The organism is Microbacterium sp. Cr-K32 (genome assembly GCF_000708345.1).
GTDB lineage: Bacteria > Actinomycetota > Actinomycetes > Actinomycetales > Microbacteriaceae > Microbacterium > Microbacterium maritypicum_A.
In genome coordinates this window covers 167,828-222,965 of sequence record NZ_JARD01000018.1, presented here as the reverse complement: position 1 = coordinate 222,965, position 55,138 = coordinate 167,828, and the positions used below count along the sequence as shown (strand labels likewise).

Genomic DNA, 55,138 nt, shown 5'->3' with positions numbered 1-55,138 from the left:
CCGAGGCCGACTCCATGCAGGCGAAGGCCGACGAACAGGCGGGGGTCGCCGACATCTCGGCGCGCAAGGCGGGCCAGGTGGCCGCCCAGCTCTACCGCAACGGCGGCGACGACACGTCGATGGAGCTGTTCTTCGCCGGGTCGGCGAGCAACGCCGATGAGCTGCTCGCGCGCCTGGGCACGATGGACAAGCTCCTCGAGTACAACCAGTCGGTCTACGACAAGGCTGTCGCGGCGCGCAACTCCGCGCAGTCCCTCAGCGATCAGGCCGTCGTCGCGCGGAACGAGCGCGACCGGTTGCAGAAGGTCGCCGAAGAGAAGATGGTCGCGGCTCAGCAGGCGGCGGATGCGGCTCAGGCCGCTCTGGACGAGCAGTCGGCCAATCTCGCCACGATGCAGGCGCAGCTCGCCGCTCTCAAGGACGCGACCACCCAGACGGTCGCCGGCTACCAGGCCGGTGTCGAAGCCGAGGCGAAGGCCCGTCGCGAACGCGAAGCCGCCGAGCGCGCAGCGGCTGCGGCCGCAGCCGCTGCGGGCGGTGGCGGTGGCGGTGGCGGTGGCGGAAGCCAGGGCAGCGGTGGCTGGTGCCGCCCGCACGGCGGAGGAAAGAGTTCGGGATACGGACCCCGTTCCGTGCAGTGCGGCTCTCAGGGCTGCTCCTCGTCGTTCCACTACGGCACCGACTTCGCCAACGGCTGCGGCTCGCCCATCTACGCTGCGAATTCGGGCACGGTCGACTACGCGGGCCCCAACGACGGCTATGGCAACTACATCCGCATCCAGCACGGCGGCGGTGTCGGAACCGGTTATGCCCACATCCGTGACGGCGGCATCCTCGTCCGCAGGGGGCAGAGCGTCAGTTCCGGTCAGGTCATCGCCTACGCGGGGAACACGGGCCGCTCGTTCGGTTGCCACCTGCACTTCGAGGTCTACGTCAACGGTGGTCCCGTGAACCCCGTGGCCTTCCTCGGGGCACGCGGAGTCTCCGCCTGACCAGCTCTCACCTCTGCACGAAGAAGACCCCCGGCCGCTGAGCGGAACCGGGGGTCTTCTTCGTGCAGGCGGAGGGTCAGTGACCCTGCTCGCCGAAGCGGACGATGGCCTCGTCGAGGATGCGCTGCGCCTCGGCGGCGTTGCCCCACTCGTCGACCTTGACCCACTTGTTGGGCTCGAGGTCCTTATAGTGCTCGAAGAAGTGCGAGATCTCCTTCTTCGTGTACTCGGCGATGTCGTCGATGTCCTGGATGTGCGCCCAGCGCGGGTCCTTCGAGAGCACGGCGACGAGCTTGTCGTCTCCGCCGGCCTCATCGCTCATCTTCAGCACGGCCACGGGACGGACCTCGACGACGACACCGGGGTAGATGGCGTGGTCGAGCAGCACGAGCACGTCGAGCGGGTCGCCGTCCTCGCCGAGGGTGTTGTCGAAGTAGCCGTAGTCGGCCGGGTAGCCGAAGGTCGTATAGAGCACGCGGTCGAGGTGCACTCGTCCGGTCTCGTGGTCGACCTCGTACTTCACGCGGCTGCCGCGCGGAATCTCGATGACGGCGTCGTGTGCGCCCATGCGTGTGCTCCTCAGGAAAAGTTCGGTTGGATACCGCGGACTAGCCTACCCGCGGCGCTCGCACGCCCGGGGGCCGGCGTGCTCAGGACCCTGCGTCGACGGTCGGCGCGTCGTCGTCATTCGATCGTCTGCGGAACAGACGATTCAGCAGTCGGCTCATCGGGTCGCTCAGGAGCAGCAGGAAGAGACCGGCGTATCCGTTCGGCGAGGCGGCGACCGCGATGACGAGTGCGGCGGCGAACAGGATGATCGCCGCGAGGTCGCCGATCGCTCCCAACCGGATGGTCTCGGTCGACACCTCGCCGAGTTCGGGATGACGCGCCAGGTAGAGCCAGCCGGCGAGGGTGGTGACCTGGGTCATGATCAGCGTGCCGATGTACACCACGGCCTGCAGCGCGTCGGTGTCCATCTGGCCGATCATCGCGGTGGGGACCGGCAACCAGACGATCGTGGCCATCCACGCCACGTTGATCCACAGCAGTGGTCCGGTGATCCGCTCCACGTCCCGGTACTGGCGGTGGTGCCCCATCCAGAACGTGGCGATGAGGAGGAAGCTCAGCCCGAAGCTCAGCAGCTGCCCCGAATGCTCGTCCAGGAACTCGGCCGTGCTCGTGTGGCCGGATGCGGCCTCGGAGACCGACTCCATGAGGGGCAGGATGAGCAGTGTCATGGCGATCGCCACGACGGCGTCGACGAATGCCTTGAACCTCTCGGTCCGGAACGGACGTGTACGCGTGTTGTCGGTCACGGCGTCAGGATAGCCCCGCCACAGCGCCGCACCGTCGTGCGCGCGCGGATCGGAAGAGCGCCGAGCAGGGGAGTGCCCTAGCGTGGACGGGTGCCGTCACTTCCTCCCGCCATCGCCGAGATCCGCCTCGCCGTGCGCACCGCGCTCGCCGAACTCCCCGAAGGATCGACGGTCATCGTCGCCCTCTCCGGAGGCGCGGACTCGCTCGCGCTCGCCGCGGCCACCGCCTTCGAAGCACCCAAGCTCGGTGTCCGTGCGGCGTCGTTGACGGTCGATCACGGCCTGCAGGACGACTCCGCGGAGGTCGCCTCCGGCGCGGCGCGCACGGCCGCCGAGCTGGGTCTCGACCCCCTGCTCGTGCGCGTCGACGTCGCGGGCGAGGGAGGGCCCGAAGCCGCTGCTCGTGATGCCCGCTACGGCGTTCTTCGCGATGCGGCCATCGATGTCGGTGCCGCCGCGGTGCTGCTCGGGCACACCCTCGACGACCAGGCGGAGACAGTGCTCCTCGGACTCGCCCGCGGCTCCGGCGCCGCGAGCCTGCAGGGGATGGCGCCGGTGCGGGAGGACGACGACGGCGTGCGGTGGGTACGCCCCTTGCTCGGGGTGCGCCGGGAGACGACGCGGGCATTCTGCGCGGCATCGGCCCTCGAACCCTGGGATGACCCGCACAACATCGATGGCCGCTACGCGAGGGTCCGGGTGCGCGAGCGCGTGCTCCCCGTGATCGAGGCCGAGCTCGGTCCCGGCATCGCCGAGGCCCTCGCCCGCACGGCAGAGCAGCTGCGGGAGGACGCGGAGGCGTTCGACGAGATGATCCACGAGACCATCGAGGACATCGTCGAGCACGCGGAGGCGGGGATCTCGGTCAGCGTGGCGGCGCTCGCCGCGAACCCGGCGGCGCTGCGCAACAGGATCATCCGCCTCGTCGTCGACAGCGAGTTCGGGGTGAGCTTGACGCGGGTGCAGACCATCGAGGTCGCGCGACTGGTGACCGACTGGAGCGGCCAGGGACCGATCGACCTCCCCGAGTGCTCGGTCGTGCGACAGGGCGGCCGCATCGTCTTCACGGCATCCGGTCGCTGAGCGCGTTTCGTCTCGGGCGCCTGTGGCGTCTTCGCGAGACGGAACGCGCTCAGCGCGGAAGCTCTACTTCTTGCCGCCGAAGAGGCCGCCGAGGATCCCTCCGAGGTCGATGCCACCGCCGGATGCGCCGTTGTTGCCACCGCCCAGCAGCCCGCCGATCACGTCACCGATGCCGCCGCCGGCGGAGCCGCCCTTGTCGCCGCCACCGAGGATGCCTCCGATGAGGTCACCGATGCCTCCAGAGCTCTCCGCGCCGGCATCCGCCTTCGCGGCCTTGTCCTTGCTCGCGTTCGCGATGAGGCCCATCACGATGGGAGCGAGGATCGGCAGCAGCTTGCCGAAGTCGATGCCGGGGGTCGCCTTCGACTCGGTGAGCTCCTTCGTGACCTCCTTCTCCTTCGAACCGAGGATGTGCGCGACGATCTTGCCGCCGTCGGCCTGATCGATGTCGTCGACCTTCGCGGCGCCGGCGCTGCCCTCGTGCTTCTTCAGTGCGTTCTGGATCGCGGCGGAGCCCTCGTCAGTCTTGGCGTTCTGCGCGAGCCCGCCGAGCAGCACCGCACCGCCCTGCTCGACAGCGACCTTGGCCTCGTCCCGCGAGACGCCCAGCTTCTCGGCGATGTCGTCGATCGGCACCTGCCTGAGGATGTCGTCAAGAGCCATGATGAATCCTTCCGTCGGGGCGTCCGCCCACATCACCGCTCACAGTAGTGCGGATGGCGCGGGAGGGGGAGATGCCTTCCCGGCCGACCCACCGGGACCGAGCATCCGATCGCGTCGCCTAAAATCGATCCATGCGCGCCGCGGAAATCCAGGACGACCTCACCAGCATTCTCGTCACAGAGGAGCAGATCCTCGCCAAGCTCGATGAACTCGCGGCACAGGTCGCAGAGGATTATGCGGGCAAGGACCTCGTCCTCGTCGGCGTCCTCAAGGGCGCGGTGATGGTGATGGCCGACTTCGCCAGGGCATTGCCCTTCCACGCACCGATGGACTGGATGGCGGTCTCGAGCTACGGTGCGAGCACCAAGTCCAGCGGTGTCGTGCAGATCCGCAAGGACCTCGACACCGACCTGAACGGCAAGCACGTGCTGATCGTCGAGGACGTCATCGATTCGGGCCTGACCCTCAGCTGGCTGCTGGAGAACTTCGGATCCCGCGGAGCCGAGTCGATCGAGGTGCTCGCCCTCCTGCGCAAGCCCGAGGCCGCGAAGGTCGTCATCGACTGCAAGTACGTCGGGTTCGACATCCCGACCGATTTCGTCGTCGGATACGGCCTCGACTACGACGAGCGCTACCGCAACCTGCGCGACGTCGCGGTGCTCGCTCCGCACGTCTACAGCTGACGACCGCGACGCGCTACGCCGTGGGTGAACGCACAGCGACCCCCTAGGGCGCGCGCGATACGCTGATCCGATCATGGATGTGAAGAAGCTCACCCGGAATCCGCTGATCTACGTCGCGCTGATCGGCGTGCTCCTGTTCGGCGGTTTCCTGCTGATCTCGAATCTGGGCGCGCCCAAGCAGATCACGACGCAGGAGGGGCTCAAGCTGCTCTCCGGCACGACGGTCACCGAGGTCGTGAACACCGACGGCGACCAGCGCGTGGACATGACGCTCTCGAAGCCCTTCAAGGGCTCGGAGGACGTGCAGTTCTACTACGTCGACGCCCGCGCCGACGAGGTGGTCAGCGCGATCAACGAGGCGGCTCCGAAGGACGGCTTCAACGACGCCGTTCCCCGCGCGACCTGGTTCGACGGCTTCCTCTCGCTCCTTCTTCCGCTGGTGCTGCTCGGCCTGCTGTTCTGGTGGCTCCTGTCGTCCATGCAGGGTGGCGGCGGCAAGGTCATGCAGTTCGGCAAGTCCAAGGCCAAGCTCGTCAACAAGGAGACCCCCACGGTCACCTTCGCCGATGTCGCCGGTGCCGACGAGGCCATCGAAGAACTCCATGAGATCAAGGAGTTCCTCCAGGACCCCGCGAAGTTCCAGGCCATCGGCGCCCGCATCCCGAAGGGCGTGCTGCTGTACGGCCCTCCCGGAACCGGCAAGACGCTCCTCGCCCGCGCCGTCGCCGGCGAGGCAGGCGCCCCGTTCTACTCCATCTCCGGTTCCGACTTCGTCGAGATGTTCGTCGGCGTCGGCGCCTCTCGCGTGCGCGACCTCTTCGGCCAGGCCAAGGAGAATGCGCCCGCCATCATCTTCATCGACGAGATCGACGCCGTCGGCCGTCACCGCGGCGCCGGTATGGGCGGCGGCAACGATGAGCGCGAGCAGACCCTCAACCAGATGCTGGTCGAGATGGACGGCTTCGACCCGAACGCGAACGTCATCGTGATCGCGGCGACCAACCGTCCCGACATCCTCGACCCCGCGCTGCTGCGCCCCGGTCGCTTCGACCGTCAGATCGGCGTGGACGCGCCCGACCTCAAGGGCCGACAGAAGATCCTCGAGGTGCACAGCAAGGGCAAGCCCCTCGCGAAGAGCGTCGACCTCGAAGTCGTCGCCCGCAAGACCCCCGGATTCACCGGCGCAGATCTCGCCAACGTGCTCAACGAGGCCGCGCTGCTCACCGCGCGCTCGAACGCGCAGCTGGTCGACAACCGTGCTCTCGACGAGGCCATCGACCGCGTGATCGCCGGTCCGCAGCGACGCACCCGTGTGATGCGCGACAAGGAGAAGCTGATCACGGCTTACCACGAGGGCGGCCACGCGCTCGCGGCGGCGGCGATGAACTACACCGACCCCGTGACCAAGATCACGATCCTGCCCCGTGGCAAGGCTCTCGGCTACACGATGGTGCTGCCGCTGGACGACAAGTACTCGGTCACCCGAAACGAGCTCCAGGACCAGCTGACCTACGCCATGGGTGGCCGCGTCGCGGAGGAGATCGTGTTCCACGACCCCACCACAGGTGCCTCGAACGACATCGAGAAGGCGACCTCGATCGCGCGCAAGATGGTCATCGAGTACGGCATGACCACGCAGGTCGGACCGGTCAAGCTGGGCACCGAGGGCGGCGACATGTTCGTCGCACGCGACATGGGACGCGGTCGCGAGTACTCGGAGAAGGTCGCGGAGCGGGTCGACGCCGAGGTGCGTGCCCTCATCGAACAGGCGCACAACGAGGCGTACGAGGTCATCAGCGAGAACCGCGACATCCTCGACAAGCTCGCTTTGGCGCTGCTCGAGGAGGAGACCCTCGACCACAACCAGATCGCGGAGATCTTCACCGAGATCAAGAAGCTTCCCGAGCGCCCGCTGTGGCTGTCGAGCGAAGGGCGCCCGGTGTCCGAGCGTCCTCCGATCGAGGTGCCGAAGAAGGACGTCTCGCTTGCGGCATCCGTGGAGGCTCCGGCCGGAACGCCGCGCACGCAGCAGGGTTCGGCGGGAGCCGGGCACCCGCGGCCCGCGACGGCGTGACGTGACCGTCGACAGGCAGCGCGTCGAGCGGCTCACGAAGGAGCTGCTCGAAGCGATCGGCGAGGACCCGGACCGGCCAGGGCTGAAACAGACCCCGATGCGGATGGGCGAGCTGTACTCCGAGTTCTTCTCGGGCGTCGGCGAAGACCCGGCCGAGCCGCTCGCGCGCACCATCAGCGTCTCCCGCGGCCCCGCACCGGATACCCTGCCCTCCGGCGCCGTGCTGCTGCGCGACATCCGCTTCCGCTCCGTCTGCGAGCACCATCTGCTGCCCTTCGCCGGTCATGCGCATATCGCCTACCTCCCCGGGGAGCAGGTCGTGGGGCTCGGAGCGCTGGTGCGCGTCGTCGAGATCCTCGCGGCGCGTCCTCAAGTGCAGGAGCGCCTCGGGGAGCAGATCGCCGACACGATCGCAGAGCACCTCGACACCCGCGGGGTGCTGGTCGTGCTCGATGCGGCACACGGGTGCGTCACGATGCGCGGCGGACGGCAGACTGAGGCATCGACGCTCACCATCGCGGCGCGCGGAGAGTACACGGACGCCCCCGCCCGAGCGGAGCTCATCACCCTGATCGGCGCGTCGGTGCCTCTCGGGGGTGCGGCGCGCTGATGACCGGGATCTGGGGCATCGTCAACGTGACACCCGATTCGTTCAGCGACGGCGGACGCTATCTCGACGTCGATCGCGCGGTCGCCCACGGGCTGCGACTGCGAGCCGAGGGTGCGGCTGTGCTCGATGTGGGCGGAGAATCGACCAGGCCGGGCGCCGACCGCGTCGGCGACGAGGTCGAACAGCGGCGCGTCATCCCCGTGATCGAACAGCTCGCTGCCGCGGGTGTTCCCGTGAGTATCGACACGCTCAGCGCATCGACGGCGGCTGCGGCCGTGCGGGCGGGCGCCAGGATCGTGAACGACGTCTCCGGAGGGCTCGCCGATCCCGAGATGCGCGCGGCTGTCGCGGAGTCCGGGGCCGATTTCGCGATCGGTCATTGGCGTGGCTTCTCCGCCGACATGTACGCGAACGCCGAGTACCGTCGCGTCGCCCGCGAGGTCGCGGGGGAGCTGCAGGAGCGCATCGGCGAGGCGGCGGCCTCCGGAATCGCCCCATCGCGCCTGATCGTCGACCCGGGTATCGGGTTCGCCAAGGCGGGCGCGCAGAACTGGGAGGTGCTGCGGGGGCTGGACGAGATCGTCGCCCTCGGGCCGCGCGTGCTCATCGGCACATCGCGCAAGCGGTTCCTCGCCGAAGCACTGCGCCAGGAAGCCGAGAGCGACGGTGACGTGTCGGAGTCTCGACGCGACCTCGCTACCGCTGTGACCAGTGCTCTCGCGGTCAGGGCCGGAGCCTGGGCCGTGCGTGTGCATGATGTGGCGAGCACGCGCGACGCCCTCGCGATCGCGCACGCCTGGGAAGGCTGAGGGCGCATCGGGGTGGCCCCGTACGCTAGAAGCATGGAGTCCCTCGACGAGATCGTCCTCACCGGTCTGACCGTCTTCGGCCGTCATGGTGTCTTCGAGCACGAACGCCGCGACGGGCAGGAGTTCACGATCGATCTTCGTCTGCGGTTGTCGCTCGCGCAGGCTGCCGTCTCCGACGACGTGAGGGACACCGTGCACTACGGAGAGCTCGCCGAGAAGGTGGCTGCGGTCGTGGCCGGGGAACCGGTGAACCTGATCGAGACGCTCGCCGAGAGGATCGCCGCCGTCGGTCTCGAAGACCGTCGGGTGCAGGACGTCGCCGTGACCGTGCACAAGCCGCACGCGCCGATCGCTCTGGACTTCACCGATGTGGCGGTCACCGTGCATCGCCGCCGAACGCCTGACGCGCTGGAGGACACGACCGTATGAGCCGCAACCTCGCGAACCCGCCCGACATGCCCGCGCCTCGTCCCGGACGTCCGGAGACCACCGCGGTCGTCGCCCTCGGCGCGAACCTCGGTGACCGCCACGACACGATCAGGGCGGCCGCCGAGAGGATCGCGCGGCTCCCGCTGGTCAGCGAGGTGCGCCTCTCCCGGTTGTTCGAGACCGTCGCCCTTCGGCTCCACGGGCCCGATCCCGAGGCGCCCGGATACGTCAACGCCGTGGCTCTGGTGACCACGCGCCTCGCCCCCGAGATCCTTCTCGGGATGCTGCACGCCATCGAGGACGAGAACGGCCGAGAGCGACGGGAGCGCTGGGGCGACCGCACGCTCGACCTCGACCTGATCGCGTACGGCGACGTCATCTCCGACGAACCGCGTCTGCAGCTGCCGCATCCGCGCGCTGCCGAACGCCTCTTCGTGCTCGAACCGTGGCTGGATGTCGACCAGGACGCGGTGCTGCTCGGCCGGGGCAGAGTCGCCGACCTCGTGGCGGAACTGCGGGCCCGGAGCGAGGGATGAGACGCACCTCTGCGGGCGTGCTCGTCGTCCTCGCACTGCTCGCCGGCGGAGGCGGGTTCCTGCTCGATCACCTGTTGACGGCATCGGGACGTGTCACGTTCACGCCCTCGCTCCTGCTTCCGGTGCTCCTCCTGCTGATCGCCGCAGCCTCCCTCGGGGTCGCATGGCCGGTGCGGCGCAGCGTGCGGTCGGGCATCCGCATCGATCCCTTCCGCGCACTCAGAGCGGCGACACTCGCGCGGGCCTCGAGTCTGCTCGGCGCCATCATGGCTGGGTTCGGAGCCGGGCTGCTCGTGTTCCTCCTGTCACGTCCCGTCATTCCGCAGGTAGGGTCGACTGTGGCCATGCTGGCCCTGATCGGAAGCGCGATCGTCCTCGTGATCGCCGCGCTCGTCGCCGAGCAGTTCTGCACCCTGCCGAAGGATCCTGATGACTCAGAACCCAGAGACCGCGCCCCTGAACCCGGCGGAGGGCACTGACCTCGACGCCCTCGACAGGGGGACGTACACCCAGCTGCGCACGGCACGCAACGAGGCCCGCCTCGAACTCGACGGCACGTGGCACCAGATCTCGCCGCGCTATGTCGTGTCGCAGATCGTGCAGAACGTGATCTTCATCGCGATCGTCGCGATCGCCGCCGTCGTGCTGAACGTGGTGCTGAATCAGCAGTGGGTGTGGATCCCCGCCGGGATCATCCTGCTCATCACCGTGTTCGCCCTCATCATCCTCCCGCGTCAGGCGAAGGCGATCGGCTACATGCTCCGCGCCGACGACATCGTCTTCCGCAAGGGCATCCTGTGGCAGCGCATGATCGCTGTCCCCTACGGTCGCATGCAGCTGGTCGACATCACGCAGGGGCCGCTCGACCGCGCGTTCGGCATCGCCCAGCTCAAGATGGTCACGGCCGCCGCGACGACCGGCGTGCAGATCCCCGGTCTGACGCAGGGCGCGGCCGAGGCGCTGCGCGACACCCTCATCCAGGTCGCCGAGACCCGTCGGACCGGCCTGTGAGCGAGCAGCAGCCCCCTTTCGCGCCGAGCGCGCCCCTGCCCGTCGAGGAGGGTTCCACGACGCTCGCGAACGGTGAGTGGCACCGCATGCACCCCCTCACCCCGCTCTTCAAGGGCGGGCTCGCGCTGATCATCATCGCGGGTATCGTCATCGCGAACATGCGGGATCGCCTGATCACCTGGGCCGTGGGCATCTTCACGCCCGAAGAAGCGCACTACGGCGACTACGCCGGTGCCGATCCTGTCGACTGGGTGCTCTCGAACAACCTGATCCTGGTCGCGCTCCTCAGCGTGCTCGGGCTCGTGATCGTGCTGGTGCTGATCTTCTGGTTCGTCTGGCGCTTCCAGCAGTTCCGGATCACCGGCGATCACGTCGAGGTCCGCAAGGGAATCATCTTTCGCTCCCACCGCCGCGCACCTCTCGACCGCGTGCAGGGCGTGAACCTGACACGCCCGTTCCCCGCCCGCATCATCGGTCTCGCGAAGCTCGAGGTGGTCGGAGCCGGCAACGACGCGAACGTCGAGCTCGAATACCTCGCGACGCCCCGCGCAGAGTCGGTGCGTGCCGACATCCTGCGTCTGGCATCGGGTGCTCGTGCGGCGCGCGACGCCGCGCTGAACCCGGCGGCAACGTCGGCCGCGCCCGGTCCGACATCCGCCCGGGCGCAGCTGGTCGGTTCGATGAACGCGGGTGTCAACGGCCTCATCTCCGGCGTCGACCTCGCCGATGTCGTCCCCGAGAGCGTCGTGAAGATCCCGACCGGCCGGCTTGTGGGCTCGCAGCTGATCTCCGGGCTGCTGTGGTTCGTCTTCTTCGGAGCGATCTTCGCGATCGCGATCGGCAGCGCGTTGATCGGGATGCTGGCCGATGGCAACTCGGATGGAGGTTTCGTCCTCCTCGGGCTGGGTCTCGGCATGGGCGTCCCCATGGTCATCGCCGTGGTCGGTATCACCTGGGCGCAGATCTCGAAGTCGCTGCGCTACTCGATCGCTCCGACTCCTGACGGCGTGCGCATCACCTACGGTCTTCTCACGACCGTGACCGAGACGCTCCCGCCGGGACGCATCTTCGCGGTGGAGGTGTCGCAGTCGCTGCTGTGGCGCCCGTTCGGGTGGTGGACGATCAAGATCAACCGTATGAGCGGCAAGAGCGCAGCCCAGCAGTCGTCGGGAAGCGGACAGCAGTTCAACGTGGTGCTGCCCGTCGGCAAACGCGTCGATGTCGAACGCGTGCTCGCGCTGGTGCTCCCCGACGTTCCTGGGGAGAGCATCCCGTTCCTCTGGGATCAGGGCGTCGTGGGTCCCGCCGATGGCGACGCGTATCGGACGATGCCACGGCGTGCAGCGTGGCGGCGTCCGTTCTCCTGGAAGCGACACGGCTACCTCGTCGCCGACTTCGGTCTGCTGCTGCGCCGCGGAAACGTCTGGCGCAAGCTCGCCGTGTTCCCGCTGGCACGTCTGCAGGGGGTCTCGCTCAGCCAGGGACCGATCGACCGGCACCAGCGGGTTTCCGGCGCACAGGTGCACACGGTCCCCGGGCCGATCACCGGGTACCTCTCGGGTCTCGAACGTGCCGATGCGCTGGCTCTGGTCGACGAGGTCAGCCGCGCGGCAGCGGAGGCGGCGTCTCGCGACACCACCCACCGCTGGAGTGCGCACGCGACGGAGATTCCCGTCGCAGCGCCTCCGGCCCCGCCGGCGTACACCGGCCCGCCGCCGGTCTTCCCCGTCCCCGGACAGGCAGGGCCGCCCGCCCCGCCCGTATCGCCGCCTGCACCACCGGTCGCTCCGCCGTCGCCCCCGGTGCTTCCGCCGGTCGGACCGCCCGCGGCTCCACCGGCAGCACCCGCGGAGAACGCTCCGGAGGGTCCACAGGTGCCTCCGAACGTCCCGGCTGCTCCGCCGGCAGCTCCTCCCGCACCCCCGCTGCTCCGGCGGACGAGGCGCGACGATGGCGCGTGACGGACGCCTCGGCGTCGGCATCATCGGGGCAGGGCGCGTAGGGCCGGTCGTCGGGGCGGCGCTCGGCGGTGCAGGACATGCCGTGATCGGGATCACCAGCGGATCCGACGACGAACGCGCCTCGGCCGTGCTGCCGGACGTGCCGGTTCTCGATGCCCTGGAAGTCGTGCGTCGCGCCGAGCTCGTGATCATCGCGGTACCCAGCGAGCAGCTGCCGTCGCTCGTCGCGGGCATCGCCGAGGTGGGCGGCTGGCAGATCGGCCAGCTCGTGCTGCACACCGACCCCGGCTACGGCATCGACGTGCTGCGCCCGGCAGCCGAACGCGGGGCGATCCCCCTCGCCGTGCATCCCGCGATCACCTTCACAGGGACGTCGATCGACCTTCGGCAGCTGCATGCCGGGTTCGCCGCGGTGACCGCTCCGGTCGCCGTGCTGCCGATCGCCCAGGCCCTCGCCGTGGAGATGGGGTGCGAGCCCGTCGTGATCGCGGAGGCGGATCGCGCGGCCTACGCCGATGCGATCGCGACAGCCACCGAGTTCTCGCGGTCGATCATCGGACAGTCGACCGCGCGACTACGGGAGATCGGCGTGGAGAACCCCGGCGGCTACCTCTCGGCGTTGGTGCAGTCGACCGTCGAGCGTGCGCTGCGCGAAGCCTCCGACGCGCCCCCGCTGATCTGAAGCTTCCGCGGCGGTACCCCGGATGCGGGCGCCAGTCGGACTCACCGTCCGCCGGAGAAGCCGCCGCCTCCGCCGCCTCCGGAGAACCCGCCGCCGAATGACCCTCCGGCACTCGACGAAGAGCCCGCCGAGGGGGCCGAGTACGTCGCGGCTGAGTGCGACGATGCCACGAACGAGGCGAGCTGCGTCCGGAGTGCGAACGATGCCGGGTCGCCGATCCAGGATGCGCCGCGCTCCGCGCTCGCGTAGGCCTTCTCGAGCACATCACCCCACTCGCGTTCCATCCCGAACAGGATCGCGTAGGGGAGAAGCCGTTCGTACACGTGGATGACGTCGGCGGTGCCGTCGGCGCGACGTTCGGCTCCGGTGTACGACTGGAGCATGCGCAGGCGATCGGCGTCGGCGACCCGGATGAACTCCTTCACTCCCTGCAGATACTCGTAGGTGCGTGCGCCTTCGGCGGTGAGCACCGTGTGCTTCGAGAACGGATACACGCTGGAGAGCAGCACGAGGAAAGCCCCGATGGAGATCACGACGAGTGCAGGGATCGCGGACAGGCGTCCGCTGGCGGCGCTCCAGATCCCGAACGCCAAGCCGGCGACGGCGAGGCCGATCGCACACCACTGCAGGATCACAGCACTTCGACTGCGTGCCTTCTCGGTGAGTCCGCGGCTCTGCGCCTCGGTCGTGCCTCTGTGCTGGAGCGCCGTCATCCGCGCGGCGAAGGCTTCGTCGGCGGCGGGGAGATCGACCACCCCGTCGGCGTCCGCATCGAGGAAGAGCGCTTCGAGGGCGTCGACGTCGAGCTGGTCGGGGCTGTGTGCCTCGCCGAGACGACGAACGCGCGGCTCGTCTTCCTCCGTCCCCTCTTCGATGCGCAGCATGCCGCGGACGGCGAGGTGCACGATCTCGGACGGGATCACGTCTTCGGCCCCGGGAACGACGGCAGCGGCGAGCAGCGGGGGCAGCGAGTCCGGCACGTCGTACTGGGCGACCACGATGCCGGCAGCGGCTCGCCGTCTGCGCGCGAAGGCCGATACCGCCACCCAGCTGCCGGCGGCGAGTCCGAGAGCGCCGACCGCAGCGACGATCGGTGCGACGTCGGCGACCGGATCCGGTGTGCGGGCGAGCGGCTGCGTGGCGGTGCCCGGTTCGAAACCGATGGCCACCGTGACCCCGTCACCGGCGGGACGAGACCCCGATTCGACACGGAAGGTCGCGCTGCGGCCGTCGGTGGTCGGACCCTCCAGCTCGCACTCCTCCTTCGAGCCGGAAGGGCCGGAGTAGCAGCGGGTGGCACCGTCGAGTGCGTTGCTCATCGCAGGATCGAACACGATCTCGGCGCGGAACCGGTCGATGGGCTGCGTGCTGTCGAGGGGGAGCAGGTCCCAGTAGAACTCGTCTGCCGGGGGAGCGGACGAATCCTCGGAACGATCGGTCGCGAGGATCACGTCGCGCATCTCGTACTCGATGACGTAGGTGGTGAGACCCCGCACGAAGTCGTCGTCGTTACCCGTCAGCACGTAGAGGAGCCCGTCCTCCTCGTCCGTCTCGTAGGGCACGTCCGCCCCGTTGCCGTCGGTGACGGACAGGATCGTCGTCTCGATGCTCGCCCCTTCGTATGAAGTCGCGAGTCCGCGGACGATGCCGCGATTCTGGTCGACGTCGGGGAAGCGGGCCACGAGGGTCTCCGTCACGCGCATGCGGGCGCGGCCCTCGTCGTCGAGACCGATCTCGTAGACGGCATCCCACGAGCTGTAGGAGAAATCGTCGACATCGGTGGGGACGTCCGCGGGCCGGGGCGCAGCCAGGTGCGACGCGGGCCCGTCGGACGCGGCCTGCGCGGCGGCAGGGGCGAGGACCGCCACCATCGCGAGGGAGAGGGCAGCGAACGCGCGGAGGATCCGTGTGTGGGCCATTCTTCGAGGCTACCCAGCGTGCGCCAAGCAGCGGGATGCCGCCTCGGTAAACTGGGAGGGACTTCCAAGGAGCCCCCCACATGACTGACGCGTCCGCCGCGCCCGAATCGGCCTCGACCGACCCTTCCCTCGAAGAGGACGTCCACGAGCAGAAGGCCGTGCGCCTCGCCAAGCGCGAGCGCCTGATCGAGAAGCGGGCGGATGCGGGCGGCGGGGCGTTCCCGGTCGCCGTTCCCGTCACGCACACGATTCCCGCGCTGCGCGCCGAGTACGGCGAGCTCGAGGCCGGTGCCGAAACCGGTGTCATCGTCGGAGTCGCGGGTCGTGTGGTGTTCAGTCGCAACACCGGCAAGCTCTGCTTCGCCACTCTGCAGGCGGGTGACGGCTCGCGCATCCAGGCCATGATCTCCCTGGCGAACGTCGGCGAGGAGTCGCTGGCCGACTGGAAGGAGTACGTCGATCTGGGGGACCACGTCTTCGTGCACGGTGAAGTCATCTCCAGTCGCCGCGGCGAGCTGTCGATCATGGCGGACGACTGGACGATCGCGGCGAAGGCGATCCTGCCGCTCCCCAATGCCTACTCCGAACTCAGCGAGGAGGGCCGCGTACGCAGCCGCTACCTCGACCTGATCGTGCGCGAGCAGGCGCGCACGACGGTCCGCGCGCGCGCCGCCGTGAATGCGAGCCTGCGTTCGACCTTCACCAGCCATGACTACCTCGAGGTGGAGACCCCGATGCTGCAGGTGCAGCACGGCGGGGCCTCTGCCCGCCCGTTCATCACGCACTCGAACGCGTTCGACACCGAGCTGTACCTGCGCATCGCACCCGAGCTGTACCTCAAGCGCGCTGTCGTCGGCGGGATCGAGCGCGTCTACGAGATCAACCGGAACTTCCGCAACGAGGGAGCCGACTCTACACACAGCCCCGAGTTCGCGATGCTCGAGGCCTACCAGGCGTACGGCGACTACAACCAGATGGCCGCCCTCACACAGGAGCTCGTGCAGAACGCGGCGATCGCGGTCGCCGGCTCCACGACCGTGACCTGGGCCGACGGTACCGAGTATGAGCTCGGCGGCGAGTGGGACCGCATCTCGATGTACGAGTCGCTGTCGGCCGCATCCGGGCGCACCACCACTCCGCAGGACTCGGTCGAAGACCTGATCGCGTTCGCCGAGGCCAACGACGTCGATCTGCCTCCGCAGGCCACTCACGGCAAGCTCGTCGAGGAGCTGTGGGAGCATTTCGTGAAGGGCGACCTCGTCCGCCCCACGTTCGTGATGGATTTCCCCGTCGATACGTCGCCCCTGGTCCGTGAACACCGCTCGATCGCGGGTGTCGTGGAGAAGTGGGATCTGTACATCCGTGGCTTCGAGCTGGCGACCGGGTACTCCGAACTGGTCGACCCCGTGATCCAACGCGAGCGCTTCGTGGAACAGGCCAAACTCGCCGCACGCGGTGACGTCGAGGCGATGCCGGTCGACGAAGAGTTCCTGCGGGCCCTCGAGCACGGCATGCCGCCGTCCGGAGGAATGGGCATGGGGATCGACCGCCTGCTGATGGCGATCACCGGCCTGGGCATTCGTGAGACCATCCTGTTCCCCCTGGTCAAGTAACACGATCACCGACGGTCACTGCGCCGAGTGGCGACGGAACGCCCACTCCGGGAGCATCGCTCCGCCGATCATGGTCTCCAGGAGCGCGGCCAGTGAATAGTGCGGGTCGATCTCTCGCACCATCTCGAGGTATCGGCCCGCGTGGCTGGCGCGTCCCAGAGCCCATGACAACCACGCCGCCACGGTGAGGGGTGCGGATCGCGAGAGCCTCGGAGCCCGTGCCGCCGCTTCGCGTGCGGCGGTGAGAGCGCGTCGGAGGCGGTCGGTGTCGGGAGTGGGGCCGCGCCCGAGGAACACCTCGCCCACCTCGTCGGGGATCATCACCCCGGATTCGGCGTACGCGGTCTGTGCAGCGAGGGTGCGCACGCCGCCTGCCAGGTCGGTCGCCCACTGAGCGATGGCGACGTCCCGCAAAAGGGGCTGCCCGAGGCACCACAGCAGCGTGGCCGTCGCGAACGGGGGCAGAGCCTCGGGTGCCGCCAGCACCGACTCGTAGAAGGCCGGAACGTCGTCGAGCAGGACGAGCGCGGCGATGAGCCGCGGATCATCCCGACTCGTCAGTCGACCTCGACCCTTCCGATCGAGGAACGCCGCGAGTTCGATCGACGCGGTCCCCACACGTTCCTTCTCGGCGAGGTCGACGTGCGGGAGATCCGCCCCGACGCTCTGGTCTCCGGACACGTCGGTCGACAGCGGTAGATCGGCGGGAGTGCGGATCTGCGCCAACGGCCCCAGCTCGGGCTCCTCGTCGAGGTAGCTCGACCACCCGGAGGGGGTCACGCAGAGAGCGTCGACGATGCGGAGGCCCGCCTCCTCTGCGCACCCCAACAGCTCGTCGACGGCGACCGCGTGGGGGAGGACGAGACCGTCTCGCGTCGGGTGCGACTCCTCATCGGTGTAGACGACGACCGCGACGGCATCCGTCGCTGTGACGCGGGCGACGAGGCCGACGGCGGCGTCGGCATAGACCTCGAGGTCAGCCTTCTCCTGCGGGAGATCGAGACGCATGGCTCCGTCGGTGCGGCTGCCTCGGAAAGGGAGGAGCACGATGCTCCGACGGGGCGTGAAGCCCGCGAGGGACGGGACGATGCCGAGGAAAGCGGCGGAATCGGAGGCTCGGAGAACTGTTGTCATCCCGAGAGTGTCGTCGAGGGCGAAGCCCGCCGAGCGCGAAAGAGGACCCTGTGGACGGAGTTCCTGTGAACGCCGAAATGTGCACGAACAGTGGCTCGCGTACCATGGGGTGATGGACAACTTCTGGCTCGCCGCGGCATGGTCGCTTCTGCCGACCGTCGGAGTGAGCATCGTGTTCTTCCTCGTGGTCCGCGGCATCCTCCGCTTCGACCGGACCGAGCGCAAGGTGCACGCGCAGATCGAGGCTGAGGAGCGCGCCGCGCGAGGCCTCCCGCCGCGCGCCTGAGTCCGACCCATCGGCTACTGTGAAGCCAGCGCACCTGTTCGGGTGCGCCTCGGCTGGGATGGTCACTGCGGTGGCGAGGGGGCACGATGACTGCGGAGACCTGGGGATGGTGGATCGCCGCCTTCCTCGTGGTGCTCGACATCATCATCCGTGTCACGGCCATCATCGTCATCCCCCGCAACAGGCGTCCCACGGCGGCGATGGCATGGCTGCTGGCCGTGTTCTTCATACCGTTCGTCGGTGTCTTCCTGTTCCTCGTGATCGGCAACCCGCGCCTTCCCCGCGCGCGTCGGCGCAAACAGGATCAGATCAACGAGTACATCGCCGAGACCAGCGAGCACCTGCATTTCGGCACGCTCCGCCCGAACGCACCCGCGTGGTTCGGGCCGATCGTGCAGATGAATCAGAAGCTCGGCGCCCTCCCGCTCTCGGGCGACAACGGCGCCCACCTCATCTCGGACTACCAGGAGTCCCTCGATGAGATGGCGCAGGCGATCCGCACGGCGCAGGAGTATGTGCACGTCGAGTTCTACATCCTGCAGTCCGACACGTCGACCGACAACTTCTTCCGGGCGCTGGAAGAGGTCTGCGCCCGCGGTGTCGAGGTCCGCGTGCTCCTGGACCACTGGGCCAACCGCGGCAAGCCCCGCTACAAGCAGACCATCGCGCGCCTCAATGCGATGGGCGCCGACTGGCATCTGATGCTCCCGGTGCAGCCGCTCAAGGGCAAGATGCAGCGCCCCGATCTGCGCAACCACCGCAAGCTCCTCGTCGTCGACGGCAACATCGCGTTCCTCGGATCGCAGAACATCACCGATTCGACCTACAACCTGCCGAAGAACATCAAGCGCGGTCTGCACTGGGTCGACCTGATGGTGCGTCTGGACGGCCCGGTCGTGCTGAGCGTGAACGCGATCTTCGTCGCGGACTGGTACAGCGAGACCGACACCGTCCTCGAGGGCATCGACATCGCTCACGCGAACATCGGCTCCGGTGACCTCGACTGCCAGGTCGTCCCGTCCGGTCCCGGTTTCGAGGTCGAGAACAACCTCCGGCTCTTCCTCAGCCTGCTCTATGCGGCGAAGAAGAAGATCATGATCGTCAGCCCCTACTTCGTCCCGGACGAGGCGCTGCTGCTCGCGGTCACCGCGGCCGTGGACCGCGGCGTGCACGTCGAGCTGTTCGTGTCGGAAGAGGGCGACCAGGCGATGGTGTACCACGCCCAGCGCAGCTACTACGAGGTGCTGCTCAAGGCCGGAGTCCGCATCTGGATGTATCGCAAGCCGTACATCCTGCACACCAAGACGCTGACCATCGACGATGAGGTCGCCGTGATCGGATCGAGCAACATGGACATGCGCTCCTTCGGTCTGAACCTCGAGGTCTCGATGCTGGTGCGAGGCGAGGAGTTCGTCGCCGAGATGCGCGAGGTCGAAGACAAGTACCGCTCGCTCAGCCGAGAGCTGACGCTGGAGGAGTGGATGCAGCAGCCGCTTCGTTCGACGGTGCTCGACAACCTCGCCCGCCTCACCTCCGCGCTGCAGTAGGCGACGCAGGCTATCCGCACGAACTTCGTGAGGGCTACTCTGTGACCATGACCTCCGCACTTCGTCCTCTCGTTTCCGTCATGGGCGTCGTGGCCGCTGCGCTCCTCATCGCAGGGTGCACTGCCGGTCCGGGCGCGCAGACGCCGACCAGCTCTCCAGCCCCGAGCGCCGGCGGCATCGACGATCAGAACGACGTCGAGGGTGCACTGCTCGACGAAGGACGCATGTTCGCCGTCATCACGGTGGGCTCCTCCACCTGCGTGCCGCAGGTCGACCAGGTCACCGCGGAAGGACAGACCGTGACCGTCACCCTCGTCGACGCGGAGGGCGAGGCTTCGAAGCCCTGCACGAAGGATCTCGCGCCGCGCGCGAGCCTGGGCACGCTGCCGGAAGGCGTGGACCCGAAGGCCGACATCACCATGAACGTCACCTACGGTGACATCACCGACGATGTGGACCTCGACGGCGATCCGGCGGCGACGGGTACGCCGGGGACGCCCACCGAGTATCTGCCATCGGCCGGCTGGTTCGACGACGGCGGCCTCGTTCTGCTGACCTGGGGATCCTCGTCCTGCCCGCCGGTCGTCGACACACTGGAGGGCTCGGGGAACGCCGGGACCGCGACGTTCGTGACCGACGCGAACCAGGTGTGCACGATGGACATGGGACCGCGTGCGACCATCCTCTCCTTCGGCGATGACACGGTCGACGACGAGGCGGCCTTCACTCTGACCCTCGTCGGCGGCGGGCTCGACGGCACGGTCGAGGTCCGCTGAGCGTCAGGGGCCGCGGTTCTCAGAGGATGTGCACCGGGTGGCCTGACGGCAGTGCCAGGACCAGAGCCCCAGGATCAGCCCAGCAGGTGATGCGCACCGCTTCACCGAACTCGTCGCCGTCGAGTTCGATCGGGATGGGCTCGGGTGCTGCGGCTTCGGCGGCGGCACCGTGGAAGTAGTGCACCGAGGCGTTCTTGCCGCGGTGCTCGAGTACCCGGCGTCCGGCGCGGAAGCGGCGGAGCACGGAGTTGTCCCACCAGATCTTCCGCCAGACCCCGAACCAGCCGAACATGCCGGTCGGCTGGATGACGGCGACGTCGAGGGCGGCGTCGGTGATCGATGCGTCGGGGATCAGGGAGATGCCGGCGGGGAGAGTGCCGCAGTTCGCGAAGAGCAGGCTGTACGCGCGGTGCGAGTGCAGGCGTCCGTCATCGACCTGGTAGACGGCCCGGAACGGCTTCGCGCGCGGCAGTGAGCGGGCGGCACCGTCGACGTACGCGATCCATCCCACGGACTTCTTCAGGTCGGATCGGGTGTTCGCGATCATGTCGGCGTCGAGCCCCATGCCCGCCAGCACCACGAAGGCGTGTTGGGCCTCCTCGCCGTCTTCTCGTGTGAGGCGGGCCCAGCCGATGTCGATCGGATGCCGGAAGTCGCCGAGCGCGGCGCGGATCATCTCGGTCGGGTCACCGAGGGGGAGGCCGAGATTGCGGGCCAGCAGGTTTCCGGTGCCGCTGGGCAGGATCGCCAACGGCACCCCGCTGTTCGCGATCGCCTCGGACACCGCCCGCACCGTGCCATCGCCGCCGGCGACCAGCACGACGTCCACCCCGCGCTCCAGAGCCTGCGCAGTGGCAAGCTGCCCGGCATCCTCGAGCGTCGTGGGATAGAACGCCGGATGCGCCCATCCTGCTTCGCGCGAGAGGTCGCGCACTGTGGCGCGGAGATGCTTGCCGTCGACCTTGATGGGGTTGTAGACGAGCGCCGCCTGTCGCTGGACGGGTGCGCTGGATGTCATGGCGCTACTCTAAACCGGGAAAGACCCGCCCCGTCGATCCGGAGCAGGTGACTCCTGGCGGTCCGCGCATCCGGCGCGCCCGGGCGTTCACCGTAGACTTGGTGGATGATCGACCTCGCACTCCTCCGCGAAAACCCGGAGATCGTCCGCCGTTCGCAGACTGCTCGTGGAAACGACCAGAGCACCGTCGACGTCGCTCTCGAGGCCGATCGATCGCGCAGGTCCGCGCTGTCCGCTTTCGAAGAGCTGCGCGCCGAGCAGAACGCCTTCGGCAAGCAGGTCGCGAAGGCCCCCAAGGAGGAGAAGGCGGCGCTGGTCGCGCAGGCGAAAGACCTCGCGGAGCGTGTCAAGCAGGCTCAGCATGCGGCGAACGAGGCTGCGGACGCAGCGGCAGCCGCACTCGCTCGAATCGAGAACGTGGTGATCGACGGTGTCCCCGCCGGCGGCGAGGCGGACTTCGTCGAGCTGCGTCGTGTCGGCGACGTGCCGGCTTTCGATTTCGAGCCGAAGGACCACCTCGAGCTCGGTGAACTCCTCGGTGCGATCGATATGGAACGCGGCGCCAAGGTATCGGGCGCCCGTTTCTACTTCCTGCGCGGCATCGGCGCGCGCCTCGAGATCGCGTTGATGAACCTGGCGCTCGACAAAGCGCTGCAGAACGGATTCGTGCCGCTGATCACCCCGACGCTCGTTCGTCCGGAGATCATGCAGGGCACCGGGTTCCTCGGCGAGCACGCCGACGAGGTCTACCACCTCGACAAGGATGACGACCTGTACCTGGTGGGCACCAGCGAGGTCGCCCTCGCCGGCTACCACAAAGACGAGATCGTCGACCTGTCCGATGGTGCCCTCCGTTATGCCGGCTGGTCGACCTGCTACCGGCGAGAGGCCGGATCGCATGGCAAGGACACCCGCGGCATCATCCGCGTGCACCAGTTCAACAAGCTCGAGATGTTCGTCTACACGACCGCGGAAGAGGCGGAAGCCGAGCACCTGCGCCTCGTCGCGCTGCAGGAGGAGATGCTGACCTCGCTCGGCCTCGCCTATCGCGTGATCGACGTCGCGGCCGGAGACCTCGGATCGAGCGCGGCACGCAAGTACGACATCGAGGCGTGGGTCCCCACGCAGGGCGCGTTCCGTGAACTCACCTCGACCTCGAACTGCACGACCTATCAGGCGCGACGGCTCGACGTGCGTCACCGCCCGGCCGTCGACGCGGCCGATCCCGCGGGCCAGGGCACGGCCAAGACGCAGCACGTGGCCACCCTGAACGGCACTCTCGCCACCACCCGCTGGATCGTCGCCCTGCTCGAGACGCACCAGCAGGCCGACGGCTCGGTGCGCGTGCCGGAGGTTCTGCGGCCGTATCTCGGCGGCCTCGAAGTGATCGAGCCCCTCGCGGCCGGGCGGGCCGCCCGATGACAGGTCCCTGGCTGGTCGGCCTCGACGTCGACGGGACGATCCTGCTGCAGGACGAGACGATGAGCCCCGGCGTTCCGGAAGCCATCGCTCGGGTGCGCGACGGAGGGAACGTCGTCACCATCGCGACCGGGCGCAGTTGGATGGCCACACGACGCTATGTCGAGGAGCTCGGCCTGACCGCCGACTACGTGGTGTGCTCCAACGGCGCGGTGACGATGCGGCGCTCCGGCGACGACTGGGAGCGCTGGAACGTCGAGACCTTCGATCCGTCCCCGGTCCTCGGTCTGCTGCGCGAGCGTCTTCCCGATGCCCGATACATGGTCGAACTCGCCTCGGGCCAGCGACTGTTCACCGAGCAGCTCGACGACTGGACTCTCGACGGCGGCCGGCGGGTCGACTTCGACGAGCTCGGGGAGCTCCCCGTCTCGCGCATCGTCGTCGTCTCTCCCGGTCACGACGAAGAGGACTTCCACCGTCTGGTGGCGGATGCCGGTCTCAACGAGGTGTCCTACGCGATCGGGTGGACCGCGTGGCTCGACATCGCACCGCAGGGTGTCGACAAGGGCACGGCGTTGGAACAGGTGCGCACGGAACTCGGGCTCGACGAGGGCCGCATCTTCGTCGCCGGCGACGGACGCAACGACATCGGGATGTTCGGCTGGGCCCGCTCGCTCGGCGGACGAGCGGTGGCGATGGGGCAGGCCCCCGACGTGGTGAAGGAAGCGGCGGGCGAGGTCACCGCAGATGTCGTCGACGGCGGCCTCGCGCGGGCTCTCGACACGCTTCCAGCCCCCGCCCAGGTCAGCGCAGGAGAATAGAACTCGGCTAGACTCACGCCTGGTCGACAGAAGCATCTGTCGGGAGGGTTGTCCGAGCGGCCGATGGAGCTGGTCTTGAAAACCAGTGGGCAGAGATGTCTCGTGGGTTCGAATCCCACACCCTCCGCATGTGAGCACGGTGCCCCCGCACCGGCGCTTGATCCGAAAGGACCCGAGTGAGCCAGAACACCCGACGCCGTCACACGATCGCGCGCCATGGTCAGCTGGGCACTCCTGGCACCGTCGGCCAGCTGTTGAAGTTCATCGCGATCGGTCTCGCGGTGGTGCTGGTGAGCGGACTCGGGGTCGGTGCCTACGTCTTCTACGATCTCACGAGCACGGTCTCGGCGAACGCGGTCGAGATCGAGGGTCAGGACCCCATCCCGCCGGACATCGGCGAGTACGAGGGCGGCTTCAACATGGTCCTCACAGGCGTCGACACCTGTGAGGAGAAGTACAAGGACCTCTTCGGCGAACGCTGCACCGGAGCGGATTCCGAGGGAACGCTCAACGACGTGAACCTGCTCGTCCACGTCTCGCAGGAACCGCGCCGCATCACGGTCGTCAGTTTCCCTCGTGACCTGATGGTGCCGATCCCCTCGTGCACCGACAAGAACGGCAACGCCACCTCCGCGATGAGCAAGCAGCCGCTCAACACCGCCTACACCGACGGCGGCCTGAACTGCGTCGTGAAGACGATCTCCGAGCTCACCGACCAGGAGATCCAGTTCGCGGCCGGCGTCACCTTCGGCGGCGTGATCGAGATCACCAATGCGATCGGCGGCGTCGACGTCTGCCTCGCCAACCCGATCAAGGACCGCTACACCGGACTGGACATGGCTGCGGGAACCCACACGGTCGAGGGTCTGCAGGCGCTGCAGTTCCTGCGCACGCGTCACGGTGTCGGTGACGGCAGCGACCTGGGCCGCATCGGCAACCAGCAGCAGTACATGTCGAGCCTGGCACGCAAGATGATCAGCGGGGAAGTGCTCGGCAACGTCCCCGTGATGCTGAAGCTCGCGAACACCGCGATCCAGAATCTGGAGCCGAGTGAGTCGCTCACGAACCCGATGACGCTCGTGCAGATCGCCCTCGCGGTCAAGTCGGTGCCGTTCGAGGACATCGTCTTCGTGCAGTACCCGAACGGGACGGACTCGGCCAACCCCAACAAGGTCGTTCCCAACTACACCGCCGCCTCGGCGCTCTGGGACGCACTCGCTGCGAACGCACAGCTGCAGATCACGCACGAGAACAACAAGAACGACGGCGTGGTCGTGCAGGAGCCGACGGCGCCAGTCGAGCAGCCGGCAACGGATCCGGCAGCGACTCCCGACCCGGCAGCGACGCCTGACAACGTCGTGGCGCTGCCCGATTCGATCAAGGGCAACTCCGCGGCGCAGCAGACCTGCTCCAACGGCAACGTCCGCTGAGTCCTTCGCGAGAACGCGCAAACTGCTTGCGCGTTCTTGCAAGGATTTGCGTACACTGACTGCATGTCGAAGCGACTGGCAGAGGTGGCCCGCAAGGTCGGTGTGAGCGAGGCAACGGTCAGCCGCGTGCTGAACGAGAAGCCGGGGGTCTCCGACGCCACCCGGCAGGCGGTCCTCACCGCCCTCGACGTGCTCGGCTACGAGCGGCCGACCAAGCTCCGGGGCGAGCGTGCCCGCCTCGTCGGACTCGTGCTCCCCGAACTGCAGAACCCGATCTTCCCCGCGTTCGCCGAGATCGTCGGAGGCGCACTCACCCAGAACGGCTACACGCCTCTGCTGTGCACCCAGAACGCCGGCGGAGTGACCGAGTCGGACTACGTCGATCTGCTCCTGGCGCAGCAGGTCTCGGGTGTGATCTTCCTCGGGGGAAACTACACGCAGGCGGACGCCGCACACGAGCACTACGAGCGGCTGCGCCAGGTGAACCTGCCGACCGTGCTCGTCAACGCCCGCGTCGCCGAGCTGCACTTCGCGACGGTGTCGACCGACGACGCGGCCGCGGCGGAACAGGCCGTGCTGCACGTGCACCAGCTCGGACATCGGAAGATCGGCCTGCTCCTGGGGCCGGAGGATCACGTCCCCTCCCGCCGCAAGCTCGATTCGGCGCGCCGTCTGCTGGATGCGCTCGGGGCGCCGCTGTCCGACGAGCTCGTGGTGCGCGGCATGTACTCGCTCGAGTCCGGGCAGGCAGGGGCCTCGCGCCTCTTCGCTGCCGGCGCGACCGCGATCGTGTGCGCGAGCGACCCGATGGCACTCGGGGCCGTACGCGCGGCGCGGCGGGCCGGCCTTTCCGTGCCGGGGGACGTGAGCATCGTCGGGTTCGACGACTCGGCTCTGATGAGTTGCACCGAACCTCCGCTGACGACGGTGCGACAGCCGATCGAGTCCATGGGGCGCGCCGTGATCGCCCTGCTGCTCGCGCAGATCGCCGGCACAGCCCAGCCGAGCGACGAACTGCTGTTCGAGCCCGAGCTGGTGCTGCGAGCCTCGACGGGCCCGCTGCGCTGACCTGATCTGCGGACGGCCCCGAGCCGTCCTTGTGCGCGCATGTCAGCCATCGCAATTTTCCAACATTCTGTTTAGTTCTTGCGCGGAACGCGCGGAAAAGCTACATTCGACTCATCGCCATCGACGACGAGGAGATCTGTGGACACTGACGTTCTGCGCACGGCGGCACCGGCCCGCACCCTGACGATGCCCGTGGGCGAGGGCTGGTGGCGCACCGCCGTCATCTACCAGGTGTATGTGCGCAGCTTCGCGGACGGCAACGGTGACGGCATCGGCGATCTCGCCGGCGTCCGCTCACGGCTGCCTTACCTGAAGAGCCTCGGCGTCGACGCGCTCTGGTTCACCCCCTGGTACCTGAGCCCGCTCGCGGACGGCGGATACGACGTACAGGACTATCGCCGCATCGACCCCCGCTTCGGCACCCTCGAAGAGGCGGAGCAGCTGATCGCGGAGGCGCTCGAACTCGGCATCCGCACGATCGTCGACATCGTGCCCAACCACATCTCCGATCAGCATGAGTGGTTCCGACAGGCGCTGGCGGCCGGCCCCGGCAGCCCGGAGCGCGAGCGCTTCTGGTTCCACTCCGGTCGGGGCGAGCGCGGTGACGGCATCCCGACCAACTGGGTCTCGAGCTTTCAGGGCGAGACCTGGTCGCGCACTCAGAACCCCGACGGCTCCGACGGCGAGTGGTATCTGCACCTGTTCACCCCCGAACAGCCGGACCTGAACTGGAACCACCCGGATGTGCGGCGTGAGCACGAGGACGTCCTGCGATTCTGGTTCGACCGAGGCGTCGCGGGCGTCCGCATCGACTCCGCGGCGCTCCCGGTCAAGGACCCGACTCTTCCCGACCTTCCGCCGGGCTCCGCTCCCACGGTCGGCCACCCGCACATCGACCGCGACGAGCTGCACGACATCTACCGCCACTGGCGGTCCGTCGCGGATGAGTACGACGGCGAAAGGGTGCTCGTCGGCGAGGTGTGGCTCGACGACGCCGAGCGCTTCGCCCGCTATCTGCGCCCCGGCGAGATGCACACGGCTTTCAACTTCGGATTCATGACGCAGCCGTGGAGCGCCAGGGCGATGCGCGACTCCATCACCCGCACGCTCGCCGAACACGCGCCGGTCGGCGCGCCGGCGACCTGGGTGCTCTCGAACCACGACGTCACGCGTCCGGTCACCCGGTACGGACAGGCCGATTCCTCTTTCGCGTTCGAGCGCAAGCGCTTCGGCACCGCGACGGATGCCGTACGCGGCGCGAGCCGCGCTCGCGCCGCGGCGCTGCTCGTCGCGGCGCTGCCGGGCAGTCTCTACATCTACCAGGGCGACGAGCTCGGCCTTCCCGAAGTGGAACTGCCGCTCGACGCGATCGAGGACCCCATGCACTTCCGCTCTGGCGGGGTCGACCCGGGGCGCGACGGATGCCGTGTGCCGCTGCCGTGGTCCGGAGCGGTGACCCCGTACGGCTTCGGCGGCGCCCCGTGGCTTCCGCAGCCCGAGGACTGGGCGGCGCTCACGGTGGACGCGCAGCACAGGGACCCCGACTCGACCCTCAACCTGTACCGCGCGACGATCGCGCTGCGCCGTCGACTCGACGACCTCGCCGGAGACGACCTGGAGTGGCTCGAGCTCGGCGCCGACGTGCTGGCGTTCCGCAGGGGGGACGGCACGCTCAGCATCACGAACCTCGGATCCGTGCCCGTGCCGCTGCCGGCCCACCACGAGGTACTTCTCGCCAGCGCGCCACTCGACGGTGCGCTCCCTCCCGATTCCACAGCCTGGCTCGCCCTCCGAGCCGTTCCCGCGCACTCGCACCGAGCGCCGAAGTAGCCCTGCACCACCCGATCAGCACCACATGGAAGGACAGACAATGAAGTCATCAACGAAGGCCATGGTCGCCGGCATCGCCGTGCTCGCGACAGTCGGCGCGCTCGCCGGCTGCACGTCCAGCGGCGACGGCGACAGCGGCGACGGACGCCTCGAGCTGCGTGTCGCGACGTTCCCCCCGGGAGCGGACGCTGCCGCCTACGATGCGTTCGCCGCTCAGGAGAAGCAGTTCGAGAAGGAACACCCCGACATCGACATCATCGGCGTCGAGTACGAGTGGGAAGGCCCGACCTTCGCCGTGCAGCTCGCCGGCGGAAGCCTGCCCGACGTCTTCACCGTGCCGTTCACCGACTCCAAGACGCTGCTCGAGAACGGGCAGCTGATGGACGTGACCGACGCGATCGAGAAGCTCGGCTACACCGACAAGTTCAACCCGATCATCCTCGACGGTGTCACCGGCGCCGACGGCAAGATCTACGGCTTCCCGCGCCAGGCGTACGCCGCCGCGCTGCACTACAACCGCGACCTGTTCGAGCAGGCCGGGCTCGACCCCGACAACCCGCCGGAGACGTGGGACGAGATCCGCGAGGCCGCCAGGAAGATCACGGATGCCACGGGCAAGGCCGGGTACGCGCAGATGGCCATCAACAACACCGGCGGGTGGCAGCTCACCTCGCAGACCGTCGCCCGCGGCGGGCGCACCCAGACCGACAACGGGGATGGCACGGCCGAGTCGACGATCGACAACGATGCGACGAAGGCGTCGCTGCAGTTCCTGCACGACGTGAAGTGGGAGGACGGCTCGTTCGGATCGAAGGTCGACCTCGACTGGGGAACGATCAACCAGGAGTTCGCCGCCGGCAACATCGGAATGTACACGTCGGGTTCCGACATCTACACCGCCCTCGTGCGCGACTTCGGCATGGATTCGGACATCTACGGCATGACCGTCGTGCCCATGGAAGGCGACGACCCCGGCACGCTCGGCGGCGGTGACATCGCGGTGATCAGCCCCACGGTCGACGACGCGACGAAGGAGGCGGCGGTCACGTGGATCGACTGGTACTACATGCAGAAGCTGATGGACGAGGACGCGGCGGTGCTCGATGCGAAGACCCTGAACGAGTCCGGCCAGGCGGTGGGCACCCCGCTGCTCCCGGTGCTCAGCCGTGAGCTGTACGACGAGTCGCAGGTGTGGATCGCCGACTACATCAACGTCCCGGTCGAGCAGATGGCGCCGTTCAGCGACCGCATCTGGGACCAGACGCCGGTGGGTGAGCCGAAGGTGAAGACGCAGGAGGTGTATGCCCTCCTCGACGCCGTGGTGCAGAAGGTCCTGACCGACGAGAACGCCGACATCGATGCCCTCCTGGCCCAGGCGCAGACCGACGCGCAGGCGAAGCTCGACGAGTAACGCTTCATGACGATGACGCTGTCTGAGCAGCGGGCGGCGGTGGAGGACTCTCCGCCGCCCGCTGTGCGCCCCTCCCGCCGCCGCTCGCCCCTCACCTGGTTCCGCGGCGGCGGGCTCGCGAACCTCCTGTTCGTGCTCCCCATGCTGTTCGTGTTCGTGTTCTTCTCCTGGTCCCCGATCGTGCAGTCGGTGATCATGAGCCTGCAGAAGACGAACCTGATCGTCTCCGAGTGGGTCGGATTCGACAACTACCTCGCCGTGATCGGTGACCCCGAGCTCGGCCGCGCCGTGATCAACACGCTGTGGTTCGCCGTGCTCGCCCTGCTCTTCGGGTTCCCGCTGCCGCTTCTGATGGCCGTGCTGATGAGCGAGGTGCGCCGCGGCAAGGGCATCTACTCGGCGCTCGCCTACCTGCCCGTCGTGATCCCGCCGGTCGTCGCGGTGCTGCTGTGGAAGTTCTTCTACAGCGCCGACCCCTCGGGGGTGTTCAACACCGTCCTCGGATTCGTCGGCATCCCTCCACAGCCGTGGATCCAGGACGCCGTGCAGGCGATGCCCTCGCTCGTGCTCGAGGCCACGTGGGCAGGCGCCGGTGGGTCGATCATCATCTACCTCGCCGCGCTTCTGGGCGTGCCGCCCGAGCTCTACGACGCCGCGGAGGTCGACGGCGCCGGCATCTGGAAGAAGATCTGGCACGTCACGCTGCCCCAGCTGCGCGCCATCCTCTTCATCATGCTGATCCTGCAGGTGATCGCCACCGCGCAGGTCTTCCTCGAGCCGTTCCTGTTCACCGGCGGTGGACCGGCCGGAGCGACCAAGACCGTGCTGCTGTACATCTACGACAAGGCCTTCCGCAACAGCCTGGGCGGCGATTACGGCGAAGCCACGGCCGTCTCGGTGCTGCTCGCGATCGTCCTCGCCCTCCTCTCCTGGCTGTACTTCAAGCTGACCGACCGTTGGAGCACGACGTGAGCCTCACCACCCGCCTCTCGACCCGTGCCGCGGAGAAGGCGGCGGAGAAGGCCGCCGATCGCGTCGGCGACCGCACCGTCATCTCCGACTCCGAACGTCGGCGGCCCGGCATCCGCATCGGGATGTCGCTCACGCATGTCTTCCTCGCCGTCGGACTGGTGGTCGCCGGGCTCGGGCCGATCCTGTGGCTCGCGAAGTCGGCGATCACCCCCACCCAGGACACGCTGCAGCAGCCGTTCGCCCTGTGGCCGAACGGCATGGATTGGGAGAACCTGTCGACCGCGTGGAACGACATCCACATCGACCAGTACTTCTTCAACACGGTGATCATCGCCCTCGGCGCCTGGTTCGTGCAGCTGCTCATCGCGACGACCGGGGGCTACGCGCTGTCGGTGCTGCGCCCGAAGTACGCGCCGATCCTGAACGCCCTGGTGCTGGCGACGCTGTTCATCCCGGGCATCGTGCTGCTGGTGCCGCTCTACCTGACGATCGTGCATCCGCCGCTTCTCGGAGACGTGAGCCTGCTCAACAACTACCTCGCGGTCTGGTTGCCGATGGGCGCGAACGCGTTCAACATCCTGCTCGTGAAGCGGTTCTTCGATTCGCTCCCGCGGGAGGTGTTCGAGGCGGCCCGCACCGATGGCGCCGGACCTTTCCGGCTGTTCTGGTCGATCGTGCTGCCGATGTCGAAGCCGATCCTCGGCGTGGTCTCGGTGTTCGCGATCATCGCCGCGTGGAAGGACTACCTGTGGCCGATGCTCGTGCTGCCCGACCCTGCGGTGCAACCGTTGTCGGTGCGTCTCCCCGCCGTGCAGTCGCAGACCGAGCTCGACGTGTTCCTGGCGGCGCTGGCGATCGCGACCCTGATCCCGATCGCGATGTTCCTGATCTTCCAGTCGGTGTTCCTGCGCTCGGCCGGACTCGGGGGTGCCGTGAAGGGCTAGTCGACGGTCGGCGGCACTGGCGGATGCAGGGCGTCGATCAGGGCACCCATGATGCCGGGCATATCGACGGTCGGGTCGATCATCCATTGCAGCTGGAGCCCGTCGGACGCCGCCTGGATCACCCGCGCGAGCGTGTCCGGGTCGAGAGTGGAGCGTCTGCCGTCGGCGCCGAAGTTGTCGGCGATGGAGTCGCGCAGGCGCGCGCTGCGATCCAGGAAGTAGTCGTGGGCGGGGTGTTCCGGGTCGGCGGCGTCCACGGAGAGGCGTGAGAACAGGGCGACGAGACCCGGGACCTCGGTGTTGTGGCGGATCACGCCGATGAACGCGGCTCTGGCCTCGGCGTCGCTGAGCCCGGCGGGATCGAGGCCGTCGTGCTCGTCGCGCTTGCGGAGCACCTCGGTGAAGAGCTCCTCCTTCGATCCGAAATAGTGCAGGAGAGCAGCGGGGGTGACGCCGACGACTTCGGCGATCTCCTTGAGGGACGCGTTCTGGTAACCCTTGCGTCCGATCACGTCGAGGGCGCTCTCGAGGATCTCCTCGCGTCGCGCCACGCCCTTCGCATACGAACCCCGTCGTGCCATGCTTCGACCCTAATCCTGAATGCCGTTTGAAATCTAATACTGAAGGGCATATGGTTTTCGCAAGGACATCGACGTCGCCCGCGAAAGGAACACCATGACCGAGATCTCGGCTTCCGACCTCACCCTCGAGGAGAAGGCGTCGCTCACCAGCGGTGCGGACTTCTGGACCACGAAGGCCATCGACCGCGCGGGCATCCCGTCGGTGATGATGACCGACGGTCCGCACGGCCTGCGCAAGCAGTCCGGTGCCACCGACCACCTCGGTCTCGCGAGCAGCGTCCCCGCCACCTGCTTCCCACCCGCCGTCGGCATCGGCTCGTCGTGGGATCCGGAGATCATCGAGCGCGTGGGCGCGGCGATCGGCGTCGAAGCCGCGATCGAGAACGTCGCCGTCGTGCTCGGCCCCGGCATCAACATCAAGCGCTCGCCGCTGTGCGGCCGCAACTTCGAGTACTTCTCGGAGGACCCGATCGTGTCCGGCGTCCTCGGCGCCGCCTCGGTCCGCGGTATCCAGTCGAAGGGCGTCGGCACCTCGCTCAAGCACTTCGCCGCGAACAACCAGGAGTTCGACCGCATGCGTGCGAGCTCCGACGTCGACCCCCGCCCGCTGCGTGAGATCTACCTGCGCGGGTTCGAACGCGTCGTGAAGGACGCCTCGCCGTGGACCGTCATGTGCTCGTACAACAAGCTCAACGGCGTCTGGGCCTCGGAGGACCCGTGGCTGCTCACCAGCGTGCTGCGCGACGACTGGGGCTTCGACGGCCTCGTCGTGTCGGACTGGGGCGCCGTCAACGACCGCGTCGCCGGCGTCGCCGCAGGCCTCGACCTGGAGATGCCGGCGTCGGGAGGGCGCACGGATGCGCAGCTCGTTGCCGCCGTGCGTGCGGGAACGCTCGAGGAGAGCGTGCTCGACACCGCCGCGGGCCGCGCCATCGAGCTCGTGCGCAAGGCCGGGGAGCGCCCGGCCGTGGCAGGCCCGCTCGACGTCGATGCCCACCACGCACTCGCCCGCGAGGCGGCCGGTCGTTCCATCGTGCTGCTGAAGAACGAGGCTGCCCTGCTCCCGCTCGCCGTCGACCAGAAGATCGCCGTGATCGGCGCGTTCGCGACCGAGCCGCGGTTCCAGGGCGCGGGGTCTTCGCTGATCAACCCCACCCGCGTCGACAAGGCGCTCGATGAACTGCGTGCCGTGGGCGGCGAGAACGTCTCCTACGCCGCGGGCTTCGCCGTCGAAGGCGGCGCCATCGCGACATCCGGTCGGACTGCCGACGACCTGCGGGCAGAGGCCGTCGGCGTCGCCGAGGCGGCAGACGTGGCCGTGGTCTTCCTCGGCCTCCCCGCTGCCGAGGAGTCGGAAGGCTTCGACCGCGATCACATCGACCTGCCGGCGCCGCAGCTCGCCCTGCTCGACGCCGTGCTCGAGGTCAATCCCCGCGCCGTGGTCGTGCTGTCCAACGGTGGCGTGGTGGCCCTGCCCTTCGCCGATCGTGTGCCGGCCATCGTCGAGAGCTGGCTGCTCGGTCAGGCCGGCGGCAGCGCGGTGGCCGACGTGCTCTACGGTGCCGTGAACCCCTCGGGCAAGCTCACCGAGACCGTGCCGGTGCGGCTCGAGGACAACCCGTCATTCGGCAACTTCCCCGGCGAGTTCGGACACGTGCGCTACGGCGAGGGTCTGCTGGTCGGCTACCGCTGGTACGACGCGAAGGGTCTCGACGTGACCTTCCCGTTCGGCCACGGACTCTCGTACACGACGTTCGAATACGGTCGAGCGACAGCCGATGTCGGTGCCGACGGGGACATCGTCGTGCGCGTCGACGTCACCAACACCGGTGACCGCGACGGGCGCGAGGTCGTGCAGGTCTACGTCGCCCCGGCCGCGTCGATCGTGCAGCGCGCACCTCGTGAGCTCAAGGCCTTCTCCTCGGTCGCGCTCGCTGCCGGGGAGACCCGCACGGTCGAGCTCGTCGTGCGGCGCGAAGACCTCGCCTACTGGGACATCCGCGTCGACCGCTGGGTGGTCGAGGGCGGCGCCTATGCCGTCGATGTGGCCGCCTCCAGTCGTGACATCCGCTCGACCGCGTCGGTCGAGGTCTCGGGTGACGAGGTGCACCAGGAACTGACCATGAACTCCTCCATCGGCGACCTGATCGCGCACCCCGTCGCCGGCCCCATCGTGCAGCAGGCGCTGGGCGGCCTGATGGGCGGACTCGGCGGCGACGCGGCTGCGGCGTCGATGATGCCGAACGACGAGGCGATGCAGAAGATGATGGCCTCCTTCCCGATCGGACGTCTGGCCGGATTCCCGGGGCTCCCGGTCGACTTCGAGCAGATCGAGCAGCTGATCGCCGCAGCGAACACGGGCGGTCCCGCCGCCGGCTGACGCGTCACGGAAGCAGGGGCACGGTGAGCGTGTGCGCGCCGTGCCCGAGCTCCTCACGGACCGCGCCGGGCAGGTCGAGCTCGGCCGTCGCGCCGACCGGGACCACGAGGTCGACATGCAGCTCGTCCTCGCCCACGCGCCACGCGATCGAGGCGTCACCGTAGGGCGTGCGCTGCATCGCCGCGGCATGGGTGAGCCCGCCACCGGGACGCGGTGCGAAGCGGATGCGGCGGTATCCGGGCTCCGCGGGTGCGAGCCCGGCGACGCTGCGGTGCAACCAGTCCGCGACCGCTCCCAGCGCGTAGTGATTGAACGAGGTCATGGTCCCGGGGTTCACGGTGCCGTCGGGGAGCATCGCATCCCACCGCTCCCAGACCGTGGTCGCGCCCTGCACGACCTGGTACAGCCAGGACGGGCATCCCTGCTCGAGAAGAAGGTCGTAGGCGGCATCCGCGTGGCCGGTCAGGGTGAGCGCGTCGCAGACGAGCGGCGTGCCCACGAAGCCGGTCGCGATGCGGTTGTCCGCGGCATGCACGAGCGCGGCGAGGCGTGCCCCCGCGATCGCACGCTGCGTCTCGTCGGCGAGCAGGTCGAAGACGATGGCCAGGGCGTACGCAGTCTGGGCGTCGGAGGTCATCGTGCCGTCGGGTTTCACATACGCACCCCGGAAAGCGGCAGCGACCTCGGTGGCGAGCGTGCCGTAACGATCCGCGTCGGCGGAGCGTCCGAGCACACGAGCCATATCGGCGACCGCTCGCGCCGACCGGGCGAAGTACGCCGTGGCGACGAGATACCGATCGGTGCGGGCATCGCCCGGATCCTGCGGGGGCGCCGCGGGATCGAGCCAGTCGCCGAGCTGGAACCCCTCGTTCCACAGGCGGTCGGGTCCGGCCAGTGATTCCACCTTGTCGACCCATCGGCGTGCGCTCTCGAACTGCGTCGCCAGAACGTCCTCGTCTCCGAAGCGCTGGTACAGGGTCCACGGCAGCAGCGTCGCCACATCTCCCCAGGCGGCGCCGGCGCGGATCGGAGACCACACCCTGTGCGACGGGATCACGGGCACGAACCACGGGACCGTGCCGTCGGGCAGCTGGTCGGCCTCCACGTCACGGAGCCATCCCGACAGCATCCCCGAGACGTCGAACAGCGTCGACGCGGTCGGGCCGAACACCTGCACGTCGCCCGTCCACCCCACGCGCTCGTCTCGCTGCGGGCAATCGGTGGGGATGTCGACGAAGTTGCCGCGCATGCCCCAGACCACGTTGCGGTGCAACTGCTCGACCAGGGGATCGGAGCACGTGAACCACCCGGTGCGCTCGAGGTCGGTGTGCAGCACACGGGCGATCAGAGCGCCGGCCGCGACATCCGCATCGAGGTCGCCCGGCCAGCCGGAGACCTCGGCGTATCGGAAGCCGTGGAACGTGAACCGCGGCTCCCATTCCTCGCCGCCGGGGCGTCCGGCGAGTGTGTAGGAGTCGCTGGAGCGTGCGCTGCGCAGCGGCCGCGTGTAGATCTCCCCCTCCTGCAGAACCTCCGCAGTGCGCAGCGTGACGGTCGTGCCGCGCGGACCGGTCACGCGGATGCGCACCCTTCCCACGAGGTTCTGCCCGAAGTCGAGGATGCGGGCGCCGCCGGGTGACGTGAGCACGGCGACGGGGGCGACCTCTTCGGTCACCCGGACGGGTGGCGCCGTCGGCGCGACCAGGGTGCGCGGATCGCGATCGCGCACCGCGACAGGCAGCCACTGCGCGTCGTCGAAGGCGGCGGTCGTCCACTCCGAGAGCTCCTCGCGCGCGTCGTAGTCCTCGCCGTCGTAGATGCCGGAGCGGAGGACGGGGGAGAGTGCGCCCTTCCATGAGTCGTCGGTCACGATCGTCTCGCGTCGTCCGTCGACATAGGTGATCTCCAGCTGGCCGAGGAACGAGAGATCGCTTCCGAACACGTTGCGGTACCCGCCGCGCCAGCCGAGACGTCCGCGGTACCAGCCGTCGCCGAGCCAGGCGCCGAGCGCGTTCTCGCCGTCGACGAGCAGGGCGGTCACGTCGTAGGTGTAGTACCGCAGCCGTTCGCGATAGACCGTCCACCCCGGCGACAGCGTGTCGGAGCCGACGCGCCCGCCGTTGATCTCGGGCTCGTACAGCCCGTGCGCGGTGGCGTAGAGCCGGGCGCGGGAGATCTCCCCGTCGAGCCGGAAGCTCCGCCGCACCAGGGTGGCGCGGCGGGCGTCGCTCTCCGGGTCCTCATCGAGGTCGAGCCCGACCGGCCGCGCCGACCAGTCGTCGGGGTGGAGGAGGCCGGCTTCCACCCAGGTCTGCGGGCTCTCGGCCGACCAGCGGCCGTCCGCACCCTGCACCGCCACGCGCACACCCACCCGCTCGCGGGAGTCGAGCGCACGAGTCGGCCAGGGAACCAGGACCTGCTCGGCGGACGTGACCTCGACGGTCTCCTCGGCGTCGTCGCGCACCACCGTGACGGCGTAGCGCTCCTGGCGCCAGCCGGCAGGTGCATCCGTGGTGGTCCAACTCAGGCGTGGTGCGCTCTCGCCGATGCCGAACGGTTCCCGGTGGTGCTCGATGCGGGGTGCGGAGACGGTCGTCATGGTCCTCATCCTCGCCGATCCCGATGGCGATGGCGACGGCGACGGCGACGTTCGGACCGGCGTCTCCGCCGGGTCCGCGCTGGTCAGCCGGCCTCCTGGTCGGCCGTCTCCTGGCCGTGCCGTCTGCGGACGGCGTTCGCGTGGGGTATCCCCTTCGAGAAGAAGAGCGACAGCAGACTGATGAGGATGAGCCCGAAGAACGCGATGCGCAGCGACGACAGCTGCGAATCGCGGTAGACCGTGGCGAGAGTGTCGGCGTCGGCATCGTCCAGCCCGGCCTTCTCCGCGATGGCGGCGACGTCGGCCGCGGGCACGATGGTGACTCCGTGCTGCGTGGCGCTCGCCACGGTCGCCTGGGTGGTGTCGGGCAGGTCGCTCGCCGCGACTCCCGAGGCGAACGAGGTCGACAGCGCACCGATGAGGATCGACCCGATCAGGGCAGTTCCGAGCGACGAGCCGAGGTTCTGGAACACGCCCTGAAGCCCGCCGACCTCGCTCGTCTCCTTCTCGGTCACGCTCGACATGTTCACGTTCCCGAGCTGCGAGGCGAGGAGTCCGAGGGCCGCTCCGGCGAGGAACATCCCGGTCGCGAAGAAGCCGCTGCGCAGGTCGCTGGTGGCGGAGCCGAGAAGGATGAGGGCGCTGACGACGAGTGTCAGCTGTCCGATACGCACGATCGTCCGCGGAGACAAGAAGCGCGAGAGTCGGGTGCCCACGATCGAGAACAGCACGAGAGCGATGGAGAGGGGGAAGATCCGGATCCCGGTCTCCAGGGCATCGAGGCCGAGGGTCATCTGCAGATACACCGGCACCATGAAGAAGAGCCCGGCGGTCACGGTGTACTGCGCCCCGAGGACGGTGAGTCCGCTGCGGAGCGAGGTGATCGAGAACATCCCCACGTGGATGAGCGGCGACCGGCCGAGGCGTTCGAGCAGGCGCTGACGCGAGAAGAACAGGGCCAGGAGCACGACGCCGAGCACGATGAACCAGGCGGCGGGAGAGATGCCGAGAGGGGCGACCACGACGCCGCCGATCGTGGGCGGGTTCAGCGGCAGCACCCACCCCCACGTCTTGCTCTGCAGCATCCCGAACACCACCGCGACCAGCCCGACCGACGAGAGCGCGACGCTGAGGACGTCGATGCGCACGCTCTGCCGTGGCGTCGGGTCGGTGACGATCCGGGCGCACAGCACCACGCCGATCATGATGAGCACCTCGGCGGCGAACACGTAGCGCCAGTCGAAGTAGGTCGTGACGAATCCGCCGATCAGTGGTCCAGCCGCGACGGCGGCCCCGGAGACGGCGCCGATGATAGCGAACGCCGTGATGCGCTCACGGCCGCGGTAGTTGTCGGCGACGAGGGCGGCGATCGCCGGGATGACGAGCACGGCACCCAGGCCTTCGACGACCGACCAGCCGAGGAACAGGAACTGCACGTTCGGACTCACCGCCGTGATCAGCGACCCCACGGCATAGATGCACGATCCGATGACGAACGCCCTGCGGCGGCCCCACACGTCACCCAGCCTCGCCCCGAGCAGCATGAACGCCGCCATCGTGAGGGTGTAGAACGTGATGGCGCCCTGCATCGCGGCCACGGTGGTGTCGAGGTCGGACACCACCGTCGATATCGACACGTTCATCACGGTGCCGTCCAGCACCATCACGAACTGCGCGGAGCCGAGGACGGCGATGACGCCCCATCTCTTCATGGTGACTCCTTCGAGCCTGTTCATCGTGGCATCCGACGGGGCGATCCCCGTGCGGGCGTCACCCCTTCCGGATGAGGTCGGCGGGCGGCGGGCGGCGGGCGGCGGGCACGCCGGAAGGCACTCAGGCGGGCGTGCTCGATCTGCCTTTCGCACTCGCGCCGCGCATGATCCGTGCGACCGCCGTGATCAGGAACAGCTGCCCGGTGATGCCCTCGGCGATGGCGATCCCCTGTCCGGTGGTGCCGACGGGGACCAGATTGCCGTATCCGGTCGTGGTCAGTGCGGTGAACGAGAAGAACAGCTGGTTGCCGAGCGAGTCGAGGCTCTCCTCGCCGAACATCGGGGTGGGGGAGATCTGCGAGATCAGGTTGTAGACGAAGGCGAAGAACATCCCGACCAGGATGTAGGCCGTGATCGCCGCCAGCAGCGCCTCCAGGTCGAGGCCCCGCCGGTTGACCTGATGCGCGATGATGGCCCACGGAGCGACCAGCAGAGCGAGCATCGATGCGGCCGACAGCGGGATCGCGAGCACCGGGCCGTCGACGCCGAAGAGCGCGGCGACGACGGCGGCGGCACCGGCGACCGAGAGCACCACCCACCACACACGCTGCACGAGATGTCGTGCACGGGTCACGTAGAACACCATCGCCACCGTCGCCAGCATGGCGAGGAAGGCCCAGGGGCTCGGGTCGGTGCTGGGCTGCGCCGCGCAGAAGCCGTACGAGACGATGAGCAGACCGAGGATGATCGCGTAACCGCGCGCCTGGCCGTCCCGCTCGCGATGCGAGGGGGTGTGGGCGTTCTCCGCGTTCACGGTGTCGGTGCGGGGCATGATCGGTCCTCTTCCGCGCGGTGGACGTCGGGTGCCCACGATGTGCGGCAAGTATCCCAGCGCGAGTGCGCATCCCCGCTCAGCCCGCGTGCGCGTCGGTCGGAAGCGAGTTCGGGGGGTGCCGGTTCGTCACCGCTCGTCCGACCCGTTATGATGGCTAGGTGCATCCGTGCTTTCGGGTCGGATGCCTGGAGACGTCGCATAGTCCGGCCGAGTGCACCACCCTGCTAAGGTGGAGTCCCCTCACGGGGACCAGGGGTTCAAATCCCCTCGTCTCCGCAGAAGAACCCCCGCTCAGGCGGGGGTTTTCTCGTTCCCGGCCCCTGCGCTCCCGCGTCGGGGCAGACTCGAACCATGCTGCGCGACATCACCACGATCGTCTTCGACGTGCTGGGCACCCTGGTCGATGAACCCGGAGGGCTCCGCATCGCCATCGAGGAGGCGGGCGGCTCCCCCCGTGATTCCGACGAGCTTCTCGGCGTCTGGCAACGTCATATCGAAGGGGAGCAGCGTCGGATCGCACGGGGTGAGCGCGACTATGTCGACTCCGGAATCCTTGATCGCGAGGCGGCGACTCGGGTGGCGCAGGCCGCGGGGATCACGGATGCCGCGACGATCGATCGCCTCGCCACCGCGACGAAGCGTCTTCCCGCCTGGCCGGATTCGTGCGAGGGCGTCGCGCGGCTTGCGGCCCGCTTCCATGTTCTCGGGCTGTCGAATGCGAACCCGGAGTCGCTGCGCGCGCTCGGGGAGTACGCCGGACTGCGATGGCACGGGGCGCTCTCCGCGGATGCCGTCGAGGCCTATAAGCCCTCACCGCGGGTCTACCGGCTCGCGGTGGAGGAGGCAGGGGGCGACCCGGAGAGAGTGCTCATGGTCGCCGCTCACGCCTGGGACCTCAGAGGCGCCGGAGATGCAGGGATGAGGACCGCGTACGTGCCGCGTCCGGTGGGTGATCCGCCCGCGGAGACCGACGCCTTCGACGGTCGCTTCTCCACCCTGGCCGGGCTGGCGGATGCGTTGGACTGAAGCGGCGGGATCGGCTCGTGTCTGTGTCCGACCCGACGTTCGGCTCGACCCTCAGGTAGCCTCGTCCGCATGGCCACCGCAGCGACGCAGACCCACAAACGTGAAGCCTTCGGCTCGCGCAATGTGTTCATCCTCTCGGCGATCGGCTCCGCGGTCGGCCTCGGGAACATCTGGCGGTTCCCCTACGTCGCCTACGAAGGCGGTGGCGGAGCCTTCCTGATCCCGTACCTGTGTGCTCTGCTCACGGCCGGTATCCCGCTGCTGTTCTTCGACTACGCGATCGGTCACCGATTCCGTGGGTCGGCGCCGCTGGCGTTCCGTCGCATGCACCGTGCGGCCGAGCCTCTCGGCTGGTGGCAGGTGCTCATCTGCGTCGTGATCGCGGTCTACTACGCGGTGATCATCGCCTGGGCGGCGATGTACACGTGGTTCTCGGCCCAGCTCACCTGGGGCGCGGGCAACGAGAACGACTTCTTCTTCATCGACTTCCTGCGATCGGCGGACGTCGCCGAGGTCGGTGTATCGACCGATTTCGTCCCGCAGGTCGGCATCCCGCTCGTCGTGGTCTGGCTGATCGTGATCGTCATCATGGCGCTGGGTGTCAAGCGCGGCATCGGCCGGGCGAACATGATCCTGATGCCGCTGCTCACCGTGATGTTCGCGATCCTCGTGGTGCAGTCCCTGTTCCTCCCGGGAGCCATGGACGGCCTCAACGCCTTCTTCACCCCGAACTGGGAGGCACTGGCCGACCCCGGCGTCTGGGCATCCGCCTACGGACACATCTTCTTCTCGCTCTCCGTCGCCTTCGGCATCATGGTGACCTACTCGTCCTACCTGAAGCGGAAGACCGATCTGACCGGTTCCGGGCTCGTGGTGGCCTTCGCCAACTCCGGGTTCGAGATCCTCGCCGGCATCGGCGTCTTCGCGGCGCTGGGATTCATGGCGCAGGCGCAGGGAACGGAGGTGGCCGGTGTCGCGTCCTCCGGAATCGGCCTCGCCTTCATCGCCTTCCCCACGATCGTCTCGCAGGCCACGGGAGGGTCGATCATCGGTGTGCTGTTCTTCGGAGCCCTGGTGTTCGCCGGCGTCACCTCCCTCATCTCGATCCTCGAGGTGATCGTGGCCGCACTGCAGGACAAGCTGGGATGGGCGCGCGTGCGCACGACCCTCACGGTCGCGATCCCGTTGGCGATCATCTCGATGGCGCTCTTCTCGACGACCACGGCCTTGTCGGTGCTCGACACGGCCGACGCCTTCGTCAACTCCTTCGGCATCATGGCGGTCGCGCTGGTGGCGGTCATCATCGTGGCCTGGCTGCTGCACAAGCTGCCGGTGCTGGTCGAGCACCTCAACCGGCGTTCGAGTTTCCGGGTGGGCACCGTCTGGAAGGTGCTCGTCGGGGTTCTCGCGCCGGTCGTTCTCGGATACCTCTTCGTCAGCGAGCTCATCGCGAAGACCTCCGAACCGTACAGCGGCTATCCCGCCTGGTTCCTCGCCATCTTCGGCTGGGGGATGGTCATCGCCCTGGTCGTCCTGGCGCTGATCCTGTCGGCGCTGCCCTGGAGCACGCGCTCGCATGCGAAGGACGACCCCGAGTACGACGAGTTCCTCTCCGAGGAGCACTACGAACCGGATACCGAGACCTCGGCGATACCGGCAGTCGGCACGACGAAGGGAGCCGGCGCATGACTCCGATCGCGATCGTCATGATGATCGTCGCCATGGTCACGGTGTGGGGTGGCCTGATCGCCGGGATCGTCAACCTGGCGCGTCATCCCGAGGAATCGGAGACCGAACCGGCGCCGCCCGTCGAACTCTGACGTCGATCGAACTCTGACGTCGATTGAACTCTGACGTCGATTGAGCTCTGGCGCCGATCGCATCGGACCGCAGAAGTCGGGTCGCGAGGGGCGGGCGACGGTGACGATGGTGAGGAAAGGAGGACCTCATGATCGGCACGCTGAACGCCTTGATCGACATGGTCGACGCGGGAGACCCGGGTCAGGAGATCGACGTGGCCTCGTTCTCGCATGAGCACGGCACCACCGAGTATCACCTGCGCCGGATGTTCTCGGCACTCGCGGGCATGCCGTTCTCGGAATACGTGCGTCGTCGTCGGATGACGCTCGCCGGGGCGGAGCTCGCTGCGGGCGCCGCGAGTCTGCTCGACGTGGCCGTGCGCCACGGGTACGGGTCGGTCGAGGCATTCGGACGCGCGTTCCGGGCTGTGCACGGCATCAGCCCGGCCGATGCGCGCCGTGACGGGGGTCCTCTCCGCACTCAACCCACGCTCCGGTTCCGCCTGAGCGTCGAAGGGAGAATCCCCATGGACGTCACCATCACCACCCGGCCCGCGTTCGTCCTCGCCGGTCATGCCGCCGAGGTCCCGTTGATCCACGAGGGCGTCAATCCGCACATCCAGGAGCACATCGCCGCGATCCCGTCCGAGGAACATGCGCGCCTCAAGGGTCTCGGCGACGCCGAGCCGTCGGGGATCCTGGCCGTCACGGCCGATATCGAACCGGACGCACCGGAGGGCACGCTGCTCACGTATCTGCACGGCGTCGCCCTGCAGAGCACCACTCCCGTTCCGGACGACCTCGACTCCCTTCCCCTCGAAGCCGGTTCCTGGGCGGTCTTCGCCGCACAGGGGCCGTTCCCCGAGACGCTGCAGGATCTGTGGGCCGCCACAGCGACCGAGTGGTTCCCGTCGAACCCCTGGAGGCTTCGTCCCGGTCCCTCGATCGTGCGCTACCTCGAGTTCCGGGACGACTCCGCGTCGTGTGAGCTCTGGCTTCCGGTCGAGCACGGCTGACGCAGGCCCGAGGGCGGGCGGGCGTCCGCGCACCACCCGCCCTCGCCTCGCCGCACCGTGTCCGACGCCCGTGCGACACTGGGCGCACGATCAAGGAGGGCACGTCATGGCGGCGATCGATCCCAAGAAGACGCTCGACGCGTATCGCGCGAAGAGGGGAGAGTTCCGCATCGTCGAGGTGCCGCCCCTGCAGTATCTGATGATCGACGGGGCAGGCGACCCGAACACCGCACCCGCGTACAGGGAGGCCGTGTCCGCCCTGTTCCCGGTGGCCTATGCGCTGAAGTTCGCGAGTCGGAACGAGCTCGGCGTCGACACGGTGGTGATGCCGCTCGAAGGACTCTGGCATGCACCGGACATGGAGTCGTTCACCTCGCGCCGCGACAAGTCGGCGTGGATGTGGACGATGATGATCATGGTCGGCGACCACATCACCGGGGCGATGTGCGCGGCTGCGGTGGAAGCCGTCGCGAAGAAGGCGGCGAAGAAGAAGGAGTCGATTCCGGCACTGGAGTCCGTGCGGTTGGAGACGCTCGACGAGGCCACCTGCGTGCAGACGCTGCATGTGGGCCCGTTCGACGACGAAGGGCCGGTGCTCGACGATATGCATCACCGTTTCATCCCCGAGAATGGGCTGCAGATGCGAGGACTCCATCACGAGATCTACCTGAGCGATTTGCGTCGCGTCGATCCGGCGAAGCTGCGCACGATCCTCCGGCAGCCGGTCATGCCGCGCGCCTGAGCGGTGGATACCGGGAAAGCAAGCCCCTCCTCGGCTTCCGGTGCGACGGATACGCTTCAACGATGAGCACGGTCAAGAATGCGGCACGCGTCGCCAAGAGGTCGTCGACGTTCCGACGGATCGCCCGTGCCGGTTTCGTCGTCCTGGGCCTCATCCACGTCATCATCGGCTCGGTGGCGATCTCCATCGCGGCGGGCGCCTCCGGCGACGCCGACCAGGACGGAGCGATGGAGCAGATCCGCCAGAGCCCGATCGGAGGCCTGCTGCTCGTACTCGTGGCCGCCGGGCTGATCGCGCTTGCCGTATGGCAGATCGCCAGTGCCTTCCTCGCCGCCGACCCGGCCGAGACGAAGAAGTGGGGTCAGCGCGTCAAGCTCTTCGGCATCGCCGCCGCGTACCTCGTCGTCGGAGGCATGGCCCTGATCTACGCGGTGGGTGGCAACGCCGACTCGGAGACGGCCTCGAAGACCTTGAGCGCGGTGCTGCTCTCGGCGCCGGGCGGCGTGGCCCTGCTGGTCGTCGTGGGGCTCTCGGTCGTCGGGGTGGGGGTCGGGTTCGTCGTCGGCGGTTTCACCCGCGGCTTCGAGAAGCTGCTCGACCTGCCATCGGGGGTCGCTCGCGGGGGCATCGTGACGCTGGGAGTGATCGGCTACTTCGGCAAGGGCATCGCGGTGGCCGTGACCGGGGTGCTGTTCGTGGTCGCCGCCGTGACACAGGACCCGGAGAAGGGCGCAGGGCTCGACGCTGCTCTGCACAGCCTGCTCGAGCTGCCCCTGGGAGGACTCGTCCTGGGGCTGGTCGGCGCAGGCTTCGCGGTCTACGGCGTCTTCTGCATCGCTCGGGCCCGCTTCGCTCGCATGTGACCTCCAGGCACGTGTGAGCGTTCAGGCCGCACTCAGGCGGTCGCGGGCTTCTCGCTCCACACCAGAAGGAACGCTCCGAGAGCGATCATCAGTCCGCCGCCTGTCGCGCCCATCGCCTCGATGCGTCGTGGGGAGCGACCGAACCAGTCGCGGGCGGCACTCGCGAGGAGCACCCACACCGCGTCGCACGTCACACCGATGGTGACGACGATCGCCCCGAGCAGGAAGAGCTGCGCGGGGACGGAACCGGCATGCAGATCGACGAACTGGGGCAGGATCGCGAGGAAGAAGGCGATGGACTTCGGGTTGGTCACGCCGACGACGAAGCCTTCGCTGAGGAGTCGCCACCCCGAGCGCCGTGCCGGTGCCGCGATCATGGCGCGCGCCGCATCCTTCCGGTGCCTGATCGCCTGGACGCCGAGGAAGATCAGGTAACCGGCGCCGAGCACCTTGACGATCGTGAACAGCACGATCGACTGTGCGATCACGGTGCCGACGCCGAGCGCGACGGCCACGACGAGGACGATCGACCCGACGGCCGTGCCGAGGATGCTGAGGAACCCGCCCCAGCGCCCCAGCACCATGGCCCGGCCGATCGTGAACAGCACCGTCGGCCCGGGGATCACGACCATGACGAACGCGGCGACGACGAAGGCGAGCAGCGTGTCCGGGGCGATCATGGGATGAGCCTAGAGGCGCGGGCGCCGGCGGTCGAGGCCCGGCCACCCGGCGCTGCCGGATCAAGTGCTGCCGGAGACGGTGCTGCCGGATCCGGTGCCCTCGATCAGACGGTGCCCTCGATCAGACGGTGCCCCAGAAGCGGTCCTCCGCGTCCTGGTCCTCGCTGATCAACCAGACCTCGACGATGCGGTCATCGGCGACGCGGAAGACGTCGACGCCGTGCTGGTCGAGGTCGTCATGCCCTTCGCGCTGGGCACGGAAGCGCACGGTCGCTGAGACGAGTGCGCCGCTCTCGGTCGCCGATTCGGTCTCGAGGGCGAAGGTTCCGCCGCTCAGCTGCATGAACCGGCCGAGGTGCGCGAGGATCGCGTCGGGACCGACATGGTCCCCCGAGACCTGGCTCTCTCCGGGCTGGTGCCAGACGGCGTCCGCGTGGAAGGTCGCGGCCAGCGCCTCCATGTCTCCGGCGGCCATGGCCGCACCATACTGTCCTACGACGTCGATTGCCGACATGATGCTCCTCCTGGATGGGTCGGTACTGTGGAGCATCCAGCGTCTCGACCGGGACGCGGTTACTTCAACGTCACCGGGGAAGGAGCGGCGGATGTCGCGCACATGGACGGTGTTCTCCGCCAGTTGCCCGTCGCGCGCGTCCCTCGCCCGCATCGCGAACAAGTGGACCGCGATGATCGTCGTCCTCCTGCACGAGCAGCCGCTGCGCTTCGGCGAGCTGCACAGCCGGATGGACGGGATCACGAAGAAGGTGCTCGTCGACACACTCCGCGCCCTCGAACGCGATGGGATGCTCGAGCGGGCGGTCGGTGACGACGGTCATCCCCGGTACCGACTCACCCCGCTCGGGCGGACCCTGCACGAGCCGCTCCAGGCGCTGCAGGTCTGGGCGGAGTCGCACGTGGAGGATGTCCGCGATGCGCAGGACCGCTACGACGAGGCCGCCGACGCGAAGACGCTCGACGGGCGCTGACGCCTGCGCCCACCCCCTGCTCACAGGTGGGAAACTGGAACGATGAGCGTTTCTCCCGGTGTCGACCTGATCGCCCCCTTGAACGAGGCCGAGGTGCGGCGCATCCGCGGGGACTTCCCGATCCTGGGAGCGCAGGTGCACGGGCATCCGCTCGTGTATCTCGACTCGGGGGCGACGTCGCAGCGCCCGACCGCGGTGCTCGACGCCGAGCGTGACTTCGCGACCTCCATGAACTCCGCGGTGCACCGTGGCGCGCACACGCTCGCCGCCGAGGCGACCGAGCTCTTCGAAGACGCGCGCGCCGCCGTCGCCCGATTCGTGGGCGCCGCCGACGACGAGATCGTCTGGACCTCGAACGCGACCGAGGCGATCAACCTCGTCGCGTACTCGCTGTCGAACGCGTCGCTCGGGCGCGGGGGAGCGGCCGCCGAGGGGCTCCGTCTCCGCGAAGGCGACGAGATCGTGACCACAGAGATGGAGCACCACGCGAACCTCATCCCGTGGCAGGAGCTGGCGGCGCGCACCGGCGCGACGCTGAAGGTCATACCCCTCGACGACCACGGGGGCCTGCGGCTCGACGTCGCGGCAGAGCTGATCACCGCCCGTACGAAGCTCGTCGCGTTCACCCATGTCTCCAATGTGCTCGGTGTCGTCAACCCCGTCGATCAGCTCGTCTCGCTCGCGCGCGAGGTCGGCGCGCTGACGCTGCTCGACGCCTGCCAGTCGGCACCCCACCTCCCGCTCGACGTGCGTGCCCTCGGGGTCGACTTCGCCGTGCTGTCCGGTCACAAGATGCTCGGACCGACCGGCATCGGCGCCCTCTACGGTCGGCGCGAGGTGCTGGCAGCGATGCCCCCGTTCCTGACGGGCGGCTCGATGATCACCACGGTGACCACGACCGAGGCCGAATATCTGCCGCCGCCCCAGCGCTTCGAAGCGGGAACGCAGCGCGTCTCGCAGGCGATCGCGCTCGCCGCGGCCGTGGGATACCTGACCGAGGTGGGGATGCCGCGCATCGCCGCGCACGAGGCCGCGTTCGGTCGCCGTCTCGTCGACGGGCTGAGCGCGATCGACGGCGTGCGTGTGCTCGGCGCGGGTATCGACCTGCCCCGCGTCGGCCTCGCGAGCTTCGACGTCGATGGCATCCACTCGCACGACGTGGGCCAGTTCCTCGACGACCGCGGCATCGCCGTTCGCGTCGGCCACCATTGCGCGCAACCGCTGCACCGCCGCCTGGGTGTGACCTCCTCCACCAGGGCGAGCACCTACCTGTACACGACCGAGGCCGAGGTGGACGCCGTGATCGAGGGCGTCGCCGGAGCGATCGACTTCTTCCGGAGGGGCGCATGAGCGACCTGCAGAACCTGTACCAGGAGCTGATCCTGGACCACTCGCGCACGCCGCACGGCTATGGACTCCGCGACGAGATCCCCGCGCAGTCCCACCAGTTGAACCCGACCTGCGGTGACGAGATCACCCTGCAGGTGCACCGCGATGCCGACGGCAGCGTCGAGGCGATCGCCTGGGAGGGGCACGGCTGCGCGATCTCGCAGGCATCGGCCTCTCTGCTGGCGGAGCTCGCGGAAGGACTCAGCGTCGAAGACCTCGAGGTGCGCATCGCGGCCTTCCGCGAGGCGATGCGATCCCGCGGCACGATCGAACCGGATGAAGAGCTCCTCGGTGATGCCGCTGCCCTCGGTGGGGTGTCGAAGTACGTCGCGCGCGTCAAGTGCGCCATGCTCGCCTGGGTCGCCGCGGAAGACGCGCTCACGCGCAGCTGAGGTGCAGGATGGACGCATGTCCCTGCACCTGACGCCCCTCCCCTCCACCCGCTTCGAGGCGTGGGCGACAACCGCACGGCAGCGCCTGATCGACCGGAACAGGGAGTCGGGGCGACGCCTCGGCGCGGACGCTGTCGGGCACGTCGAGCAGGTGTTCGGCGACCTGTTCCCGGAGGGCGGTGCGACCTCGACGACGCGGGTCATGCGCATCGTCGACGATGCGGACGGCGAACTTGGAACACTCGTGCTGGCCCTGAGCGGACAGAAGATGCTCCTGCTCGACCTCGACCTCGACGTCGGCCTCGGCGGTGCCGAGACACTGAGCGATGCCCAGAACGAAGGGCTGCTCGCGCTCCTGCTCCCGATCGCGCGCGACATGGGCGCCACCCAGATCGGGGCGCAGCTCTTTCCGCAGGACACGGCCGGACGGGTATTCGCCGAACAGGGCGGATTCGAGGTGACCTCGATCCAGATGGTGCTCGAACCGCTTCCGGTGCGCGACCCCGCTTCCCGCGTCGAGGTGTCGCCGATGACCGCGGAACGCTTCCCCCGCTTCGCGGCAGCGTCAGAGGAAGGGTTCGCGCACGACCTCGTCGCGTCGGGGCGCTACACGTCCGAGGAGGCGATCGCCGAGTCGCATCGCCAGATGGTCGAGGAGCTTCCCGACGGGCTCGATACCGAAGGACAGGAATTCTTCACCGCTGCTGTCGACGGAACCGAGGTCGGCATCCTGTGGTTCGGGATGCGGCGGCGCGACGGTCGTCCGCAGGCGTTCATCCTCGACATCGAGGTGGCCGCGGATCAGCGCCGGAAGGGATACGGACGCGCGTTGATGCACGCCGCCGAGAGAGAAGCCCGCAGGCTCGGCGCGGACTCGATCGGGCTGCATGTCTTCGGCTTCAACACGGGGGCCGTCGACCTGTATGAGCAGCTCGGCTACCGCCGCACCGAGGAGAGCCTGCTGCGCGAGGTCTGAGCCACGGTCACGCGAGCACTCGACGGGAATAGCCCTGAGCGCGAGGCGTTGGGGCCAACATGACAACTCTCGGAATCATCGGTGCAGGACACATCGGCAGCCAGGTCGCGCGCGTCGCGGTCGCGAACGGCTACGACGTGGTGATCGCCAACTCGCGTGGACCGGAGACACTCGCCGACCTGGTCGCCGAGCTCGGGCCCAGGGCTCGGGCCGCGACGGCGCAGGACGCGGCCGCTGCCGCAGACGTGGCCGTCGTCACTGTGCCCCTCGGCGCGATCGACCAGCTCCCGGCCGAGCAGCTCGCGGGCAAGATCGTCCTCGACACCAACAACTACTACTTCGAGCGGGACGGACACATCGAAGCCCTCGACAAGGGGGAGACCACGACGTCCGAGCTGGTGCAGCGTGCGCTCCCCGGCGCGAAGATCGCGAAGGCGTTCAACCACATCTTCGCCTCGGAGATCACGTCCGACGGAACGCCGGCCGGCACCCCCGACCGTCGCGCGCTGGCCACGGCCGGCGATGACGTGGAAGCCGTGGCCTTCGTGACGCGCTTCTACGACGAGGCCGGCTTCGACACCGTCAACGTGGGTCCGCTCAGTGAGTCCTGGAGGGTCGAGCGCGACCGCCCGGCGTATGTGGTGCGGCAGACTGCCGAAGAGCTCACGGCGAACCTCGCGATCGCGAACCGCCTGCCCTGAGCGTCGTCGGGGGCGAGGGAGGAGCCCTCGTCCCCGCCCGGGCCGCCGCCGCTGCGAGGGCTTGGGATACCAAAAGTTGAGGAACACCGCCGGGAGTGCGAGAATGCCCAGATGGCGGGGGCTATAGCAGGAGGCGGCGAACTCGAGTCGGTGAGGGTCACGCGCATCCTTCGCGATGACATCATCCTCGGGCGGCGGATGCCGGGGTCGCGCCTGGTGGAGCGCGACATCGCGGCAGAGCTCAATGTGTCGCGACTTCCGGTCCGGGAGGCCATCCGCACGCTCGTCGCGGAGGGGATCGTCGTCGCCCGTCCCCGCACCTGGGCAGTCGTGCGGGAGTTCACCCATCGGGACATCCAGGACTTCGCCGAGGTGCGCGAGGCCATCGAGACGCTGATCTTCGTGTTCGCCGCCGAGCGGCACGACGAGGCCGGTATCGCCCGGATCCGCGAGGTCTACGAGCGTGAGCTCGCGGCCGCGAAGGCGCAGGATTCCGAGGCTGCGAGGGTGGCCGCAGCGGAGTTCCACGAGGTCGCCGTCGAACTCGCGGCGAACGAGATGCTCGGAGAGCTCATCGCCGTGTTCCTCACGCGTCTGCGCTGGTTGTTCGGTCAGCACGACGATCTGCTCGCGATGGCGGACGAGCATCGCATCATCCTCGAGGCGATGACTGCGCGTGACACCGAGGCATTGCGCCGGATCGTCCCCGCGCACCTCGCCAGTGGTCAGTCCGCAGCCGAGCGACGCCTCGCCGAGAACAGTGACCTGACGGCCTGAGCTGCCGGTTCGCCCTGACGCAGGTCGGGGGACCGCAGAGTCGGCTCCGGTTGTATATTGGGGCGATCGGAGTCGGTCCGGAACTGTTGCGCTGTCCTGGGGAGCGAGATGCGGAGTCTTGCTGTCGCGGTCGGATGCCTGTTGCTCGTCGGCGGGATCACGCTCGTCGCGATCGCGGATCAGGAGCGCATGGCGTCGATCGCCGCGGTCAAAGCGGAGATCGCACGCGTCGAAGGCGCGCTGGACACGTCGCGCGGCGAGAACCGGGAACTCGCCGAGAAGCTCACCGCCCTGCGGTCGAAGCTCGCTGAGCAGGACGCGCAGATCGCCGACACGACGGGGTTCCTGCCGTGATCCGCCGGGTGCTGGCCGTCACCCTCGCCGCCGCGGTGCTACTCATCTCGGGGATGATCGGCAGAGCTGACGCCCTCGAGCACGAGAGAACGACCGCTGTCGCACAGCTCGTCGCACTGAACGGCCAGTATCGCGACGCCGGCCAGCGCACCGACTACCTCGACGGGGCCGTCGAACGCGCAGAGCAGGAGACCGCCGATCGCGCCGCCGTCCTCGCGCTGCGGCCCGCCTTCCTCGCCGAGGTAGAAGCCCTGACCGCCGCACTCCAGGGGGCCGAAGGTCGGGTGGACACGGCCGCGCACCGCGCCGCCGCCCTGTCGGCACAGCAGGCCGTCGCCGCCGAGAAGGAGAACCCCGATACCGTCGCGGCGGCCACGGCGACCCTGCACGCGCTCACGGAGAAGGTGGGCACAGAGGTCGCGTCCTGGCAGGCGGCACAGAGCTCGGGTCCCGGAGGGCCGATGTGGTCGTCGAGCGGTCCGGAGGGGTACGCGCGGGTGCGGGCAGCCCTCGACCTCGTCGGTGGTGGGGGCGTGGGACTCTACGAGTCCTCGTCGTGTGCGGGCGGGAACGCCCCGGCCTGCGCGAACAGCAACGGATACATCAAGTACCGCGCCGACATCGCGACCTGGAGTGCCGGCCGGTTGAACTGGGCGATGGCGCATGAGCTCGCGCACATCTACCAGTTCCGCGTATGGGGCGCGCTCACCTCATCCGGGGCGTACGGGGCGCTGTTCGGCGGTGACCCGGAGTTCCTCGCGAACTGCATGGCCGTGGTGCGGGGCTATCCCGGATCGGTCGGCTGCAACGGCGACCAGCAGGCGTGGGCCTCGGCCATCTGGGTGGGCACCGTCCGCTGAGCGGGAGCCTGTCGCCGGCGTCCCCTCAGGTCGCCGGCGTCGTGGTGTCGATCGCCGCGCGCAACGGGCGACGCATCACTCGCCAGTAGGAGGCGGGAGCGATGCGGGTGAGCACGTCGATCAGGCGGGCTTCTCGCCCGACCATCGTGCGCGCAGCCCGTCGTTCGGTCGCCCGCACGATCCGGGCCGCGGCATCGGTGGGCTCGGTGTGGTACATCGCGGCCTGCGCGGCAGCGGCCCGGGCCGCCACCTCCGGGTCGATCGCCGCGGCGTAGCGACCGTGCAGGATGATCCCGGTGCGCACCCCCGCAGGGTAGACGGCTCCGACGCTCACCGAGGTGCCCTCGAGCTCGTGCCGCAGAGCCTCGGAGAACGCGCGCACCGCGAACTTGCTGACCGCGTACGGGATGCGGCCGGCGGGGGCGGCGAGTGCGTAGACGCTCGCCAGGTGCGTGATGTGCGCGGCCGGCGCGGCGCGGAGCGCGGGGAGAAGGGCTTTGGTGACCGAGACCGTTCCCCAGAGGTTCACGTCGGTGAGCCAGCGCATCTCCTCCATGGTGAGCTGGTCGATGTCGCCGAGCATCGACGAGCCGGCGCACGTGATCAGGGCGTTGATGCGCGGGTGGGCCTCGGTGATGTCGGCGGCGGTCGCGAACACGGCCTCGTCGTGGCGGAGGTCGACGACATGCGTCGTCACGCGCACGCCCTGCAGTTCGGCCGCGATCGTCGCGAGTGACGCGGCGTCGTGGTCGATGAGCGCGACGTGCACTCCCCGAGCCGCCAGCAGGCGTGCGATATCCGCGCCCATCCCGTTCGCCGCTCCGGTGATCACGGTGGTGCTGCCGGTGAGTTCGAGGTGCTTCATTGCTCTCCTGCACGGCGCGATCCTGGTGCGAACCCGCGGATGTCGGATGGGTGGGGCAAGCTGATTCCGAACCATTCTGGCCGACACCGGGCTGCAGTGATACCGGTACGCTCAAGGAGAGGAGGTACCGGTGGGACGGACAGCGGATGCCATCGCCGAGGGCGTTGCGATCGCGACCGCTGCGGCGCGCCTCGCCGTGAAGAACCACATCCTCATCGGCACCATCGCCGAAGATGGCGTCTTCGACACGGACAAGTACATCGACGACGCGCGTGAGGCGCTTCGTGCCATGGCCGAGGAGTCGGAAGAGGCGGCTGCCACCGTCACCGCGTTGCGCAAGAGGGCGAGGGGCCGGCACTCCGATCCGGTGGGGACGCACGACTACCGCGACCGCGATGTGCGCAACCTCCGCCGACGTGCCAAGCAGTCCACCGGCGTTGCCGTGCGCCTGCGAGAGATCATGCAGGACCGCGATCGGCTCGCCGAGATCGTCGAGGAGGCGCGTGACGCCGCCTGGGCGGATGTGCGCCACAACCTCGACCGCCGACTGCGGGTCGAAGGCATGCGCCCGGATCAGGATCCCGACTACAACCGCATGCGCGAAGCGCGGATGCAGGCCCTTCGACTCGTCGATCTGCAGGCGCTCTCGTCGGAGCAGAGGGCCAAGGCCAAGCGCCGGAAGAAGCAGCAGAGGGCCGCGTCGGTGGAGGACTGAGGCCTCGTTTCGCTTTCGCGTCGGGACTGTTGTAGGCTGTTCTACGGCCCGCTGAGCGGGCTGGGCGCCCGTAGCTCAATGGATAGAGCATCTGACTACGGATCAGAAGGTTAGGGGTTCGAGTCCCTTCGGGCGCACACTGTGTTGAGACAGTGAAGGAACGGCTTCCACTTCGGTGGGGGCCGTTTCTGCGTTTCTGCCCGCTGTCATCGGTCCTCGATGCTGCCGCATCCGCCCACGTCCGCATCCGCCCACGTCGTGAGTTTTTCTATACAGTCCAAAAATCATATGTAGGATAGGCAAACCTAACTTAGGAGTTGTCCATCGTGACTGAGTTGCTCACTTCCTCGACCGTCGACGTCTACCGCTCCCAGATCGCACGCACGGCGTCTCGGGTGGCCGCAAGGTTCACCGAAACCACACAACCCACTTCTGGCGCCTCGCTCGCAGAACTGCAGAATCTCGTCGATCGGGTCGACCTCGCCGGCTCCGGCATCGGCACCGCGTCGGCCATCCGTGAGATCGATGATCTCTTCCTCGCCCACGCCGTGTGGTTTCACCACCCCCTGTATGCGGCGCACCTGAACTGCCCGGTGGCGCTCCCCGCCGTCGCGGCCGAGACGATCCTCGCCGCGGTCAACACCTCGGTCGACACCTACGACCAGTCGACGGTGGGCACGCTGATGGAGCGTCGGCTGATCGAGGCCGTGACGGGATGGGTGGGGTTCGCCTCGGGCGACGGCATCTTCACCTCCGGGGGCACGCAGTCGAACCTCCATGCGCTGTTCCTCGCCAGAGAGGCGGCACTGGCGGCGGTCGGCGGCTCGCGTACGACGTCGATGTCTCGCTTGGTCGTCTTCGCCACGGCATCCAGTCATTTCAGCGTCGGCAAGTCGTCGCTGCTGCTCGGCCTCGCCGACGATGCGGTCATCGAGGTGGCCGACGACAGCGCAGGGCGGATGCTTCCGGCTGACCTCGATGCGGCGGTCTCTGCGGCTGTGGCGGAGGGACGGGTGCCCATCGCCGTCGTCGCCACCGCAGGCACGACCGACCGCGGCGTGATCGACCCGCTCGCGAGCATCGCCGCGGTGTGCGACGCCCGCGGTCTGTGGCTGCACGTCGACGCTGCCTACGGAGGAGGACTCCTGGTCTCGTCCCGGCGCCGGCACCTTCTTGCAGGCATCGAACGGGCACGGTCCGTCACCGTCGATTTCCACAAGAGCTTCTTCCAGCCCGTCTCCTCCAGCGCCCTGCTCGTGCGCGACCCCCGGGATCTGGTTGCGGGCGCCTGGCACGCCGATTACCTCAACCCGCGGGAGAACGACGAACCCAATCAGGTGGACAAGTCGCTGCAGACCACGCGCCGTTTCGACGCGCTGAAGCTGTGGGCGACGCTCCGATCGATGGGGACGGCGCAGGTCGGCGAGCTGTTCGACGCGGTCATCGATCTCGCCACGGCCGCCGGCGATCTGGTCGACGCCGATCCCGAACTCGAGCTGGTGGGTCGCACCCAGCTCAGCACCGTGCTCTTCCGCGCGCGTCCCGGGGATGTGCCGCCCGCAGTGCAGGATGAGCTCGTCGCGGGGGTCCGGCGCGTGCTCTTCGAATCCGGCCGTGCACTCGTCGCGAAGACGGTGATCGACGGACGGCCCTGCCTGAAACTGACTCTCCTCAACCCGGAAGCCACCCTCGACGACGTCCGAACGATCCTGGACATCGTGAAGGACGCGGCGACTGCTCTCGCGGGCATATCGCCGGATCTCGTCGCCGCGGAGGCGACGGCATGACCGCGCACGTGCACGACGTCGTCGGCATCGGCATCGGCCCGTTCAACCTGGGGCTCGCCTGTCTCG

At 68.5% G+C, this 55,138-nt stretch carries 55 protein-coding genes and 3 tRNA genes (2 of these 58 cut by a window edge); 45 read left to right on the top strand and 13 right to left on the bottom strand.

The genetic code is table 11. From position 1 onward, the window contains the following. On the top strand, positions 1 to 992 hold the 3' portion of the coding sequence (locus GZ64_RS0109420) for a M23 family metallopeptidase (protein ID WP_029266128.1). It extends 382 nt beyond the left edge of the window; 992 of the gene's 1,374 nt are visible here — the last part of the coding sequence; the start codon falls outside the window, past its left edge; its stop codon occupies positions 990 to 992. A gap of 76 nt (positions 993 to 1,068) precedes the next feature. Here the strand turns inward: GZ64_RS0109420 and GZ64_RS0109415 are convergent, their stop codons facing one another. Next, on the bottom strand, positions 1,069 to 1,560 hold the full coding sequence (locus tag GZ64_RS0109415; protein WP_021198726.1) for an inorganic diphosphatase: 492 nt from the start codon (positions 1,558 to 1,560) through the stop codon (positions 1,069 to 1,071). A gap of 82 nt (positions 1,561 to 1,642) precedes the next feature. After that, entirely contained in the window at positions 1,643 to 2,308 is a 666-nt protein-coding gene (locus tag GZ64_RS0109410; RefSeq protein WP_051667909.1) for a TMEM175 family protein, read from the bottom strand. A 90-nt stretch (positions 2,309 to 2,398) separates the two neighbouring features. Between GZ64_RS0109410 and tilS the strand changes: the two genes are divergently transcribed. After that, the gene (tilS, locus tag GZ64_RS0109405; protein ID WP_029266124.1) at positions 2,399 to 3,391 is read left to right on the top strand and encodes a tRNA lysidine(34) synthetase TilS; all 993 of its coding nucleotides are present in this window, start codon (positions 2,399 to 2,401) and stop codon (positions 3,389 to 3,391) included. Between the two features lie 63 nt (positions 3,392 to 3,454). On the opposite strand, the gene GZ64_RS20265 is transcribed toward tilS, so the two are convergent. Then, complete coding sequence (locus GZ64_RS20265) at positions 3,455 to 4,054, bottom strand: DUF937 domain-containing protein (protein ID WP_029266122.1); 600 nt, start codon at positions 4,052 to 4,054, stop codon at positions 3,455 to 3,457. 131 nt (positions 4,055 to 4,185) lie between these two features. On the opposite strand from GZ64_RS20265, the gene hpt reads away from it, so the two are divergent. The 10 genes from hpt to GZ64_RS0109350 all read left to right on the top strand — a co-directional run bounded on the left by hpt (position 4,186) and on the right by GZ64_RS0109350 (position 12,849). Further along, on the top strand, positions 4,186 to 4,737 hold the full coding sequence (gene hpt / locus GZ64_RS0109395; protein WP_021198722.1) for a hypoxanthine phosphoribosyltransferase: 552 nt from the start codon (positions 4,186 to 4,188) through the stop codon (positions 4,735 to 4,737). Positions 4,738 to 4,810: 73 nt separating this feature from the next. After that, a complete protein-coding gene (gene ftsH / locus GZ64_RS0109390; protein WP_021198721.1) occupies positions 4,811 to 6,811 on the top strand; it encodes an ATP-dependent zinc metalloprotease FtsH in 2,001 nt (666 codons plus the stop codon). 1 nt (position 6,812) lies between these two features. Beyond that, on the top strand, positions 6,813 to 7,421 hold the full coding sequence (gene folE, locus GZ64_RS0109385; RefSeq protein WP_029266120.1) for a GTP cyclohydrolase I: 609 nt from the start codon (positions 6,813 to 6,815) through the stop codon (positions 7,419 to 7,421). After that, positions 7,421 to 8,230, top strand: coding sequence for a dihydropteroate synthase (gene folP / locus GZ64_RS0109380; RefSeq protein ID WP_029266118.1), 810 nt, complete (start codon positions 7,421 to 7,423; stop codon positions 8,228 to 8,230). The genes folE and folP overlap by 1 nt, the downstream gene beginning before the upstream one ends. A gap of 33 nt (positions 8,231 to 8,263) precedes the next feature. Beyond that, a complete protein-coding gene (gene folB, locus GZ64_RS0109375) occupies positions 8,264 to 8,659 on the top strand; it encodes a dihydroneopterin aldolase (RefSeq protein WP_029266116.1) in 396 nt (131 codons plus the stop codon). Further along, positions 8,656 to 9,195, top strand: coding sequence for a 2-amino-4-hydroxy-6-hydroxymethyldihydropteridine diphosphokinase (gene folK, locus GZ64_RS0109370; protein WP_029266114.1), 540 nt, complete (start codon positions 8,656 to 8,658; stop codon positions 9,193 to 9,195). The genes folB and folK overlap by 4 nt, the downstream gene beginning before the upstream one ends. Continuing rightward, on the top strand, positions 9,192 to 9,674 hold the full coding sequence (locus tag GZ64_RS0109365) for a DUF3180 domain-containing protein (RefSeq protein ID WP_029259664.1): 483 nt from the start codon (positions 9,192 to 9,194) through the stop codon (positions 9,672 to 9,674). Before folK ends, GZ64_RS0109365 begins: the two co-directional genes overlap by 4 nt. Then, entirely contained in the window at positions 9,625 to 10,206 is a 582-nt protein-coding gene (locus tag GZ64_RS0109360; protein WP_021198198.1) for a PH domain-containing protein, read from the top strand. Before GZ64_RS0109365 ends, GZ64_RS0109360 begins: the two co-directional genes overlap by 50 nt. Continuing rightward, the gene (locus GZ64_RS0109355; protein ID WP_029266113.1) at positions 10,203 to 12,167 is read left to right on the top strand and encodes a PH domain-containing protein; all 1,965 of its coding nucleotides are present in this window, start codon (positions 10,203 to 10,205) and stop codon (positions 12,165 to 12,167) included. Before GZ64_RS0109360 ends, GZ64_RS0109355 begins: the two co-directional genes overlap by 4 nt. Next, the gene (locus tag GZ64_RS0109350; RefSeq protein WP_029266112.1) at positions 12,157 to 12,849 is read left to right on the top strand and encodes a DUF2520 domain-containing protein; all 693 of its coding nucleotides are present in this window, start codon (positions 12,157 to 12,159) and stop codon (positions 12,847 to 12,849) included. Before GZ64_RS0109355 ends, GZ64_RS0109350 begins: the two co-directional genes overlap by 11 nt. A 41-nt stretch (positions 12,850 to 12,890) precedes the next feature. Here GZ64_RS0109350 and GZ64_RS0109345 read toward each other — a convergent pair whose 3' ends face one another. Continuing rightward, entirely contained in the window at positions 12,891 to 14,768 is a 1,878-nt protein-coding gene (locus tag GZ64_RS0109345) for a DUF2207 domain-containing protein (RefSeq protein WP_029266110.1), read from the bottom strand. 80 nt (positions 14,769 to 14,848) lie between these two features. On the opposite strand from GZ64_RS0109345, the gene lysS reads away from it, so the two are divergent. Beyond that, on the top strand, positions 14,849 to 16,381 hold the full coding sequence (gene lysS / locus GZ64_RS0109340; protein ID WP_029259669.1) for a lysine--tRNA ligase: 1,533 nt from the start codon (positions 14,849 to 14,851) through the stop codon (positions 16,379 to 16,381). A 15-nt stretch (positions 16,382 to 16,396) separates the two neighbouring features. Here the strand turns inward: lysS and GZ64_RS0109335 are convergent, their stop codons facing one another. Next, positions 16,397 to 17,515, bottom strand: coding sequence for a DUF4192 family protein (locus GZ64_RS0109335; protein WP_029259670.1), 1,119 nt, complete (start codon positions 17,513 to 17,515; stop codon positions 16,397 to 16,399). A gap of 112 nt (positions 17,516 to 17,627) precedes the next feature. On the opposite strand from GZ64_RS0109335, the gene GZ64_RS20015 reads away from it, so the two are divergent. The 3 genes from GZ64_RS20015 (at position 17,628) to GZ64_RS0109320 (ending at position 20,124) form a co-directional block, all read left to right on the top strand. Beyond that, the gene (locus GZ64_RS20015) at positions 17,628 to 17,801 is read left to right on the top strand and encodes a hypothetical protein (RefSeq protein WP_021198192.1); all 174 of its coding nucleotides are present in this window, start codon (positions 17,628 to 17,630) and stop codon (positions 17,799 to 17,801) included. An 86-nt stretch (positions 17,802 to 17,887) separates the two neighbouring features. Beyond that, entirely contained in the window at positions 17,888 to 19,348 is a 1,461-nt protein-coding gene (gene cls / locus GZ64_RS0109325; protein WP_021198191.1) for a cardiolipin synthase, read from the top strand. Between the two features lie 47 nt (positions 19,349 to 19,395). Next, entirely contained in the window at positions 19,396 to 20,124 is a 729-nt protein-coding gene (locus GZ64_RS0109320; RefSeq protein WP_029259671.1) for a hypothetical protein, read from the top strand. A gap of 19 nt (positions 20,125 to 20,143) precedes the next feature. On the opposite strand, the gene GZ64_RS0109315 is transcribed toward GZ64_RS0109320, so the two are convergent. After that, a complete protein-coding gene (locus tag GZ64_RS0109315; protein ID WP_029266106.1) occupies positions 20,144 to 21,142 on the bottom strand; it encodes a diacylglycerol/lipid kinase family protein in 999 nt (332 codons plus the stop codon). A gap of 105 nt (positions 21,143 to 21,247) precedes the next feature. On the opposite strand from GZ64_RS0109315, the gene serS reads away from it, so the two are divergent. The 9 genes from serS (at position 21,248) to GZ64_RS0109270 (ending at position 31,037) form a co-directional block, all read left to right on the top strand. Then, the gene (serS, locus tag GZ64_RS0109310; protein ID WP_021198188.1) at positions 21,248 to 22,564 is read left to right on the top strand and encodes a serine--tRNA ligase; all 1,317 of its coding nucleotides are present in this window, start codon (positions 21,248 to 21,250) and stop codon (positions 22,562 to 22,564) included. Further along, the gene (locus GZ64_RS0109305; RefSeq protein ID WP_029266104.1) at positions 22,561 to 23,382 is read left to right on the top strand and encodes an HAD family hydrolase; all 822 of its coding nucleotides are present in this window, start codon (positions 22,561 to 22,563) and stop codon (positions 23,380 to 23,382) included. Before serS ends, GZ64_RS0109305 begins: the two co-directional genes overlap by 4 nt. A 42-nt stretch (positions 23,383 to 23,424) precedes the next feature. Beyond that, positions 23,425 to 23,509, top strand: a tRNA-Ser gene (locus GZ64_RS0109300). 49 nt (positions 23,510 to 23,558) lie between these two features. Then, positions 23,559 to 24,812, top strand: coding sequence for an LCP family protein (locus GZ64_RS0109295; RefSeq protein ID WP_029259673.1), 1,254 nt, complete (start codon positions 23,559 to 23,561; stop codon positions 24,810 to 24,812). A 63-nt stretch (positions 24,813 to 24,875) separates the two neighbouring features. After that, a complete protein-coding gene (locus tag GZ64_RS0109290) occupies positions 24,876 to 25,880 on the top strand; it encodes a LacI family DNA-binding transcriptional regulator (protein WP_029259674.1) in 1,005 nt (334 codons plus the stop codon). 186 nt (positions 25,881 to 26,066) lie between these two features. Beyond that, positions 26,067 to 27,710: a glycoside hydrolase family 13 protein gene (locus GZ64_RS0109285; RefSeq protein ID WP_036331330.1), complete on the top strand. Its 1,644-nt coding sequence runs from the start codon at positions 26,067 to 26,069 to the stop codon at positions 27,708 to 27,710. 40 nt (positions 27,711 to 27,750) lie between these two features. Next, positions 27,751 to 29,121, top strand: coding sequence for an extracellular solute-binding protein (locus GZ64_RS0109280; protein ID WP_029266100.1), 1,371 nt, complete (start codon positions 27,751 to 27,753; stop codon positions 29,119 to 29,121). 6 nt (positions 29,122 to 29,127) lie between these two features. Beyond that, the gene (locus GZ64_RS0109275) at positions 29,128 to 30,093 is read left to right on the top strand and encodes a carbohydrate ABC transporter permease (RefSeq protein WP_029266098.1); all 966 of its coding nucleotides are present in this window, start codon (positions 29,128 to 29,130) and stop codon (positions 30,091 to 30,093) included. Continuing rightward, positions 30,090 to 31,037 (top strand): carbohydrate ABC transporter permease, encoded by a 948-nt coding sequence (locus GZ64_RS0109270; RefSeq protein ID WP_029266096.1) that lies wholly within the window; start codon positions 30,090 to 30,092, stop codon positions 31,035 to 31,037. The genes GZ64_RS0109275 and GZ64_RS0109270 overlap by 4 nt, the downstream gene beginning before the upstream one ends. Here GZ64_RS0109270 and GZ64_RS0109265 read toward each other — a convergent pair. Further along, positions 31,034 to 31,618 (bottom strand): TetR/AcrR family transcriptional regulator, encoded by a 585-nt coding sequence (locus tag GZ64_RS0109265; protein WP_029259679.1) that lies wholly within the window; start codon positions 31,616 to 31,618, stop codon positions 31,034 to 31,036. The two genes, GZ64_RS0109270 and GZ64_RS0109265, sit on opposite strands and share 4 nt — an antisense overlap. Positions 31,619 to 31,712: 94 nt before the next feature. Between GZ64_RS0109265 and GZ64_RS0109260 the strand changes: the two genes are divergently transcribed. Next, positions 31,713 to 33,998 carry a glycoside hydrolase family 3 C-terminal domain-containing protein gene (locus GZ64_RS0109260; RefSeq protein WP_029266094.1) on the top strand — a complete coding sequence of 762 codons (2,286 nt, stop codon included), beginning with the start codon at positions 31,713 to 31,715 and terminating at the stop codon, positions 33,996 to 33,998. A 4-nt stretch (positions 33,999 to 34,002) separates the two neighbouring features. On the opposite strand, the gene GZ64_RS0109255 is transcribed toward GZ64_RS0109260, so the two are convergent. From GZ64_RS0109255 to GZ64_RS0109245, 3 genes are all read right to left on the bottom strand, one after another. Further along, complete coding sequence (locus GZ64_RS0109255) at positions 34,003 to 36,597, bottom strand: alpha-L-rhamnosidase (RefSeq protein WP_029266092.1); 2,595 nt, start codon at positions 36,595 to 36,597, stop codon at positions 34,003 to 34,005. A gap of 83 nt (positions 36,598 to 36,680) precedes the next feature. After that, entirely contained in the window at positions 36,681 to 38,309 is a 1,629-nt protein-coding gene (locus GZ64_RS0109250; protein WP_029266090.1) for an MFS transporter, read from the bottom strand. A gap of 121 nt (positions 38,310 to 38,430) precedes the next feature. Then, positions 38,431 to 39,141 (bottom strand): potassium channel family protein, encoded by a 711-nt coding sequence (locus GZ64_RS0109245; RefSeq protein ID WP_051667908.1) that lies wholly within the window; start codon positions 39,139 to 39,141, stop codon positions 38,431 to 38,433. Positions 39,142 to 39,331: 190 nt separating this feature from the next. On the opposite strand from GZ64_RS0109245, the gene GZ64_RS0109240 reads away from it, so the two are divergent. From GZ64_RS0109240 to GZ64_RS0109210, 7 genes are all read left to right on the top strand, one after another. Beyond that, positions 39,332 to 39,420, top strand: a tRNA-Ser gene (locus tag GZ64_RS0109240). A gap of 75 nt (positions 39,421 to 39,495) precedes the next feature. Then, positions 39,496 to 40,170 carry a haloacid dehalogenase type II gene (locus GZ64_RS0109235; protein WP_029266086.1) on the top strand — a complete coding sequence of 225 codons (675 nt, stop codon included), beginning with the start codon at positions 39,496 to 39,498 and terminating at the stop codon, positions 40,168 to 40,170. Positions 40,171 to 40,239: 69 nt separating this feature from the next. Beyond that, positions 40,240 to 41,859, top strand: a complete 1,620-nt coding sequence (locus tag GZ64_RS0109230; RefSeq protein ID WP_021198174.1) for a sodium-dependent transporter — start codon at positions 40,240 to 40,242, stop codon at positions 41,857 to 41,859. Next, the gene (locus tag GZ64_RS19690; protein ID WP_021198173.1) at positions 41,856 to 41,990 is read left to right on the top strand and encodes a methionine/alanine import family NSS transporter small subunit; all 135 of its coding nucleotides are present in this window, start codon (positions 41,856 to 41,858) and stop codon (positions 41,988 to 41,990) included. Before GZ64_RS0109230 ends, GZ64_RS19690 begins: the two co-directional genes overlap by 4 nt. A gap of 128 nt (positions 41,991 to 42,118) precedes the next feature. After that, entirely contained in the window at positions 42,119 to 42,985 is an 867-nt protein-coding gene (locus GZ64_RS0109220; protein ID WP_029266084.1) for an AraC family transcriptional regulator, read from the top strand. A 106-nt stretch (positions 42,986 to 43,091) separates the two neighbouring features. Continuing rightward, positions 43,092 to 43,727 (top strand): GyrI-like domain-containing protein, encoded by a 636-nt coding sequence (locus tag GZ64_RS0109215; protein WP_029266082.1) that lies wholly within the window; start codon positions 43,092 to 43,094, stop codon positions 43,725 to 43,727. 62 nt (positions 43,728 to 43,789) lie between these two features. Beyond that, positions 43,790 to 44,590, top strand: coding sequence for a DUF1206 domain-containing protein (locus GZ64_RS0109210; protein ID WP_021198170.1), 801 nt, complete (start codon positions 43,790 to 43,792; stop codon positions 44,588 to 44,590). Positions 44,591 to 44,622: 32 nt separating this feature from the next. Here GZ64_RS0109210 and GZ64_RS0109205 read toward each other — a convergent pair whose 3' ends face one another. Both GZ64_RS0109205 and GZ64_RS0109200 read right to left on the bottom strand, forming a co-directional pair. After that, the gene (locus GZ64_RS0109205) at positions 44,623 to 45,270 is read right to left on the bottom strand and encodes a LysE family translocator (protein WP_029266080.1); all 648 of its coding nucleotides are present in this window, start codon (positions 45,268 to 45,270) and stop codon (positions 44,623 to 44,625) included. A gap of 121 nt (positions 45,271 to 45,391) precedes the next feature. After that, the gene (locus tag GZ64_RS0109200) at positions 45,392 to 45,784 is read right to left on the bottom strand and encodes a nuclear transport factor 2 family protein (protein ID WP_029266078.1); all 393 of its coding nucleotides are present in this window, start codon (positions 45,782 to 45,784) and stop codon (positions 45,392 to 45,394) included. Positions 45,785 to 45,875: 91 nt separating this feature from the next. On the opposite strand from GZ64_RS0109200, the gene GZ64_RS0109195 reads away from it, so the two are divergent. The 8 genes from GZ64_RS0109195 (at position 45,876) to GZ64_RS0109160 (ending at position 51,705) form a co-directional block, all read left to right on the top strand. Then, entirely contained in the window at positions 45,876 to 46,256 is a 381-nt protein-coding gene (locus GZ64_RS0109195) for a winged helix-turn-helix transcriptional regulator (protein ID WP_021198167.1), read from the top strand. A 42-nt stretch (positions 46,257 to 46,298) separates the two neighbouring features. After that, positions 46,299 to 47,606: an aminotransferase class V-fold PLP-dependent enzyme gene (locus tag GZ64_RS0109190; RefSeq protein ID WP_029266076.1), complete on the top strand. Its 1,308-nt coding sequence runs from the start codon at positions 46,299 to 46,301 to the stop codon at positions 47,604 to 47,606. Continuing rightward, positions 47,603 to 48,037 carry a Fe-S cluster assembly sulfur transfer protein SufU gene (sufU, locus tag GZ64_RS0109185; RefSeq protein ID WP_021198165.1) on the top strand — a complete coding sequence of 145 codons (435 nt, stop codon included), beginning with the start codon at positions 47,603 to 47,605 and terminating at the stop codon, positions 48,035 to 48,037. Before GZ64_RS0109190 ends, sufU begins: the two co-directional genes overlap by 4 nt. A 16-nt stretch (positions 48,038 to 48,053) precedes the next feature. Further along, the gene (locus tag GZ64_RS19445; RefSeq protein WP_051667907.1) at positions 48,054 to 49,013 is read left to right on the top strand and encodes a GNAT family N-acetyltransferase; all 960 of its coding nucleotides are present in this window, start codon (positions 48,054 to 48,056) and stop codon (positions 49,011 to 49,013) included. 59 nt (positions 49,014 to 49,072) lie between these two features. Continuing rightward, positions 49,073 to 49,714: an NADPH-dependent F420 reductase gene (locus GZ64_RS0109175; RefSeq protein ID WP_029259690.1), complete on the top strand. Its 642-nt coding sequence runs from the start codon at positions 49,073 to 49,075 to the stop codon at positions 49,712 to 49,714. Between the two features lie 111 nt (positions 49,715 to 49,825). Next, the gene (locus GZ64_RS0109170) at positions 49,826 to 50,491 is read left to right on the top strand and encodes a GntR family transcriptional regulator (protein ID WP_029266074.1); all 666 of its coding nucleotides are present in this window, start codon (positions 49,826 to 49,828) and stop codon (positions 50,489 to 50,491) included. A 108-nt stretch (positions 50,492 to 50,599) separates the two neighbouring features. Continuing rightward, positions 50,600 to 50,845 (top strand): hypothetical protein, encoded by a 246-nt coding sequence (locus GZ64_RS0109165; RefSeq protein ID WP_021198161.1) that lies wholly within the window; start codon positions 50,600 to 50,602, stop codon positions 50,843 to 50,845. After that, entirely contained in the window at positions 50,842 to 51,705 is an 864-nt protein-coding gene (locus GZ64_RS0109160; protein WP_029259692.1) for a hypothetical protein, read from the top strand. Before GZ64_RS0109165 ends, GZ64_RS0109160 begins: the two co-directional genes overlap by 4 nt. A 25-nt stretch (positions 51,706 to 51,730) precedes the next feature. Here the strand turns inward: GZ64_RS0109160 and GZ64_RS0109155 are convergent, their stop codons facing one another. Next, on the bottom strand, positions 51,731 to 52,570 hold the full coding sequence (locus tag GZ64_RS0109155; protein ID WP_029266072.1) for an SDR family NAD(P)-dependent oxidoreductase: 840 nt from the start codon (positions 52,568 to 52,570) through the stop codon (positions 51,731 to 51,733). A 130-nt stretch (positions 52,571 to 52,700) separates the two neighbouring features. On the opposite strand from GZ64_RS0109155, the gene GZ64_RS0109150 reads away from it, so the two are divergent. From GZ64_RS0109150 to GZ64_RS0109135, 4 genes are all read left to right on the top strand, one after another. Beyond that, positions 52,701 to 53,285: a hypothetical protein gene (locus GZ64_RS0109150; RefSeq protein ID WP_029266070.1), complete on the top strand. Its 585-nt coding sequence runs from the start codon at positions 52,701 to 52,703 to the stop codon at positions 53,283 to 53,285. A gap of 64 nt (positions 53,286 to 53,349) precedes the next feature. Continuing rightward, positions 53,350 to 53,422: transfer RNA gene (locus GZ64_RS0109145), tRNA-Arg, on the top strand. A gap of 189 nt (positions 53,423 to 53,611) precedes the next feature. Beyond that, positions 53,612 to 55,072 (top strand): pyridoxal phosphate-dependent decarboxylase family protein, encoded by a 1,461-nt coding sequence (locus GZ64_RS0109140; protein WP_029266068.1) that lies wholly within the window; start codon positions 53,612 to 53,614, stop codon positions 55,070 to 55,072. Further along, positions 55,069 to 55,138: the 5' portion of a lysine N(6)-hydroxylase/L-ornithine N(5)-oxygenase family protein gene (locus GZ64_RS0109135; RefSeq protein ID WP_029266065.1), read on the top strand. The gene runs 1,256 nt beyond the window's last position; the window shows 70 of its 1,326 coding nt (coding positions 1–70); its start codon is at positions 55,069 to 55,071; the stop codon falls past the right edge of the window. The genes GZ64_RS0109140 and GZ64_RS0109135 overlap by 4 nt, the downstream gene beginning before the upstream one ends.

What these genes read in the sequence shown, in the direction of transcription:
- GZ64_RS0109200 (WP_029266078.1), bottom strand. Translation starts at nt 45,784, where the DNA reads ATGTCGGCAATCGACGTCGTAGGACAGTATGGTGCGGCCATGGCCGCC.
- sufU (WP_021198165.1), top strand. Translation starts at nt 47,603, where the DNA reads ATGAGCGACCTGCAGAACCTGTACCAGGAGCTGATCCTGGACCACTCG.
- GZ64_RS0109415 (WP_021198726.1), bottom strand. Translation starts at nt 1,560, where the DNA reads ATGGGCGCACACGACGCCGTCATCGAGATTCCGCGCGGCAGCCGCGTG.
- GZ64_RS0109210 (WP_021198170.1), top strand. Translation starts at nt 43,790, where the DNA reads ATGAGCACGGTCAAGAATGCGGCACGCGTCGCCAAGAGGTCGTCGACG.
- GZ64_RS20265 (WP_029266122.1), bottom strand. Translation starts at nt 4,054, where the DNA reads ATGGCTCTTGACGACATCCTCAGGCAGGTGCCGATCGACGACATCGCC.
- folB (WP_029266116.1), top strand. Translation starts at nt 8,264, where the DNA reads ATGGAGTCCCTCGACGAGATCGTCCTCACCGGTCTGACCGTCTTCGGC.
- serS (WP_021198188.1), top strand. Translation starts at nt 21,248, where the DNA reads ATGATCGACCTCGCACTCCTCCGCGAAAACCCGGAGATCGTCCGCCGT.
- GZ64_RS0109190 (WP_029266076.1), top strand. Translation starts at nt 46,299, where the DNA reads ATGAGCGTTTCTCCCGGTGTCGACCTGATCGCCCCCTTGAACGAGGCC.
- folP (WP_029266118.1), top strand. Translation starts at nt 7,421, where the DNA reads ATGACCGGGATCTGGGGCATCGTCAACGTGACACCCGATTCGTTCAGC.
- GZ64_RS0109230 (WP_021198174.1), top strand. Translation starts at nt 40,240, where the DNA reads ATGGCCACCGCAGCGACGCAGACCCACAAACGTGAAGCCTTCGGCTCG.
- GZ64_RS20015 (WP_021198192.1), top strand. Translation starts at nt 17,628, where the DNA reads ATGGACAACTTCTGGCTCGCCGCGGCATGGTCGCTTCTGCCGACCGTC.
- GZ64_RS0109305 (WP_029266104.1), top strand. Translation starts at nt 22,561, where the DNA reads ATGACAGGTCCCTGGCTGGTCGGCCTCGACGTCGACGGGACGATCCTG.
- GZ64_RS19690 (WP_021198173.1), top strand. Translation starts at nt 41,856, where the DNA reads ATGACTCCGATCGCGATCGTCATGATGATCGTCGCCATGGTCACGGTG.
- GZ64_RS0109255 (WP_029266092.1), bottom strand. Translation starts at nt 36,597, where the DNA reads ATGACGACCGTCTCCGCACCCCGCATCGAGCACCACCGGGAACCGTTC.
- ftsH (WP_021198721.1), top strand. Translation starts at nt 4,811, where the DNA reads ATGGATGTGAAGAAGCTCACCCGGAATCCGCTGATCTACGTCGCGCTG.
- GZ64_RS0109245 (WP_051667908.1), bottom strand. Translation starts at nt 39,141, where the DNA reads ATGCCCCGCACCGACACCGTGAACGCGGAGAACGCCCACACCCCCTCG.
- GZ64_RS0109260 (WP_029266094.1), top strand. Translation starts at nt 31,713, where the DNA reads ATGACCGAGATCTCGGCTTCCGACCTCACCCTCGAGGAGAAGGCGTCG.
- GZ64_RS0109155 (WP_029266072.1), bottom strand. Translation starts at nt 52,570, where the DNA reads ATGAAGCACCTCGAACTCACCGGCAGCACCACCGTGATCACCGGAGCG.
- GZ64_RS0109205 (WP_029266080.1), bottom strand. Translation starts at nt 45,270, where the DNA reads ATGATCGCCCCGGACACGCTGCTCGCCTTCGTCGTCGCCGCGTTCGTC.
- GZ64_RS0109280 (WP_029266100.1), top strand. Translation starts at nt 27,751, where the DNA reads ATGAAGTCATCAACGAAGGCCATGGTCGCCGGCATCGCCGTGCTCGCG.
- GZ64_RS0109220 (WP_029266084.1), top strand. Translation starts at nt 42,119, where the DNA reads ATGATCGGCACGCTGAACGCCTTGATCGACATGGTCGACGCGGGAGAC.
- GZ64_RS0109265 (WP_029259679.1), bottom strand. Translation starts at nt 31,618, where the DNA reads ATGGCACGACGGGGTTCGTATGCGAAGGGCGTGGCGCGACGCGAGGAG.
- GZ64_RS0109235 (WP_029266086.1), top strand. Translation starts at nt 39,496, where the DNA reads ATGCTGCGCGACATCACCACGATCGTCTTCGACGTGCTGGGCACCCTG.
- GZ64_RS0109350 (WP_029266112.1), top strand. Translation starts at nt 12,157, where the DNA reads ATGGCGCGTGACGGACGCCTCGGCGTCGGCATCATCGGGGCAGGGCGC.
- GZ64_RS0109175 (WP_029259690.1), top strand. Translation starts at nt 49,073, where the DNA reads ATGACAACTCTCGGAATCATCGGTGCAGGACACATCGGCAGCCAGGTC.
- GZ64_RS0109215 (WP_029266082.1), top strand. Translation starts at nt 43,092, where the DNA reads ATGGCGGCGATCGATCCCAAGAAGACGCTCGACGCGTATCGCGCGAAG.
- GZ64_RS0109365 (WP_029259664.1), top strand. Translation starts at nt 9,192, where the DNA reads ATGAGACGCACCTCTGCGGGCGTGCTCGTCGTCCTCGCACTGCTCGCC.
- GZ64_RS0109315 (WP_029266106.1), bottom strand. Translation starts at nt 21,142, where the DNA reads ATGACATCCAGCGCACCCGTCCAGCGACAGGCGGCGCTCGTCTACAAC.
- GZ64_RS0109170 (WP_029266074.1), top strand. Translation starts at nt 49,826, where the DNA reads ATGGCGGGGGCTATAGCAGGAGGCGGCGAACTCGAGTCGGTGAGGGTC.
- lysS (WP_029259669.1), top strand. Translation starts at nt 14,849, where the DNA reads ATGACTGACGCGTCCGCCGCGCCCGAATCGGCCTCGACCGACCCTTCC.
- GZ64_RS19445 (WP_051667907.1), top strand. Translation starts at nt 48,054, where the DNA reads ATGTCCCTGCACCTGACGCCCCTCCCCTCCACCCGCTTCGAGGCGTGG.
- GZ64_RS0109335 (WP_029259670.1), bottom strand. Translation starts at nt 17,515, where the DNA reads ATGACAACAGTTCTCCGAGCCTCCGATTCCGCCGCTTTCCTCGGCATC.
- hpt (WP_021198722.1), top strand. Translation starts at nt 4,186, where the DNA reads ATGCGCGCCGCGGAAATCCAGGACGACCTCACCAGCATTCTCGTCACA.
- GZ64_RS0109360 (WP_021198198.1), top strand. Translation starts at nt 9,625, where the DNA reads ATGACTCAGAACCCAGAGACCGCGCCCCTGAACCCGGCGGAGGGCACT.
- GZ64_RS0109165 (WP_021198161.1), top strand. Translation starts at nt 50,600, where the DNA reads ATGCGGAGTCTTGCTGTCGCGGTCGGATGCCTGTTGCTCGTCGGCGGG.
- GZ64_RS0109195 (WP_021198167.1), top strand. Translation starts at nt 45,876, where the DNA reads ATGTCGCGCACATGGACGGTGTTCTCCGCCAGTTGCCCGTCGCGCGCG.
- GZ64_RS0109275 (WP_029266098.1), top strand. Translation starts at nt 29,128, where the DNA reads ATGACGATGACGCTGTCTGAGCAGCGGGCGGCGGTGGAGGACTCTCCG.
- GZ64_RS0109290 (WP_029259674.1), top strand. Translation starts at nt 24,876, where the DNA reads ATGTCGAAGCGACTGGCAGAGGTGGCCCGCAAGGTCGGTGTGAGCGAG.
- GZ64_RS0109285 (WP_036331330.1), top strand. Translation starts at nt 26,067, where the DNA reads ATGCCCGTGGGCGAGGGCTGGTGGCGCACCGCCGTCATCTACCAGGTG.
- cls (WP_021198191.1), top strand. Translation starts at nt 17,888, where the DNA reads ATGACTGCGGAGACCTGGGGATGGTGGATCGCCGCCTTCCTCGTGGTG.
- folK (WP_029266114.1), top strand. Translation starts at nt 8,656, where the DNA reads ATGAGCCGCAACCTCGCGAACCCGCCCGACATGCCCGCGCCTCGTCCC.
- GZ64_RS0109320 (WP_029259671.1), top strand. Translation starts at nt 19,396, where the DNA reads ATGACCTCCGCACTTCGTCCTCTCGTTTCCGTCATGGGCGTCGTGGCC.
- GZ64_RS0109250 (WP_029266090.1), bottom strand. Translation starts at nt 38,309, where the DNA reads ATGAAGAGATGGGGCGTCATCGCCGTCCTCGGCTCCGCGCAGTTCGTG.
- GZ64_RS0109345 (WP_029266110.1), bottom strand. Translation starts at nt 14,768, where the DNA reads ATGGCCCACACACGGATCCTCCGCGCGTTCGCTGCCCTCTCCCTCGCG.